This window comes from Mucilaginibacter lutimaris, assembly GCF_042676625.1.
Taxonomy (GTDB): Bacteria; Bacteroidota; Bacteroidia; order Sphingobacteriales; family Sphingobacteriaceae; genus Mucilaginibacter; species Mucilaginibacter lutimaris.
This window is the reverse complement of record NZ_JBHTIA010000012.1, coordinates 460,617-517,509: the sequence shown is the minus strand read 5'-3', so window position 1 is coordinate 517,509 and position 56,893 is coordinate 460,617. Positions and strand designations below refer to the sequence as shown.

60 protein-coding genes (2 of these 60 only partly in view) are annotated in these 56,893 nt (G+C 43.3%); 19 read left to right on the top strand and 41 right to left on the bottom strand.

Going from position 1 to position 56,893, the window contains the following annotated elements:
• Positions 1-210, bottom strand: the 5' end (the start) of a protein-coding gene (locus ACFQZI_RS17350) for a menaquinone biosynthesis family protein (RefSeq protein WP_377144733.1). It extends 642 nt beyond the left edge of the window; the window shows 210 of its 852 coding nt (coding positions 1-210); the start codon lies at positions 208-210; the stop codon falls past the left edge of the window.
• A 53-nt stretch (positions 211-263) separates the two neighbouring features.
• Positions 264-926 carry a futalosine hydrolase gene (gene mqnB / locus ACFQZI_RS17345; protein ID WP_377144731.1) on the bottom strand — a complete coding sequence of 221 codons (663 nt, stop codon included), beginning with the start codon at positions 924-926 and terminating at the stop codon, positions 264-266.
• A gap of 76 nt (positions 927-1,002) precedes the next feature.
• On the opposite strand from mqnB, the gene ACFQZI_RS17340 reads away from it, so the two are divergent.
• From ACFQZI_RS17340 to ACFQZI_RS17325, 4 genes are all read left to right on the top strand, one after another.
• Entirely contained in the window at positions 1,003-1,419 is a 417-nt protein-coding gene (locus ACFQZI_RS17340) for a 6-pyruvoyl trahydropterin synthase family protein (protein WP_377144958.1), read from the top strand.
• Positions 1,420-1,428: 9 nt separating this feature from the next.
• Positions 1,429-2,067, top strand: a complete 639-nt coding sequence (gene folE, locus ACFQZI_RS17335; RefSeq protein WP_377144729.1) for a GTP cyclohydrolase I FolE — start codon at positions 1,429-1,431, stop codon at positions 2,065-2,067.
• 93 nt (positions 2,068-2,160) lie between these two features.
• Entirely contained in the window at positions 2,161-3,045 is an 885-nt protein-coding gene (gene fabD / locus ACFQZI_RS17330; protein ID WP_377144727.1) for an ACP S-malonyltransferase, read from the top strand.
• Between the two features lie 72 nt (positions 3,046-3,117).
• Positions 3,118-6,864 carry an ATP-binding protein gene (locus ACFQZI_RS17325; protein ID WP_377144725.1) on the top strand — a complete coding sequence of 1,249 codons (3,747 nt, stop codon included), beginning with the start codon at positions 3,118-3,120 and terminating at the stop codon, positions 6,862-6,864.
• 31 nt (positions 6,865-6,895) lie between these two features.
• Here ACFQZI_RS17325 and ACFQZI_RS17320 read toward each other — a convergent pair whose 3' ends face one another.
• Together ACFQZI_RS17320 and ACFQZI_RS17315 are read right to left on the bottom strand one after the other, a co-directional pair.
• Positions 6,896-7,147, bottom strand: coding sequence for a hypothetical protein (locus tag ACFQZI_RS17320; RefSeq protein WP_377144723.1), 252 nt, complete (start codon positions 7,145-7,147; stop codon positions 6,896-6,898).
• Between the two features lie 189 nt (positions 7,148-7,336).
• On the bottom strand, positions 7,337-8,263 hold the full coding sequence (locus ACFQZI_RS17315) for a hypothetical protein (protein WP_377144721.1): 927 nt from the start codon (positions 8,261-8,263) through the stop codon (positions 7,337-7,339).
• Between the two features lie 255 nt (positions 8,264-8,518).
• Between ACFQZI_RS17315 and ACFQZI_RS17310 the strand changes: the two genes are divergently transcribed.
• From ACFQZI_RS17310 to ACFQZI_RS17295, 4 genes are all read left to right on the top strand, one after another.
• A complete protein-coding gene (locus tag ACFQZI_RS17310; protein ID WP_377144719.1) occupies positions 8,519-10,066 on the top strand; it encodes a glycoside hydrolase family 10 protein in 1,548 nt (515 codons plus the stop codon).
• 210 nt (positions 10,067-10,276) lie between these two features.
• The gene (locus tag ACFQZI_RS17305) at positions 10,277-10,852 is read left to right on the top strand and encodes an RNA polymerase sigma factor (RefSeq protein ID WP_377144717.1); all 576 of its coding nucleotides are present in this window, start codon (positions 10,277-10,279) and stop codon (positions 10,850-10,852) included.
• A 20-nt stretch (positions 10,853-10,872) separates the two neighbouring features.
• The gene (locus tag ACFQZI_RS17300) at positions 10,873-11,256 is read left to right on the top strand and encodes a hypothetical protein (protein WP_377144715.1); all 384 of its coding nucleotides are present in this window, start codon (positions 10,873-10,875) and stop codon (positions 11,254-11,256) included.
• Positions 11,257-11,343: 87 nt separating this feature from the next.
• Positions 11,344-11,559, top strand: a complete 216-nt coding sequence (locus ACFQZI_RS17295; protein ID WP_377144713.1) for a hypothetical protein — start codon at positions 11,344-11,346, stop codon at positions 11,557-11,559.
• Between the two features lie 20 nt (positions 11,560-11,579).
• On the opposite strand, the gene ACFQZI_RS17290 is transcribed toward ACFQZI_RS17295, so the two are convergent.
• Together ACFQZI_RS17290 and ACFQZI_RS17285 are read right to left on the bottom strand one after the other, a co-directional pair.
• Positions 11,580-12,071, bottom strand: coding sequence for a DinB family protein (locus ACFQZI_RS17290; RefSeq protein ID WP_377144711.1), 492 nt, complete (start codon positions 12,069-12,071; stop codon positions 11,580-11,582).
• A 31-nt stretch (positions 12,072-12,102) separates the two neighbouring features.
• Positions 12,103-13,653: an NAD(P)/FAD-dependent oxidoreductase gene (locus tag ACFQZI_RS17285; protein WP_377144957.1), complete on the bottom strand. Its 1,551-nt coding sequence runs from the start codon at positions 13,651-13,653 to the stop codon at positions 12,103-12,105.
• A 235-nt stretch (positions 13,654-13,888) separates the two neighbouring features.
• Here ACFQZI_RS17285 and ACFQZI_RS17280 point away from each other — a divergent pair, with 235 nt between their 5' ends.
• Complete coding sequence (locus tag ACFQZI_RS17280) at positions 13,889-14,467, top strand: RNA polymerase sigma factor (protein ID WP_377144710.1); 579 nt, start codon at positions 13,889-13,891, stop codon at positions 14,465-14,467.
• Positions 14,468-14,688: 221 nt separating this feature from the next.
• Here ACFQZI_RS17280 and ACFQZI_RS17275 read toward each other — a convergent pair whose 3' ends face one another.
• Positions 14,689-16,977 (bottom strand): GH92 family glycosyl hydrolase, encoded by a 2,289-nt coding sequence (locus ACFQZI_RS17275; RefSeq protein WP_377144708.1) that lies wholly within the window; start codon positions 16,975-16,977, stop codon positions 14,689-14,691.
• Between the two features lie 202 nt (positions 16,978-17,179).
• Between ACFQZI_RS17275 and ACFQZI_RS17270 the strand changes: the two genes are divergently transcribed.
• The 5 genes from ACFQZI_RS17270 (at position 17,180) to ACFQZI_RS17250 (ending at position 20,139) form a co-directional block, all read left to right on the top strand.
• Positions 17,180-17,791: a LemA family protein gene (locus tag ACFQZI_RS17270; protein ID WP_377144706.1), complete on the top strand. Its 612-nt coding sequence runs from the start codon at positions 17,180-17,182 to the stop codon at positions 17,789-17,791.
• A gap of 110 nt (positions 17,792-17,901) precedes the next feature.
• Positions 17,902-18,336 (top strand): TPM domain-containing protein, encoded by a 435-nt coding sequence (locus tag ACFQZI_RS17265; RefSeq protein ID WP_377144704.1) that lies wholly within the window; start codon positions 17,902-17,904, stop codon positions 18,334-18,336.
• Positions 18,337-18,345: 9 nt separating this feature from the next.
• Positions 18,346-19,131: a TPM domain-containing protein gene (locus ACFQZI_RS17260; protein WP_377144702.1), complete on the top strand. Its 786-nt coding sequence runs from the start codon at positions 18,346-18,348 to the stop codon at positions 19,129-19,131.
• Positions 19,132-19,190: 59 nt separating this feature from the next.
• Positions 19,191-19,604, top strand: coding sequence for a hypothetical protein (locus ACFQZI_RS17255; RefSeq protein ID WP_377144700.1), 414 nt, complete (start codon positions 19,191-19,193; stop codon positions 19,602-19,604).
• Positions 19,591-20,139 carry an NUDIX hydrolase gene (locus ACFQZI_RS17250; RefSeq protein WP_377144698.1) on the top strand — a complete coding sequence of 183 codons (549 nt, stop codon included), beginning with the start codon at positions 19,591-19,593 and terminating at the stop codon, positions 20,137-20,139. Before ACFQZI_RS17255 ends, ACFQZI_RS17250 begins: the two co-directional genes overlap by 14 nt.
• 88 nt (positions 20,140-20,227) lie before the next feature.
• Here the strand turns inward: ACFQZI_RS17250 and ACFQZI_RS17245 are convergent, their stop codons facing one another.
• The 21 genes from ACFQZI_RS17245 to ACFQZI_RS17145 form a co-directional block, all read right to left on the bottom strand.
• A complete protein-coding gene (locus ACFQZI_RS17245; RefSeq protein WP_377144696.1) occupies positions 20,228-20,725 on the bottom strand; it encodes an acetyl-CoA carboxylase biotin carboxyl carrier protein subunit in 498 nt (165 codons plus the stop codon).
• Positions 20,726-20,776: 51 nt separating this feature from the next.
• Complete coding sequence (locus ACFQZI_RS17240) at positions 20,777-21,439, bottom strand: DUF4159 domain-containing protein (protein WP_377144694.1); 663 nt, start codon at positions 21,437-21,439, stop codon at positions 20,777-20,779.
• Positions 21,440-22,147 (bottom strand): 16S rRNA (uracil(1498)-N(3))-methyltransferase, encoded by a 708-nt coding sequence (locus tag ACFQZI_RS17235; protein ID WP_377144692.1) that lies wholly within the window; start codon positions 22,145-22,147, stop codon positions 21,440-21,442. It lies immediately after the preceding gene.
• 61 nt (positions 22,148-22,208) lie between these two features.
• Positions 22,209-23,549 (bottom strand): hemolysin family protein, encoded by a 1,341-nt coding sequence (locus ACFQZI_RS17230; RefSeq protein ID WP_377144690.1) that lies wholly within the window; start codon positions 23,547-23,549, stop codon positions 22,209-22,211.
• An 8-nt stretch (positions 23,550-23,557) separates the two neighbouring features.
• Positions 23,558-24,103: an inorganic diphosphatase gene (locus ACFQZI_RS17225; RefSeq protein ID WP_377144688.1), complete on the bottom strand. Its 546-nt coding sequence runs from the start codon at positions 24,101-24,103 to the stop codon at positions 23,558-23,560.
• A 27-nt stretch (positions 24,104-24,130) separates the two neighbouring features.
• Positions 24,131-24,760 carry a DedA family protein gene (locus tag ACFQZI_RS17220; protein ID WP_377144687.1) on the bottom strand — a complete coding sequence of 210 codons (630 nt, stop codon included), beginning with the start codon at positions 24,758-24,760 and terminating at the stop codon, positions 24,131-24,133.
• 124 nt (positions 24,761-24,884) lie between these two features.
• Positions 24,885-26,264 carry an NADH-quinone oxidoreductase subunit N gene (locus tag ACFQZI_RS17215; protein ID WP_377144685.1) on the bottom strand — a complete coding sequence of 460 codons (1,380 nt, stop codon included), beginning with the start codon at positions 26,262-26,264 and terminating at the stop codon, positions 24,885-24,887.
• An 11-nt stretch (positions 26,265-26,275) separates the two neighbouring features.
• On the bottom strand, positions 26,276-27,742 hold the full coding sequence (locus tag ACFQZI_RS17210; RefSeq protein ID WP_377144683.1) for a complex I subunit 4 family protein: 1,467 nt from the start codon (positions 27,740-27,742) through the stop codon (positions 26,276-26,278).
• 23 nt (positions 27,743-27,765) lie between these two features.
• On the bottom strand, positions 27,766-29,670 hold the full coding sequence (nuoL, locus tag ACFQZI_RS17205) for an NADH-quinone oxidoreductase subunit L (RefSeq protein ID WP_377144681.1): 1,905 nt from the start codon (positions 29,668-29,670) through the stop codon (positions 27,766-27,768).
• A gap of 115 nt (positions 29,671-29,785) precedes the next feature.
• Positions 29,786-30,115, bottom strand: coding sequence for an NADH-quinone oxidoreductase subunit NuoK (nuoK, locus tag ACFQZI_RS17200; protein ID WP_129877351.1), 330 nt, complete (start codon positions 30,113-30,115; stop codon positions 29,786-29,788).
• A complete protein-coding gene (locus ACFQZI_RS17195) occupies positions 30,115-30,621 on the bottom strand; it encodes an NADH-quinone oxidoreductase subunit J family protein (RefSeq protein WP_377144680.1) in 507 nt (168 codons plus the stop codon). Before ACFQZI_RS17195 ends, nuoK begins: the two co-directional genes overlap by 1 nt.
• Before the next feature lie 58 nt (positions 30,622-30,679).
• Positions 30,680-31,177, bottom strand: a complete 498-nt coding sequence (locus ACFQZI_RS17190; protein WP_377144678.1) for a NuoI/complex I 23 kDa subunit family protein — start codon at positions 31,175-31,177, stop codon at positions 30,680-30,682.
• A gap of 16 nt (positions 31,178-31,193) precedes the next feature.
• A complete protein-coding gene (nuoH, locus tag ACFQZI_RS17185) occupies positions 31,194-32,225 on the bottom strand; it encodes an NADH-quinone oxidoreductase subunit NuoH (RefSeq protein ID WP_377144676.1) in 1,032 nt (343 codons plus the stop codon).
• Positions 32,225-33,223: a 2Fe-2S iron-sulfur cluster-binding protein gene (locus ACFQZI_RS17180; protein WP_377144674.1), complete on the bottom strand. Its 999-nt coding sequence runs from the start codon at positions 33,221-33,223 to the stop codon at positions 32,225-32,227. Before ACFQZI_RS17180 ends, nuoH begins: the two co-directional genes overlap by 1 nt.
• Positions 33,224-33,278: 55 nt before the next feature.
• A complete protein-coding gene (locus ACFQZI_RS17175; protein WP_377144672.1) occupies positions 33,279-33,632 on the bottom strand; it encodes a four helix bundle protein in 354 nt (117 codons plus the stop codon).
• 39 nt (positions 33,633-33,671) lie between these two features.
• A complete protein-coding gene (gene nuoF, locus ACFQZI_RS17170) occupies positions 33,672-35,036 on the bottom strand; it encodes an NADH-quinone oxidoreductase subunit NuoF (protein ID WP_377144671.1) in 1,365 nt (454 codons plus the stop codon).
• The gene (locus ACFQZI_RS17165; RefSeq protein WP_377144669.1) at positions 35,036-35,560 is read right to left on the bottom strand and encodes an NADH-quinone oxidoreductase subunit NuoE family protein; all 525 of its coding nucleotides are present in this window, start codon (positions 35,558-35,560) and stop codon (positions 35,036-35,038) included. The genes nuoF and ACFQZI_RS17165 overlap by 1 nt, the downstream gene beginning before the upstream one ends.
• Complete coding sequence (locus tag ACFQZI_RS17160; protein ID WP_377144667.1) at positions 35,553-36,764, bottom strand: NADH-quinone oxidoreductase subunit D; 1,212 nt, start codon at positions 36,762-36,764, stop codon at positions 35,553-35,555. Before ACFQZI_RS17160 ends, ACFQZI_RS17165 begins: the two co-directional genes overlap by 8 nt.
• 6 nt (positions 36,765-36,770) lie before the next feature.
• Entirely contained in the window at positions 36,771-37,274 is a 504-nt protein-coding gene (locus ACFQZI_RS17155; protein ID WP_377144665.1) for an NADH-quinone oxidoreductase subunit C, read from the bottom strand.
• Entirely contained in the window at positions 37,274-37,816 is a 543-nt protein-coding gene (locus ACFQZI_RS17150) for an NADH-quinone oxidoreductase subunit B (RefSeq protein ID WP_377144663.1), read from the bottom strand. The genes ACFQZI_RS17155 and ACFQZI_RS17150 overlap by 1 nt, the downstream gene beginning before the upstream one ends.
• A gap of 118 nt (positions 37,817-37,934) precedes the next feature.
• A complete protein-coding gene (locus ACFQZI_RS17145) occupies positions 37,935-38,306 on the bottom strand; it encodes an NADH-quinone oxidoreductase subunit A (RefSeq protein WP_377144661.1) in 372 nt (123 codons plus the stop codon).
• A 202-nt stretch (positions 38,307-38,508) separates the two neighbouring features.
• On the opposite strand from ACFQZI_RS17145, the gene ACFQZI_RS20885 reads away from it, so the two are divergent.
• Positions 38,509-38,757 carry a bacteriocin-like protein gene (locus ACFQZI_RS20885; protein ID WP_449288976.1) on the top strand — a complete coding sequence of 83 codons (249 nt, stop codon included), beginning with the start codon at positions 38,509-38,511 and terminating at the stop codon, positions 38,755-38,757.
• A gap of 51 nt (positions 38,758-38,808) precedes the next feature.
• Here the strand turns inward: ACFQZI_RS20885 and ACFQZI_RS17140 are convergent, their stop codons facing one another.
• The 9 genes from ACFQZI_RS17140 to ACFQZI_RS17100 all read right to left on the bottom strand — a co-directional run bounded on the left by ACFQZI_RS17140 (position 38,809) and on the right by ACFQZI_RS17100 (position 48,051).
• Positions 38,809-40,506: a tetratricopeptide repeat protein gene (locus ACFQZI_RS17140; protein WP_377144660.1), complete on the bottom strand. Its 1,698-nt coding sequence runs from the start codon at positions 40,504-40,506 to the stop codon at positions 38,809-38,811.
• A gap of 22 nt (positions 40,507-40,528) precedes the next feature.
• Positions 40,529-41,401: a PstS family phosphate ABC transporter substrate-binding protein gene (locus tag ACFQZI_RS17135; RefSeq protein ID WP_377144658.1), complete on the bottom strand. Its 873-nt coding sequence runs from the start codon at positions 41,399-41,401 to the stop codon at positions 40,529-40,531.
• A gap of 265 nt (positions 41,402-41,666) precedes the next feature.
• On the bottom strand, positions 41,667-42,491 hold the full coding sequence (locus ACFQZI_RS17130) for an energy transducer TonB (protein WP_377144656.1): 825 nt from the start codon (positions 42,489-42,491) through the stop codon (positions 41,667-41,669).
• A 32-nt stretch (positions 42,492-42,523) separates the two neighbouring features.
• Positions 42,524-43,057, bottom strand: coding sequence for an ExbD/TolR family protein (locus ACFQZI_RS17125; RefSeq protein WP_377144655.1), 534 nt, complete (start codon positions 43,055-43,057; stop codon positions 42,524-42,526).
• Positions 43,058-43,063: 6 nt separating this feature from the next.
• Entirely contained in the window at positions 43,064-43,681 is a 618-nt protein-coding gene (locus tag ACFQZI_RS17120; RefSeq protein ID WP_377144653.1) for an ExbD/TolR family protein, read from the bottom strand.
• Between the two features lie 104 nt (positions 43,682-43,785).
• Entirely contained in the window at positions 43,786-44,619 is an 834-nt protein-coding gene (locus ACFQZI_RS17115) for a MotA/TolQ/ExbB proton channel family protein (RefSeq protein ID WP_377144651.1), read from the bottom strand.
• A 298-nt stretch (positions 44,620-44,917) separates the two neighbouring features.
• Complete coding sequence (pckA, locus tag ACFQZI_RS17110; protein WP_377144649.1) at positions 44,918-46,522, bottom strand: phosphoenolpyruvate carboxykinase (ATP); 1,605 nt, start codon at positions 46,520-46,522, stop codon at positions 44,918-44,920.
• Positions 46,523-46,683: 161 nt separating this feature from the next.
• Positions 46,684-47,019, bottom strand: coding sequence for a translation initiation factor (locus ACFQZI_RS17105; RefSeq protein WP_377144647.1), 336 nt, complete (start codon positions 47,017-47,019; stop codon positions 46,684-46,686).
• 141 nt (positions 47,020-47,160) lie between these two features.
• Positions 47,161-48,051: a diacylglycerol/lipid kinase family protein gene (locus ACFQZI_RS17100; protein ID WP_377144645.1), complete on the bottom strand. Its 891-nt coding sequence runs from the start codon at positions 48,049-48,051 to the stop codon at positions 47,161-47,163.
• Between the two features lie 221 nt (positions 48,052-48,272).
• Between ACFQZI_RS17100 and metK the strand changes: the two genes are divergently transcribed.
• Positions 48,273-49,523 carry a methionine adenosyltransferase gene (metK, locus tag ACFQZI_RS17095; protein ID WP_377144643.1) on the top strand — a complete coding sequence of 417 codons (1,251 nt, stop codon included), beginning with the start codon at positions 48,273-48,275 and terminating at the stop codon, positions 49,521-49,523.
• A gap of 49 nt (positions 49,524-49,572) precedes the next feature.
• Here metK and ACFQZI_RS17090 read toward each other — a convergent pair whose 3' ends face one another.
• Positions 49,573-50,199 carry a CGNR zinc finger domain-containing protein gene (locus ACFQZI_RS17090; RefSeq protein WP_377144642.1) on the bottom strand — a complete coding sequence of 209 codons (627 nt, stop codon included), beginning with the start codon at positions 50,197-50,199 and terminating at the stop codon, positions 49,573-49,575.
• Positions 50,200-50,299: 100 nt separating this feature from the next.
• Here ACFQZI_RS17090 and ACFQZI_RS17085 point away from each other — a divergent pair, with 100 nt between their 5' ends.
• From ACFQZI_RS17085 to ACFQZI_RS17075, 3 genes are all read left to right on the top strand, one after another.
• Positions 50,300-51,235 (top strand): EamA family transporter, encoded by a 936-nt coding sequence (locus tag ACFQZI_RS17085; protein ID WP_377144640.1) that lies wholly within the window; start codon positions 50,300-50,302, stop codon positions 51,233-51,235.
• A gap of 347 nt (positions 51,236-51,582) precedes the next feature.
• Positions 51,583-52,143 (top strand): NUDIX domain-containing protein, encoded by a 561-nt coding sequence (locus ACFQZI_RS17080; RefSeq protein WP_377144638.1) that lies wholly within the window; start codon positions 51,583-51,585, stop codon positions 52,141-52,143.
• Positions 52,144-52,190: 47 nt separating this feature from the next.
• Complete coding sequence (locus ACFQZI_RS17075) at positions 52,191-52,928, top strand: lysophospholipid acyltransferase family protein (protein ID WP_377144636.1); 738 nt, start codon at positions 52,191-52,193, stop codon at positions 52,926-52,928.
• A gap of 147 nt (positions 52,929-53,075) precedes the next feature.
• On the opposite strand, the gene ypfJ is transcribed toward ACFQZI_RS17075, so the two are convergent.
• The 3 genes from ypfJ to ACFQZI_RS17060 form a co-directional block, all read right to left on the bottom strand.
• Entirely contained in the window at positions 53,076-53,924 is an 849-nt protein-coding gene (ypfJ, locus tag ACFQZI_RS17070) for a KPN_02809 family neutral zinc metallopeptidase (RefSeq protein WP_449288977.1), read from the bottom strand.
• Positions 53,925-54,007: 83 nt separating this feature from the next.
• Complete coding sequence (locus ACFQZI_RS17065; protein ID WP_377144632.1) at positions 54,008-55,312, bottom strand: M20/M25/M40 family metallo-hydrolase; 1,305 nt, start codon at positions 55,310-55,312, stop codon at positions 54,008-54,010.
• Positions 55,313-56,893, bottom strand: the 3' portion of a protein-coding gene (locus ACFQZI_RS17060; RefSeq protein WP_377144631.1) for a M61 family metallopeptidase. The gene runs 267 nt beyond the window's last position; the window shows 1,581 of its 1,848 coding nt (coding positions 268-1,848); the start codon falls outside the window, past its right edge; the stop codon is at positions 55,313-55,315. It abuts the gene before it with no gap.

The window sequence follows — 56,893 nt, the reverse complement described above, 5'->3', positions numbered from 1 at the left end:
CAATACATATTTATCTGCAGCATAGGCAAAAGCGTGATAACTTAGCTTGGTAATATCCAGTTCGCCGCTAAAGGCCTTTTGATTAAGCGTTTCCACATCATCATAAAACACTTCAAAGTCCATTCCTTCGGTGTCAATTTTATGATGAATCAGCGCGTCGAATATAAAAGTATCGTTAGGGCATGGCGAAAAGCCGATGGTTAATTTCATGGTTCTTGTTGTAATATTGTAACGTTAGAATGTTGAAAAATTAGCTACAAACATTACAACCTTGCAACATTTAAACTTTCCAACAATGCCACCGCAAATGTATTCAGATTTTTAATGGCTAAGCCTATTTGCCAGGCATCACGGTTACGTTTTTCAACGTAATTTGACACGGCCCTGATTTGCAGTGACGGTACTTCGGCTTCGCCACATGCGTAAAAGAATGCCGCGCCCTCCATACTTTCAATTTGCGGGTTTAACCGCTGCTGTATTTTTTGAATGGACGCTTCGTGCCCGTGTACCGTATTTACAGTAATTGCAGTTGCCTGTTTTAACTTGGCGTCTGTATATATTTCATTTAATGGCTTTGTCGCTGTAAAATTACTTTCGCCAAACCCCATCTGGCTTATAGGCAAAAAAGCTTCATTATCTTCGGCTCCTAGTTCGGCAATATTGTCTTCGGTTATCTCCACTATATCTCCAAGCGCAATATTACGGTCAAAACTACCGGCAATACCCAGGTTAATAGCCAGGTCATATGAGTTTGTTGCCAGCTCGCGCCCCAAAGCATAGGCGGTTGCTACCATACCTACGCCGGTTATGAGGAGTTGGAAGTCGAAAGTACGAAGCCTCAAGTCCCGATTATTCTTTAGACTTTCGACTTCGGACTTAAGACTAAAGACCTCAAACTCCGTAGCTGCAACAATTAATATCCGCATAAGGCCAAATTTTGACAGCTAAGATAAAACAACTGGCCTGTTTTTGTTTTGTATATTTGCACCATTAATTACTATGATGATACATATTACGCGCAAAGAGCATTTTAACGCGGCACACCGCATGTACCGCGAGGAATGGAGCGCAGAGAAAAACCTTGAAGTGTTTGGCAAATGCGCTAATCCAAACTGGCACGGGCACAACTACAACCTGTTTGTAACCGTAAAGGGCGAAGTAACGCACGCTACCGGTTATTTGATAGATCTTAAAGAACTTAAGGAAATCATAAACGAGCATGTGATAGAAAAGCTCGACCATAAGAACATCAACATGGATGTTGAATTTATGAAGGGCATAATGGCCTCTACCGAGCTGCTTTGCATAGGGATATTTAAACAGCTAAAAGGCCCTATAGAGGCATACCCGGGCGTATTTCTTCACTCGGTAAAATTATACGAAACTGAAAACAACTCTGCCGAATACTTTGGCGGATAAACCTAACCCATGACTGACCACGATAACATTCCCGACAGGGACGAGGGTATAAACGGCTACCAGAAAATAGATCGGTACAACCCCGAATTGATTCAAAGCCTGTCGGCAAACTACCTTAATGTATTAAAGCAGATAGGTGAAAACCCCGAACGTGAGGGGCTGCTGAAAACCCCTGAGCGTATTGCAAAAGCCATGCTTTACCTTACCCATGGTTATGACCTGGATGCGAAAGAGATCCTGAACTCGGCCATGTTTAAAGAGGAATACAGCCAAATGGTAATTGTGAAAGATATTGAGGTGTACTCGATGTGCGAGCACCACATGCTGCCGTTTTTCGGCAAAGCACATGTAGCCTATATCCCCAACGGTTATGTAGTAGGGCTTAGCAAAATACCAAGAATAGTAGATGTATTTGCACGCCGCCTACAGGTGCAGGAACGTTTAACCAACGAGATCAGGGATTGCATACAGGACACGCTTAACCCAATTGGTGTTGGCGTGGTAATTGAGTGCAGGCACCTATGTATGAGCATGCGTGGCGTACAAAAACAGAACTCGGTAACTACCACGTCGGCATTTACAGGCGAGTTTTTGAAGGGCCAAACACGAACTGAATTTTTGAACCTGATTTCTTCTAACTTAAGTTAATTTATTCGCTCACTGGTTCATTAGCTCATTGGCAAAAGCTCCGAATTAGACGTAAATGAACCATTGAACAAATGAACCAATAAACTATAACCAATGAAAGCATACATATTCCCGGGCCAGGGCGCCCAATTCCCGGGCATGGGTAAAGATCTTTATGAGCAAAGCGAACAAGCCCGCGAATTATTTGAACAAGCCAATACTATACTGGGTTTCCGTATTACCGATGTAATGTTTAACGGAACCGAAGATGATCTGAAACAAACCAATGTAACCCAGCCGGCTATATTTTTACATTCGGTAATACTGGCAAAGGTTTTAGGGAGCGATTTTGCCCCTGATATGGTTGCCGGCCACTCACTTGGCGAGTTTTCGGCATTAGTAGCCGCAGGCGCTTTATCATTTGAAGATGGCCTCCGCTTAGTTTCGGCGCGCGCGAACGCTATGCAAAAAGCCTGCGAGATACAACCGGGCGCAATGGCCGCAATACTGGCTCTTGATGATTTTACGGTAGAGGATATTTGCCAACGCTTAACCGATGTGGTTGTACCCGCAAATTATAACTGCCCGGGGCAGTTGGTGATATCTGGCACCGAAGCCGGCGTTGATGCGGCCTGTATTAAAATGACCGAAGCCGGCGCTAAGCGCGCGTTAAAACTTAACGTTGGTGGTGCATTCCACTCTCCGCTTATGGAAGCCGCGCGTGTTGAACTGGAAGCCGCCATTTTAAACACCGAATTTAAAGAGCCCGTTTGCCCGGTATACCAAAACATAGATGCAAAACCATATAAAGATGTTGAGCATATTAAACACAACCTTATAGCACAATTAACAGGCCCCGTACGCTGGACGCAAACTGTTGAACACATGCTGGCAGACGGCGCCACCTCATTTACCGAAGTAGGCCCGGGCAAGGTTCTGCAAGGCCTTGTTAAAAAGGTAAACCGCGAGGTTGCTACGGCAAGCGCTGTAATAGAATAATTACATTAAAGCCACCTGTAATAAACAAGTGGCTTTATTTTTTTACCAGATCATTTAGAGTAGATTTATAGCTTGAGCACCGCCGGAAAAATACGCGTATTATTGGGTTTGTTATTCGTCACCCTGTTGTTTACCGCAATAGTTGTCGAAAGCACTTACACGCCCGGTAATAACCTTATACAAACGGCCAGGGTGTTAGAGAACAATCTTCATGATAAGGAAACGCTTATCTATAACTCGATAAGGAACAAGCACACCTTTAATGAAATAAAGCAGCTGCGCAATACCCCGGCAAAGGGGTTAGGTTATATTAATGAGTTTACTATTGGCAAAGGCATCTGGATGTTGGTGTATAAAAACGGTGTGCTCGATTTTTGGAGCGGCGCTAAGGTTATCCCCACAAGCCTCAATAGTATAAAAGAGGGCTGCTCTTTCATTAAACGGCCAAACGGCTATTATGAAGCCATACGCAAAACTGAGGGAAACGTATCTGTTGTGTTTTTCATCACTGTAAAGAACGGCTATCCTTTTACGAATGAATACCTCGAAAACGTATTTGCCAAAGACCTTACCATTGATCATAATATTGCAATAGCTGACTTTACCGATAAAAATGTTTACGCCATACACGATGTAAACAACGTGTACCTGTTTTCGGTAAAACTTATCAAAGGGGTTAATCACCGCTTCTTTTATTTTGTTGTTTGCTTTTGGTTATCGGCTATTTTTATCCTGTTGGTACTCGTAAATAACATTGCCGTTTATTTAGCAGAAAAAGGGCATATATACCGGGCGCTGCTTTTCCTAACGGCCTTTGCCATCATTTTCAGGTTTATAAACCTGTATTACGGCTGGCCTAATTTCACGCATGAGCTATCGGTATTTAATCCAAGGCTTTACGCCTCATCACCTATTTTTCGCTCACTTGGCGATTTTTGTATTAACATACTATTTATGTGCTGGTTGGTGGTGTTTGCCTATACCTACAGGTTAAGGCTACTTACACGCGTTCCGGGTAAGGTCTTAAGCTATGCAATATTATTAAGCAGCATTCTGTTACTCATTATTACATCTACTAATTTATTAAGGGTTTATTATGGGCTGGTTATTAACTCCAAAATTAGTTTTGATGTAAATAATGTGCTTAACCTGTCGGGCTTTAGTTTAATTGGGGTGCTTATGCTTTGCTTTAGCTACCTCATGTTTTTTTTACTGAGCGAGATCATACTAACTCTTTCATTTAAACTCGACATACCTGTTTTACAGCAACTACTCATTTTTATAGCCAGTATAATTGTAACTACAGCAGTTGTTACCTACTACTGGGAATTCAGCTTATTTTACCTCTTATGGATGCTAATGGTTATTATAAGGGGATATGCCTATATATATAATAACAAAAAAATCACGGCTACATCTTTCATCAGTGTTATCTTAATTTGCTCTGTTATATCGTCATTAAAGCTTAATCACTTTGAATCGATAAAAGAGCAGGAGTTGCGCAAAGTTCTTATACAACGACTGGAAGTCCCGGATGATGCAACGGCCGATGTATTATTTAAAAAAATAGAAAAGGATATAATAGTAGATCCCTTGCTGATAGCGTATTATAAAAGCACCGATCATACCTCTGATTACCTTGAAACCCGTCTCCAAAAAACATATTTTGACAGGTATTTGTCTAAATACGATTTTGAAATGCATGAGTATAATAATTTAGACCAACCCTTGTCTGTTGAAAAAAATTATTCGCTTGATGTATTTAAAGACATGGTGGTATATAGTTCGTTCAAGGTATCAGATTATTTTTACCGGCAAAACGAATCATTCGGCTTCCAGAGCTATTTTGCCATACTGCCGGTAATGGATGGCACCAAAAAACTGGGGACTATTGTAGTGGAGCTAAAATCCAAACCACTGCTATCTGCAGGCACCTTCCCCGATCTGCTGGTTGATAAAGAAGTTAAAGGGAGTGTAGAAGAATTTAAAAATTATTCCTTCGCGTTTTATACTGATAATGTGCTTATTGGGCAAAGCGGTAGTTATGTATACAGCATACGTAACAATGAGTTTAAAGGCGAACTTAAAAAGTACACCACACAAACTACACAAAGCAACAAGCCCAACTTTACAGATAAATTTACAACCTACAGCCATTTATTATATAAAACCACAAACCGCAACCTTATAGTTGTTACGGAGGAAAACAATGTGTTGTTATCTACCATAACGGCGTTAACCTTCTTCTTTGTGGTGCTGCTTCTTTTTGGTGCTATTACGCTGCTTATACGCGTTATATGGGTAAGGCTTAAGATATTTAAGGTTAGTAACAACCAGATTAAGTGGACGTTTAAGTTAACCTTAGACAGGATACTGTATAAAACACGCATACAGTTCTCCATGATATTCGCGGTAGTTATTACGTTGATACTGGTTGGGATAATAACCTTTATATCAATAAGCACGCAATACCAGGCACAACAGGATAAACTCATCAGGGCAAAGTTAATACAAATAGCTGCCGCACTTGAGGCAGGCAAAATAGCCAACTACACAAGTAATATAACCGAGGATAGCAAGGTACAGTTTGATGACCTGGCTAACACCTACTCTGCCGATATTACACTTTTTGATCTGGATGGCAATTTGCTGATAACCACACAACCCAAAATTTATGATTATGGCTTGCTTTGCCGTAAAATGAATGGCCGGGCTTTTATTGCAATGAATGGCATGCAAAAGTCTGAGGTGGTGAGTGAAGAAAAGATCGGCTTGTTAAAGTACACGGCTGCTTACGCCCCAATACGTAGTGTAAAGCATGAAACCATTGCCTACCTGCAATTGCCTTACTTTGCCAATGCGGCAGATTATACCGAACGCATAGGCTCATTATTAAACATCATGATAAATGTTTACGCGCTGGTATTTATAGCTATTGGCTTATTTGCAGTTATAATAGCCCGCCAAATAACCGCACCGCTAAACTTTATACAATATAACCTAAGCAAAACCATCTATGGGAAAAAGAACGAACCTATTAAATGGGACCGCGACGACGAAATAGGCGCCCTTGTTAAAGAATATAATAATATGATAGCCGCGCTGGAGAACAGCGCTCAAAAACTGGCACAATCCGAACGTGAAACGGCCTGGCGTGAAATGGCCAAACAGGTAGCTCACGAAATTAAAAACCCGCTTACTCCGCTTAAACTTGGCTTGCAGCTTTTAGATAAATCGTGGAAGGATAAAGACCCAAAATTCGACCAAAAATTTGAGCGCTTTAGTAAATCATTTGTTGAGCAGATAGAAAGCCTTTCGTCCATTGCCTCAGAGTTTTCGGCATTTGCTAAAATGCCCGATACACGCATAGAGCGTATGGATATATTTGAGGTGTTTGGCAAGGCAGTAACTATTTTTAAACAAATGGATAACGTAACCATTAATATGGAACCGCCCACAGGCCCCTTCTTTATTGGTGCCGACCGCGACCAAATTTTGCGTTGTTTTAACAACCTGCTTAAAAACGCCATTGAAGCAACACCGCCGGATAGGGCCTGTGTTATTGACATAAACTACCTGGTAACTACAAAAAACATTTTGTTTACCATTAAAGACAATGGCAACGGTATACCCGAGGAAATGCGCGAAAAGATCTTCGAGCCCAACTTTACTACTAAGAGCTCTGGTACCGGACTGGGGCTTGCCTTTGTTAAAAATTCAATAGAAAATGCCAATGGTAAGATCTGGTTCGAAACCACCATGGAAGTAGGTACAACATTCTATTTAAGCTTCCCTGCAGATAGTTCGCAGATGGCTTAGGCTATATTACCATTCGCTCCAACGCTTTATTTCAATTTGTTCGCCGTCCCGCAACGGAAGGATTTTCCTCCGGTGTAAATAAAGTATAACCGTTGATATTAGAGCACGCAATTTCTTCTTTATCGTTGATTATATTTTCTATAATTTTAATCGCGTCTTTGATGTCGTTATCTATAAGTCCAAGGTCGTAAGATGTCACGCGCGTATGCCAATCGTTTAATTGGGGCTTACCTTCAAATCCTATGGTGATTTCTTTATCCTGAGTAGTTATCCATAATTCCATATTGTTAAACGGGCTCATGTATTCGATATTCATTACATTATTCGGCCTACTTATACAAAATTCTTTGAATTCCGGAAAGTAAGCAATTAACTTTCAACAACATAATCCGAAAATGCTTTCTGATTCATATATTAATAAAACGGCCTTAAATCTAACGACTTAAGGCCTATACATTTTCAAATTGATCTCTTATTTCAACGTAATGCTGGTTTTACCCATAGTGTAACCGTCGGCGTATAATAGTACTGTATAGGTACCCTTTTGGAATGGTAGCGGGTTTATCCAGTCAATAGTATAAGCGCTGCCATCGTCCCTAAAATCTACAGATGTTTTATAGGTGTACTGCAGGTCCTGGCTATCGGCGTTAAATGTTCCCGAATCGTTTTGAGTGATCAGGTTACCGGTGGGGTCAATTATACGTACATAAACGTCGTGCAGGCCTTTTTCGGCCACGGCATTGGTAGCGATGGTAAAGTTTATCTTTATTTTTTGGGCTTGTTTGGCTTTGGTAACATCGCTCTCTTTACCGCTGTTTTTTACTTTGTAGGCCACAACATCGGCGGTGGCAACTTTTATGGCCGATGCCACCTTAACCTTAGTATCCAGTTCCTGATTCTTTTGCTCAAGCGCGGTAGCTTTTTGGCTAACAGTGGCCAAGTTGGTTTTTAAAGTATCACGCTCGGTAGCTAAGGAGGTATTTTCCTTTTTCAGTTCTTCAATATCGGCAGTGTACTTGGTTACAAAATACCTGAGTTGTTTAATATCTTCCTGCGCTTTGTTTAGCTCGGCAACGGTAAGTTTACCTTTGGCAAGTTCGCTTCTTAACACTCTGATCTTTACACGCAGCGAATCATTTTTTGCCTGCATTGCCGCCGACATCTTTGCTCTGCCAGCGTTAACCTGTTCTATTTGGGCTTCAAGGCTATCTAACTCGGTTTGCAGCCTGGTTTTTTCGTCGTTTTGGTAAACAATTTTTGTATCCGATTTATTTTTTTGGGTGTAGAGGTAAACATCGGTGCCTAATAACGCAACCACAACCGCTATTAAAAAATAAATTACATTCGAATTTTTCTTTGGTGCTTGGTTCGGCTGATTATCAACAGATTGGTATTCCATAATAATTAGTTAAAGGTTATGATAACTTAACAGGCTGTTAAACTGTTATCCTTATCTTACTTTCTTAGTATAAATATAGGTAAAAAACTAAGATAACGTTGTAAAATGCCTCTTGTTTATACTTATATCGGCCCGGGCTAAAATAAATACAATATCATTAAAACACAAAATAGGCGTAATTATTATACTAATACTAAAACAGCTTAGTTATGAGTTTATATCTTTGAGGCTTTTAAAAAATCAATTACGCGCTTAATGTATTTATACAGGTACCTTCTTACTATTTTCTCTGTTTTCATAATATGTTCTCTGTCAATTGCACAAAGCGTTACCCCGGAAGCGGTTACCCAAACCGAGCCCAAGCGCGAATTTAGAGGGGTATGGATAGCCACAGTTGTAAACCTCGACTGGCCAACAAACGCCCGTGCAACAGCCGAGGCCCAGAAAAAGGACCTGCTTAATCAGCTAAATTTTCATCAACAGGCCGGCATTAATGCGGTTATGTTTCAGGTGAGGCCTGCTGCCGATGCTTTTTATGCCAAAAGCCGCGAGCCATGGTCAAAATACTTAACAGGCAAGCAGGGTCAGGAGCCAGGTTACGACCCGTTAGAGTTCGCCACAACCGAGGCGCATAAACGCGGCATAGAACTGCACGCGTGGTTTAACCCTTATCGCGCTACTTTCGATAATAAGTTTTTTAGTCTTGCGCCGGAACATATTACCCGCACTAAACCCGAATGGTTCTTTATTTATGAGGGCATTAAGTTATTTAACCCCGGCTTGCCCGAGGTGCGCGAATATATTGTACAGGTTATATTAGATGTTGTTAAGAACTACGATGTAGACGGCATCCACATGGATGATTACTTTTACCCGTACCCGGTTAGAGGCCAGGTTATAAACGATGCGGAAACCTTTGCCAAATACGGCGGCGATTTTGACAATATTAAAGATTGGCGCCGCGATAACGTTGATAAGCTGGTGCACATGCTTGCCGATAGCATCCATAAATATAAACCCAACATGAAATTTGGCATAAGCCCTTTTGGGATATGGGCCAATAAAAGCCAGCACCCCGATGGTTCTGCAACTAATGGCGGTTCGTCATACATCGAAAACTTTGCCGATACCCGTAAATGGATGCAGGAGGGCTGGATAGATTACATAAACCCGCAAATTTATTGGCAAATTGGGAACCGTGCCGCAGCGTTCGATACCTTATTAAATTGGTGGAGTAACAATACTTATAACCGCCATTTATACATTGGCCAGGGGCCATACCGTTTTTATGAGCTGCGTAGCCCTGCTTTCAAAAACCCGTCAGAAATACCCAATCAATTACGGTTGATACGTGCCAACCCGCGGGTGCAGGGGAGTGTATACTTTAGGTCGCAATCGTTAATGGCTAATGCCAACCATTTGGTAGATACACTTAAAAAAGATTTTTACCGTTACCCTGCCTTGCCGCCGCCAATGCTATGGCGCGATTCTGTCCCGCCAAATATCCCGCAGAATTTTACGGTTAAGGCCGAAGGTAAAGGCGTAATACTTAAATGGCAGGCCCCGCTCCCGGCTGCCGATAACGAGCCGGTGTACGGCTATGTGATATACCGTTTTCAGGAAAATGAAAAGTTTGACTTAGGAGATCCTAAGAACATATTACACATACAATACGATACCGAGCCATTGTATATGGATAGCAATGTACAAAAAGGTCAAACTTACTTCTATGTAATTACAGCCCTGGACAGGCTCAAGAACGAAAGCGACCGATCGCCGACCATAGCGATAACGATGCCGTAAAAACCTCTTAATTAAGGCTATTGTCGGTAACGATCAATCACTGTCTCCCCCCTCTCTGCTTCGCAAAGAGGGGTTTTTATTTTATTTCTTTTAATTGAAGTCGAGGTGAGTCAATTCATTTAATGCCCATGTCCTACTGTTATCAAAAAAATAAAATATTTTAAAATGTTTTTATAGATGGCTCGTCTTTATATTTAAACACATCATAAATTGACAGCAGCATCGATGCCCCAGGATATAAACAGCCATATCATACAAACAATAGCGTCGTATGGTAAAAGCCTGTTGGGGTTTATTCGCAAGCGGGTAAAAAACGATGCGGATGCCGAAGACATTCTGCAGGATGTTTGGTATCAGTTTAGTAATGTGGTAAACGCCGGGCCCATTGAGCAAACCAGCGCATGGCTGTATAGGGTGGCTAAAAACAAGATCATAGACAAGCATAAAAAACGTACCGAAACCTTGTTGGATGATATGCTGCCGGGCACAGGTGATGATGAAGACGATAACTTTGATCTTCAATCGTTGTTGCTTACCGAGGCAAACACACCCGAAACAGCTTACCTGCGCAACCTTTTTTGGGAACAGCTTTTTGTAGCACTTGATGAACTGCCCGAAAACCAACGCCAGGTATTTATATGGCAGGAACTTGATGACATGCCTTTTGAGGAGATCGCTCAAAAAACCGGCGAAAATATAAACACACTTGTTTCGCGTAAACGATATGCGGTTTTGCACCTGCGCAAACGATTAAAACAATTGTATACAGAAATAACAGAATATTAAAAACATTAAGGATAACACAAATGAAAAATACATTGTATAAAGGGAGGTTCTTTTTTATCCCGGTAGGCATAGCAGCCATTATTGCGCTGGTAAGCTTTGTAGTAATGCAGCTATGGAACAACCTGCTGCCAGATATTTTACACGTAGGTACAGTTACCTATTGGCAGGCCATGGGCATATTTGTTCTTTGTAAGATATTATTTGGTTTTGGCCCTAAAGGTGGCCGGGGTGGTGCCCCCTGGATGCGCCGTAAACAAATGATGCAGGAACGCCTGGCCGGCATGACACCCGAGGAGCGCGAGCGCTTTAAGGACCAAATGAAAAATCGTTTTGGCGGCTGGTGCAAACCTGACAAAGACTGGCGTGAAGAATGGAAAAAAGCGCCTATAGCTGAGAAAGAATAAGTGGGAAATGGTGCAAAGTTCGGTAAGCCATTCCCGCACTTTCACTATCATCCCTCTCCAAGATAATCACCCACTAAAATTTTTACCATGGATGTGCTGATATTTAAAACAAGTGTTGCCAGCAAACAGGAGGTAAGCCGGATTCACCCGTTATTAGCTTCACTGTCTGAAATACGCCAATACAATTTTGACCTGGAAGATTGCGATAATATCCTTCGTGTGGTGAGCAGTGGCATAGAACCGCAAACCATTAACCACATGCTGCACATTGCAGGATTTAGGTGCGAAGAACTCTCTTATTAAATCCGGCAACCGGACCTTTATTATAAAACTCCTCCCGCTATCCGGTTTAACAAAGCTATTTGCCCGCTATGGTAAATATGGTGTTGTATTAACCCCTCTATTAATGCCCGGTAAGTTACAGGTATATCTTCCTGCTGGCGGCCATCGTTTATAGGCTCATCCCATTTACTTTTATTAAAGTTTTGAATGATGTCGGCCAGGTTAACATTGGCCAGTTTAAAATCAGCAACAAGCTGTTTCCATTTATCTTCATCCGGTTGCCCGGGATCGGGCCAGTCACCGGCTGCAGGTTCACCGGCTGTTTTGCCTTGCATACGTGCCGTTACTTCTTGTGCCCAACCAAGCATGTGTAATAATATCCCGGCTATATTGTGTACCGAACCGGGAGGCGTTTCATAAGCTGCGTCGAAGCTTATATCATCAATTATATTATAAGTAGCGGGGCCATACCATGGGTGGTGCGAGAGTATCTGCTGTAAAGATGCCTGAAGTTTTTGCGCGGTGGATTCCATGCTTATTAAACGCATCCACCCTTTAACTTGTTTAATTAAAATACTTTACCACACCATTGGCACAATTTACGCCATCTATAGCGGCGGAGATAATCCCACCAGCGTAACCTGCGCCTTCGCCGCAAGGAAATAACCCGGCCACTTGCGGGTGCTGAAATGTTTCCTTATCGCGTGGTACTTTTACCGGCGATGATGTGCGCGATTCTACCCCCACCAATATAGCTTCGTTGGTATAATAGCCTTTCATTTTACGGCCAAAGGCGGGTAAGGCCTTGCGGAGGCGGTTATGGATCCAATCGGGCAATACTTCTTTTAACTCTACGCTTTTACAGCCGGGCAAGTAGGAGTTCTGGGGCAGATCTGCAGATACTCGGCCTTCCACAAAATCAACCATGCGCTGTGCCGGTGCAACCAGGTTACCGCCGCCTGCCTTAAAAGCAAGGTGTTCTACCTGCTGCTGAAAGTTTAGCATCCGGAAGGGGTCGTTCATATCCCCTTTCACATCTTCCATATTAATTTGCACTACCGTGCCCGAGTTAGCGAATGGGTTATTGCGTTTGCTCGGGCTCCACCCGTTCACTACAATCTCATCCTGCGCTGTTGCGCAGGGGGCTATGATACCACCGGGGCACATACAAAAAGAGAATACACCCCTGTCTTCTACCTGTTCAACCAAATTATAATAAGATGGCGGTAAATCTGGGCCGCGGTATTCGCAATGGTACTGCGCGCGGTCAATAATTTCCTGCGGGTGTTCTATCCGTACGCCTAAAGCGAAAGGCTTAGCCTCTATTAAAATATCCTGGCTGTGCAGCATCCTGAAAACATCGTGTGCCGAATGCCCGGTGGCTAATATCACAGCATCGGCCATTAGCTTTTCTCCGTTGGCTAATTGTACCCCTTTTATCTTGCCAAACTCCGTTAGTAAACTGGTAACCTTGCTATCGAACAAAAATTCGCCGCCGGCTTCTAAAATACTTTCGCGCATGGCGGTAATAATTTGAGGCAATTTATTAGTGCCGATATGCGGCCGGGCATCTACTAAAATATCTTCGGTAGCGCCGTGGGCTACAAAGGTTTTTAAAACACCATTTACATCGCCCCGCTTGGTACTGCGGGTATATAACTTACCGTCCGAATAAGTGCCTGCCCCACCTTCGCCAAAGCAATAATTGCTTTCGGGGTTTACAAGGCCCTGTTTATTAATGTTGGCCAGATCGCGTCGGCGTTGTTTAACATCTTTGCCGCGTTCCAGTATAACGGGTTTTAAGCCCTGCTCTATGCATTGCAAAGCCGCGAAGATCCCGGCAGGGCCGGCGCCAACTATAATAACTTGTTTGGCATCCTTTACACTTTTATATTTTAGGGTGTAACTTTCTGTTTGTACCGGCTCGTCTACAAAAACACGTACCTGCATCCGGTACAATACCTTGCGGCCACGCGCATCTATAGAGCGCTTCGATATTTTTATACCGCTAACTTTTTGCTGTGAGACTTTTATTGCTGCCGAAGCCAGGGCAATTAAAACAGCTTCATCTTCCTGTTGCCCAGGCAGGCAAACAATTTCTGCTTCTTTTATCATGCTATACTGCCGGGTTTTTATCCCGGATGTTGCAAAGATAAGCATTCGGGTGGCAGTTTATATCCTGGGGCTTTATTTACCCTTTAAGCCGGACAACAAGGATTACAGGCGTACGGTTGAGGACGTTAACCGTACGATACCGAACACTTTATAAATTAAGAATATATTTATATTATTGATAATCAATAAATTATAAAAACGGTTGCATTTTGGCATATGCCATTTCAGATTAAAGATGAATAAAATGATGACTACCGTTGATAACCGCTTACAAACACTTTGGGATGGCTGCCTGCGTAACGACAGAAAGCAACAAGAAATGTTATACAAGGTTTTAGCGCCAAAAATGCTTGCGGTTTGCATGCGCTATGCTAAAGATAAAGATGAGGCGCAGGATATATTACAGGAAGGCTTTATAAAAATGTTTAAAAACATGGGCAACTACCGCGGCGAAGGCAGCCTTGAAGGCTGGATACGCCGTATTATGGTACACAGCGCTATTTCGCGTTACCGCAAGGCTAAAAATATGGTTTTAGTTGAGGATTTTGCAGAGCAGGGCATCCCGGTTAGTACCGCCTACAATGATAACGGCTTGGAAACCCGCGACCTGATGAACATGGTTCAGCAATTGCCGGATACTTATCGCTCGGTATTTAACATGTACGCTATTGAAGGTTTCTCGCACCAGGAGATCGGTAATAAATTAGGCATGACCGAATTACTATCGCGTACTACTTTACACCGCGCCCGTACCATCCTTAAAGAAAAATTGAATGGCTTAGCTGTAAGAGAGCGCCGGTACATGGCTGGGTAAGAACTCACCCCAGCCCTCTCCGAGAAGGAGATAAAAAACACCCTACACCAACTTATTCAAAATGATCTATTGATTTACTGGCAAGCCCGTCGGGTTGATCAATAAATCAAAAGATGAGTAACTTTCGTCACCCACCTTTCAATCGTCTTATAGTATTCTTTATTCGTGATTTAATGTTTGACTTTATTCGAACCTACTACTATTAAAGATCACTGATCTCTCTACTTGTGTTTACTGCTCATATAAAACACCATTTCGCCGCCATTCATAATATCCTGGTGGTTTAGCGTTAAGGCAGTATATGGTTTACCATTCAGCGTCATTTTTTGTACGTAAACGTTTTTCTCGCTCTGATTTTTCACAACGATGTTAAACGTTTTACCGTTACCAACCTGTATGGTAGCGTTGTTAACCGACGGGCTGCCAATAGAATAATCAACAGAACCCGGTGCTACAGGATAAAAACCCATGGAGCTAAAAATGTACCAGGCGCTCATTTGACCCGTATCATCATTGCCACCCAATCCATCCGGAGTTGGTTTGTACATGCGCGGTAAAATCATACGAATGCGCTCCTGCGTTTTCCATGGCTGGTTTGTCCAATTGTACAGGTAGGCCACGTGGTGCGATGGCTCGTTACCATGCACATAGTTACCGATGATACCATCGCGGGTAATATCTTCGGTCTCGGCAAAGTATTTATCCGGCAGGTTCATGGTAAACAACGAATCGAGGTATGGTACAAAGCGTTTGTTGCCGCCCATCAATTTTATTAAACCTTCGGGGTCCTGCGGAGCGAATAGCGTGTAATTCCAGGCGTTGCCTTCAATAAAACCTTCGTTAATAGTGCTTAGTGGGTCAAACTTGGCACGGAAAGTACCATCGGCCATCCTCGGCCTCATGAAGCCCGATTTGCTATCGTAAACGTTTTTATAGTTTTCGCTGCGTTTGATAAACTCGTTGTAGATGTCTGTTTTGCCCAATTTTTTCGCCATCTGCGCGATAGCCCAATCATCATAGGCATATTCCAAAGTGTTAGATACCGATACACCTGTTTTCTCATCGGGGATATAACCTTTGTCCATATACTCGCCAATACCCTCGTAGCTGCGGTGGCGCGCGGTGGTAACAGCAGCATCTAATGCTTTGTTGGCATCAAACGGCGCGTTGCCTTTAACAACAGCATCTGCCAAAACAGATACGCTATGGTAGCCGCTCATACACCAGTTCTCATTAGCCGAGTTGCTCCAAACAGGCAGCATCTTTTCCGGGCTTTGGTCAAAATGCACCAGCATAGATTTTACCATATCGGCGTTGCGTTGTGGCTGTATAATGTTAAACAGCGGGTGCAGTGCGCGGTAGGTATCCCAAAGTGAGAAGGTGGTGTAGTTGGTAAAGCCATCTGCCTTGTGTATGTTTTGGTCGAGGCCTTTATACTGTCCGTCAACATCCATGTAAATGGTAGGGTTTATCATGGTGTGGTACATAGCGGTGTAAAAATCCTGCTTGCGCTCTGTAGAAGCGTTAACTGTAATTTTCTCCAATTCTTTTTCCCATTGGGCTTGGCCGTCGTTTTTCACTTTATCAAAATCCCAGCCCGGTACTTCGGCCTGCATATTGGCTAATGCGCCATCCATACTCACGGGCGACAGCGCGAATTTTATCTTGATTTTTTCGCCTTCTTCTGTTTTAAAATCAAAATACGCTCGGATCTGCTTGCCGGCTATCTCAGGGAAGTTTTTGCTTTGGTTGAATTTACCCCAGAAACCGCCATAAACTTCGCGCTTATCATATTTCTTAAACCCATGCTGAATGAATTTCTTATTGAACGCCATAGCAAAATACAGGTTGCGCGTGCGTGCCCAGCCGTTTGTTTGGCGGTAACCTACCAGTGTGCTATCGTTCAGGATCTTTACATAAGTCCAAACGGTTTTGTCAGGGTAGTTATATATGCCCGCCATCAGGTCCAGAATTATATGCGATTGATCTGACTTAGGAAAGGTGTACTGGTGGAAACCAACGCGGGTACTGGTGGTCATCTCGGCAGTAATGTTTGAGGCATCAAGCTTTACCTTGTAATAGTTAGCGGCGCTTACCTCATTGGCATGAGAGAATGCCGAACGGTAACCGCTGCCCGGTTTATCTGCAACGCCGGGGTTAAGCTTTAACTGACCAACGGTTGGCATAATTAAAAAGTCGCCCAGATCCGAGTGGCCGGTACCGCTAAAATGTGTGTGGCTGAAGCCAACAATGGTTTTATCCTCGTACTGGTAACCTGCACAGTACTCATAAACCTTTGGGTTGTATTTGCCGTTAAGCTCGTAGCTGGCGGTATCGGTTTCGGGGCTTAGCTGTACCATGCCAAAAGGAACTGTAGCGCCAGGGTAGGTATGGCCCATACGCTGCGTTCCTATAATAGGCTTTACGTATTGCACTAAGTTTTCGTGGGGTTTTTGCGCCGCTGAATGCAGGCCGGTACAAATTAAAAGAGCCGAGAATATCTTTTTCATTTATTGCTGGGATGATAATGCGTGATCAGTAATGCGTTAACGTTGGCAAATATAAAATCATATAGCTTGTTAGCGATATTTAATTACATTTACAAAGCTAATTGTTGCCATTATGGCGCAAATGTTACGTTTTGTAACAACGGTATGGGTTTTGTAATCTAATCTGTAAATTCACATCACCATAAATAAACAAAACACACAAATGAAAAATCTACTTATCGTAATAGCGGTTGTTGTAGTATTAGCCCTTATGGGTGGCTGTAGCTACAACGGCATGGTAAAATCTGACGAGAACGTTAAAGGCAAATGGGGCGAAGTACAAACCCAGTACCAACGCCGCAGCGATCTTATCCCAAATCTGGTATCTACCGTTAAGGGTGAAGCCAATTTTGAAAAAGGCACATTAACCGAAGTTACCAATGCACGCGCACGCGCAACTTCTATCCAGGTTGACCCTACTAAGCTTACGCCAGAAGCTATACAACAATACCAGCAGGCACAAGGCCAGTTAAGCACAGCTTTAGGACGGTTACTGGTTGCATCAGAAAATTATCCAAACCTTAGGGCCAACGACGCCTTCAGGAATTTACAGGTGCAGTTAGAAGGTACCGAGAACCGCATTGGTGTTGCCCGCCGCGACTTTAACGAAGCTGTACAAGCTTACAACAGCAAGGTACGTACCTTCCCGGCTAATATTACCGCTAAAATGTTCGGCTTTGCAGAAAAAGGATATTTCCAAAGTGAAGCAGGTTCTGAAAAAGCGCCATCGGTAAACTTTGACACCGACTCTAAAACAGATACTACCAAAAAATAATTGAGTGTTTATACAGGCCGAAGCTATAAGTTTCGGCCTGTATAAATTTTGAGGTGAAGACCGTAAATCGGTGCAATCACTCCCACAATCAGTGTAATCTAAAGATCAATATGGCCGTATTTACCGAAGAGGAACAGCAGCGTATACAGCAAGCTGTTGCCGATGCCGAAAAGAATACCAGCGGGGAGGTGCGCGTTTGCATCGAAAAAACCTGCAGCGACGATCCGCTTGACCGCGCCGCCAAGTACTTTACGCAACTGGAAATGCATAAAACCAAGCTGCGTAACGGCGTACTTATTTATGTAGCCACCGTTGACCGTAAGTTTGCCATTATTGGCGATGCCGGTATCAATAACCTTGTACCTGCCAATTTTTGGGACACCACCAAAGAAAACATGCTAAACCACTTTAAGTATGGCAACCTTTTAGAAGGCATAATAACAGGCATCAAAGAGGCAGGCGACCAACTGCAAAAGTATTTCCCATACCTGCTTAACGATAAGAATGAACTGCCGGATGATATAGCCTTTATGGATGGCAATTAATAACACGTGATGTTAAAAAAAACAATATTATGGCTGGGGCTGATGCTGTGCATCTTCACCGCCTTCTCGCAAGATATACCGGAAAGATCGGGCACCCTGGTTACCGATTATACTAATACGCTTTCAGATGCCGACAAGACACAGCTTGAGCGTAAACTGATTGCCTATAACGATTCTACTACCACGCAAATAGCGGTAGTAATTATCAAATCTACCGGCGATTATGATATTAACCAATACGGGGTAGAGCTATTGCGGAAATGGGGTATTGGTACAAAAGAAAAAAACAACGGCGTTTTGGTGTTAGTCGCCTTAAACGACCGCAAGATGGCTATCCAAACCGGTTACGGGGCAGAGGGCGCTTTACCGGATATCACCACCCAGCAGATCATTCAAAATGACATGAAGCCCCGCTTTAGGGCCGGCGATTATTATGGTGGGTTAGACGCCGCTACCGACGATATTATAAAAGCCATGAAGGGTGAGTATAAAGCACCCGCCCGCAAAGCAAGATCTAAAGGCGATGGCAGCCCTATTGGGTTTATTGTGATAATTGTTGTGGTTATACTCATCTTTATTTTTAGTAAACGCGGCGGTGGCGGTGGTGGCCGTATTATTGGCGGCCGGGGCGGCGCAAGCCCGTTCTGGTGGTTTTTGGCTGGCAACATGCTTGGCGGTAGCGGCCGTAGCAGCGGCAGCGACTGGGGAGGTTTCTCCGGTGGCGGCGGCGGTGGTGGTTTCGGAGGGTTTGGCGGCGGAAGCGGTGGCGGCGGCGGTAGTAGCGGCAGCTGGTAAATATAACGCATCGCTGTTAGGTAAACGTTTTTATTACCATCCCACTAATTTCAACCAGTATGTTTCAACGCGATTTTATTATGAACGAGGCGCGAAAATTTGCGCTGATGTTAGCCAAACTTTTAGGCCTTAAAGCCGAGGGTGAATACGAAGAGTATTTAAAATACTTTAATGAGGTTTTGGATGAGGAATATAATGCCGAACTGGATGAGCTTTTAAAGCTTGATGAAGATGCCTTTAAAAAACGACTTACAGACGCAAACTATTCAGCGGAGAAATTGAATGCTTTGGGACAAATGCTCTATGTATTTGCCGAACCTTTTACTGCTAATGAGGAAACAGCGGCCCTGCTTAAAAAAGTGATGGTGATATTTAACCTGTTACAAACAGAACATCATTACGAGTCGTTTGATAACGTTACCAGGCGTAACGCGATCCATAAATATTTTGAAACCAATTATGAGCGAACTTAACTGGAAAACCTGTTCTTCTACCTATATACACAAGGGCCCATGGGCTACCCTGCGCAGCGATAAATGCGAAATGCCCGACGGTACCATTGTAGACCAATACTATGTTTTAGAATACCCTAATTGGGCAAACGCTGTAGCTTTAACAGAAGATAACAAGATATTGATGGTGCGGCAGTATAGGCATGCCGCTCAAATAGTATCGCTCGAAATCCCGGGTGGTGTTATTGAGGATAGCGAAAACCCCGAAGAAGGCATGCGCCGCGAATTGCTGGAAGAAACCGGTTATGAATTTAACGATGTAGAGCTGATCAGTACGGTATACGCTAACCCATCTACCGCTAATAACAAAACCTTTTGCTACCTGGCCAAAGGCGGCAAAAAAGTACAGGAACAACAGCTTGACGAGCACGAGCACATTGTGGTAGAAGAGTATACCATAGCCGAAGTAAAACAATTGCTGGCCGAAAACAAAATAGCCCAGGCACTGCATTGCACCGGGCTGTTTTACGCTTTAATGAAACTTGGAGAAATGTAAATATTAGAACTATTGATGTCAGTCTGAGCTCGTCGAAGACTTGTCTGCATGTCTGATGGTTCGACAAGCTCACCATGGCATTATCAGTCTAAAATATCATCAGTATTTGCCCCTTTTCAACTTTGTCGCTGGGTTTAATTTTAATGCTTTTGATGGTAACATCTGCAGGGGCTTTGATAATGTTTTCCATTTTCATGGCTTCCAGCACAAACAGGTTATCTCCTTTTTTTACTTCCGCGCCCTCTTCTACCAGTACTTTTAAAACCAGGCCGGGCATGGGCGCCTTTATATCGCTCACCTTGGCGGTCATGAGGTTGCTTAATCCCATCTTATCAAGCAGTACATCAAACTGGTCTTTAGCGGCAACTTTGTAAATATTGTTGTTCACCTTTATTTCAGCGGTTTTGGCTTCGCTATCATAGCTTACCACTTCGGCATTGTACGAGCCATTCTCGTTTATCACATGGTATAGCAGATCGTTCAATTGCTTAATATTGGCGTTTACCGGGCTTTCGTTCACCAAAAGTGTGTCCCCCTTACGGTCTATCTCAAAATCGTGTTTGCTATTAACCTTTACTTTGTACATATCGTCTGAATCAGAATTGCCCGAATTTAAGAATTTACAGAATGTAATTACCTATTTGGTAAAGATGTATTGAATTAAATTAGCGCCCATCCTTAACGCTTTCAGGCGAGCTTCCTGGCTATCGCCGGCGTAAGTCCCATAATCTTCCCAACCGTTGCCCAGATCGCATTCATAGCTATAAAAACACACCAGGCGCCCTTTGTAGATCAACCCAAAACCCTGTGGGCGTTTACCATCATGCTCATGTATTTTTGGCAAGCCGTTGGGAAAGCTATATTTTTGATGATAGATAGCATAATTGGTTGGCAACTCTACAAAGTCCAACTCGGGGAAAACCTTTTTCATTTGCGGGCGAATAAATTTATCGAAACCGTAATTATCATCAATATGCAAAAAACCGCCCCCCGTTAAATACTTGCGCAGGTTGCGGGCCTCCTGGTCGCTAAATATCACGTTGCCGTGGCCGGTCATAAAAACAAATGGATAATTATAGATCTGCTCGCTGCCTACCTCTACAACTTCCTCTTCGGGCTGGAAGTTGGTTTTCAAATTATTGTTACAAAATTTAATGAGGTTAACAAGTGCTGTACGGTCGCCATACCAATCGCCGCCGCCATTATATTTAAGCCTGCCCATTTTATAAGATGGCGCGGTAAAGCTGCTGATGCAAAACATCATGGCAATTACTGCTGCAATAAAAATGGATCTTCTCATTTAACGGTTTAAAAAATTCACCTCAAAGCACGCTTCCAGCGCGGCGGTTTCGGTACGTAGCCGGCTTTCTCCTAAAGTTATGGCTTTATATCCGTTTTGCAAAGCAGCTTCAACTTCAGTCGGGCTAAAATCGCCTTCGGGGCCTATCAGTATCAAATAACGGTTTTGTTTCTCGATAGATTGTGCCAGGCTTATCTTTTGGCCTTCATCGCAATGGGCAATAAACTTTTGCCCATCGAACGGTTGTCTTACAAAATGGTTGAAGTTAACCGGCGTATTCAAAACCGGATGGTAAGCTTTAATTGATTGCTTAATAGCCGATGTGATGATCTTATCCAAACGTTCCACCTTGGCTTCTTTACGTTCAGATCGTTGGCAGATAATGAGCGAGATCTCATCAATTCCTATTTCGGTGGCCTTTTCTAAAAACCACTCTACCCTATCTAAATTTTTTGTGGGCGCTATCGCGATGTGCAGGTAATGGTTGCGTTTATTAAATTCCTGGGTGACAGAGTTGATTTGCAGGATGGTACGCTTAGGATGCGCGTCCATTATTTTGGCATTGTATAGCCCGCCTATGCCATCTATCAGTGTAACGGCGTCGCCCACGTTAAGGCGCAGCACACGCACGGCATGTTTGCTTTCTTCTTCGCTTAAAAAGTACTCTGAAAGTTTTGGATCGATATCAGGTGTATAGAAAAGCTGCATTCTTTTAACTTAAAGCTGAAAGCGAAAAGCTTAAAGCTAATTAAAAACTCATCGGTTATAATTAATGCAAATCTACAGCGTCTTCTTCGTTTATCAACAACTCCAGCTTTACAGATTCAATGTTCTGGTCAGATTTTTTTAGCACGGTGATGTTGTAGCCATTGCTTTCTTTCTGTTCGCCCACATCCGGTATTTTACCAAATATGTGGCCTAACCACCCGGATACGGTATCAAAGTCGCCATCCTCGGGCAGGTCATGCGGCAGGTGCTCGTTAACGTCGTAGATTGGCGCAAGGGCGTTAACCACAAACTCGCGGTCGTTCAGTTTCTCAACGATTGGTTTTTCTTCGTCAAATTCATCCTGGATCTCGCCCACCAATTCTTCCACAATATCTTCCAGCGTAACCATACCTGCGGTACCCCCAAACTCGTCAGACACAATAGCTATCTGAATGCGCTTTTGCTGTAGCTCCGCCATCAGGTCATTTATTTTTTTTGTTTCGGGGATATAATATGGCTTGCGGATAATATCACGTAATACAATTTCTTCGCCGCGAGCGAGTAAAGGTAAAATATCCTTGGCGTGTACTATGCCAATTATCTTATCAATAACCTCATCATATACCGGCATACGCGAGTACCCTTCTGTTATCAATATCTCCAATAATTCCTCCTTGCCGGTATCTACCTCAATGCCCGATATTTTAGTACGTGGAACCATAATGTTTTTCACCACGCGTTCGTTAAAATCAAAAACGTTCTGGATCAGCTCGTGCTCGTTAGAATCTATCGCGCCCGTTTCTTTACCCTGTTCAAGCAGGTATTGTAACTCTTCAGATGAGTGATGGGTTTCGCCGCCCTCTAAGGTAGTTATGCCAAATAATTTTAAAATAAAATTGGCAAAGCCGTTAAGCAACCAAATAAACGGGCGAAACAGCACGAAGAAAAATCTTAATGGTAGCGATACCGCTAAGGTAGTACGTACCGACTTTTGAATGGCCAGTGACTTTGGCGCTAACTCACCAAATACTATGTGAAGCACCGTAATAGCCACAAAAGACAGAACGTGACTGGCCGTAATAAAGCCCGGGGTAAGCGTAAAGCCTAAAGCCAGAAACGCGCGTAATACAATGTTGGTAACTACGCCCTCACCCACCACACCAAGGCCAAGCGAAGCAATGGTAATACCCAGCTGTGTGGCAGCCAGGTAACCATCTAAATTATGTAAAATGCCCCTTGCAACTTTGGCTACTCCGCTACCGGATTTAGCCTTTATTTCAATTTGCGAGCCTCGTACCCTCACCATGGCAAATTCTGCTGCCACGAAAAAACCGTTTAGCAATACCAAAAATATGGTAAGGAAAATATAAAAGGCACTAATTTCGTAAGGTCCGGGGTCCATTTATTGTATTATTTGTTATCGGGGAAAGTAGACTTATACAGGTCTAAGCTTTCTTGAATTACTTTGTGTGCGTAACGTACACCCAGCAAATGCTCAATAGTTACGTTCTTACCTTCCAGCACCTTGTAATCGCTAAAGAAGCGTACAATTTCTTTCATGGTGTGTGGCGGCAATTCGTTAAGGTCGTTAATATAGTTAACGGACATATCGTTCTTCGCTACCGCAATTATTTTATCATCCTGCTCACCGTTATCAACCATGTGCATAACGCCTACTACCTTTGCTTCAATGATAGACATCGGAAAAACATCTATAGAACAAAGTACAAGTATATCCAAAGGGTCGTTATCGTCGCAATAGGTTTGCGGGATAAAGCCGTAATTTGCAGGGTACATTACTGATGAAAATAAAACCCTGTCTAATTTTAACAGGCCCGACTCTTTATCTATCTCGTATTTTGCTTTAGATCCTTTTGGTATCTCAATTATAGCGTTTACTATTTCAGGAATATTATCACCCGGTGAAACCTGATGCCAGGGGTGTTGTGTGCTCATGTATATATGTTTAAAATTCTACTCTTCTTATGACTTTGTTAACTTTCTTCTCAGAAAAGCAATAATCAGCGGAATTGTTGTAATAATTATCAATCCGAGTACTATGTACTGCAGATAATCTTTTAACTCGGGGAAACGCCTTCCCAAAAAATAACCGGCTAATGTTAATATGGTTACCCAGGCTACGCTCCCCACTATATTGTAAATGGTAAACTTTTTAATATCTACCTTAACAACACCTGCAAATATAGGGGCAAAAGTTCTAACAATGGGGAAAAATCTGCCTAAAATCAAAGCCATGCCTCCGTATTTGGCGTAAAACTCTTCGGCAACTGAGATATAACGCTTCTTAAAAAAGAATGAATCGTCCCTGTTAAACAGTACGGGGCCTGTGCGGTAACCAAACCAATACCCTGTATAATTACCTAAAATACCAGCCGCAATAAGTGATAGTACCAGCGTATAAATAGGTACATGGATGATACCAGCGGCGCTTAACAAACCTGCCAGAAACAGCAAATAATCGCCGGGAAGGAAAAAACCAAAAAACAAACCGGTCTCAGCATACACTACTATAAGCAACAGGTAAAAGCCACCACTGCTTAAAATAGACTGTGCGTCGGTTAAATTTTGAAGATATTCCCAAAAGTTTTCCATTAAGTATATCCGTAAAACTACAAATATTAAATCAAATTAGCCTCACTTAAATCCTTTGTAAAGGCAAGGATTTTATTTTGGGCCCCTTCCTTTCTATAGTTGGGGCTGCGGATGGCTTAACTGATTAAATAAGGGCGGATATAAACGAAGGATAAACTCCTATTACAATTGTTGCGATGGCCGAAAAGCCCAATACAAATTTATAATAAGCAGGCACCTCAACCTCTGCGCGCTCGGCTGTACGGAAGTACATGGCAATAATAACCCTAAAGTAGTAGAAGATGCTGATAATAGCATTAACTACCGCGATTATAACTAACCAGGTATTGTACTGCGCTAAAGCACCGCTAAACATAAAAAACTTACCAATAAAGCCGGCAGTTAACGGGATACCCGCTAATGAAAGCATGCTGATAGTAAGCACTAACGCCAGGAACGGGTTCTTTTTAGACAGGCCGTTAAATCCTTCAAAATTATCGCTGCCGGTTTGTTGCCTTACCAGTATTAACGCGCCGAATGCAATGATAGACGCTATTGAATAGGCAGTTGCATATACAAATATAGAATTAGCCGATCCTGCGCCCAAAGCCACAATGGCAAATAACAAATAGCCCGCGTGTGATATGCTCGAAAAAGCCATCATGCGTTTAAAGCTTTGCTGGTAAAGGGCCGTAATGTTGCCGATAAACAGGGTGGCAATTGTTATTGCCAATAATACAGGCGTCCAGAATGCTGCTATGGTTGAGAAACATGCGGCAAACAAACGCAGGAACGCCGCGAAGCCCGCAACCTTAACCACGGTAGACATAAACAGGGTGATCAATGATGGAGCACCTTCGTAAACATCCGGTGTCCAGAAATGGAAGGGGGCTGCACCAACCTTAAAGCAAAGGCCTACAATGATGAGCGCTATGCCCGTGTAAAACATCGGGTCTATATCGCGCGGATGGGTCACTATCCATTCGCGAATGGTATTTAGATCGAAAGAACCTGATGAGCCGTATATTAATGTAATACCAAACAACAGGAAACCGGTTGAGAACGCACCCATTAAAAAGTACTTTAAAGCGGCCTCATTTGAAGCAAAATCGCTTTTACGGATACCGGCCAGGATATATAAACTCACTGACATGATCTCGATACCGATAAACATCATCACCAGGTTATGGTATGATACCATTACGATGATACCCGCTAACGAAAACAGGATAATGGCATAATACTCGGCTATATGGGTGCTTATTTTTTCGAAGTATCCTTTAGATAAAAGGAGAATAAGAATGGTAGATACAATGCTTACAACCGAGAACGCAACCGAAAAATTATTGAACAACATCATACCGCTGTACAAAGGCACTGCGTTATCGTTCCATTGTGCAACAGCCGCGCCTAAAGCTGCCAGTAAACCAATTACGGTAACAGGCAATAAAGCTTTCTGAACTTTATATAAACCCAGGTACAAAAGCACTATAGGTAAAACAGATATAATTATTAAAGTAATCATTTATCGTAATTCTAAAAGCCTCCGTTGTTAAATTTAGCGCTTACGGTATTTACCAGATTGGTTACCGCGGCTTCTGATATATGCAGTATAGGTTGCGGATATACACCAATAGCGATGATCAATACGCAGATAATACCCAGTACTAATTTTTCCGAACCGGCTATATCAGTAAAAGTTAATGTCAGTTCGTTCACTTCGCCCTGCATTACGTTCTTATACATACGCAGCATATATACCGCGCCAAAGATGATGGTTAAACCCGCCACCGCAGCAAACCAAATGTTATAATTGAATACACCTTTGAGTAATAAAAACTCGCCCACAAAACCGTTAGTTAGCGGTAAAGCAACAGTGCCTAAAAGGATAATTAAAAACGCTATGGAGAAATTAGGCGCTACCTTAGCAATGCCACCCGTTTGACTAATGTCGCGGGTGTTTAAACGGCGACTGATGATATCCCAAATGAAAAACATCCCCACCACGTTAATACCGTGGCTAAGCATTTGTATCATGGCACCCTGTACACCCTGGGTTGTCCATGCAAAGATACCCGCAGCTATAAGGCCAACGTGTGCTATAGATGAGTAAGCCACCAAACGTTTACCATCTTTTTGATTAAATGCTATAAGCGAAGCATAAACAATACCAATTACCGATAATATCATCACCACATTTTGCCATTGCAGGAAGCCGGCGGGTGCATTAGGAATTAACCAGCGGATAACACCATAAATACCCATTTTTAGCATAATACCAGACAACATCATGGTACCTGCCGATGGCGCCTCGGTGTAAGTATCGGGCTGCCAGGTATGGAAAGGGAACAAAGGCATTTTTATGGCAAATGCTATAAAGAAGGCCCAGAAAACCCAGTTTTGCTGCGACAGGCTTAAACTCAAATTGTAAAAGCCGTTAATATCATAAAGCTTATCCGGAGTTTGCAGGTACAGGTAAATAATACCCAACAGCATAAACAACGAACCCGCGAATGTGTATATAAAGAATTTAATATTGATGCGGATACGGTTATCGCCTCCCCATAAAGCACAAATAAAATAAATAGGGATCAATGCCGCTTCCCAACCTACGTAGAACAAGAAACCATCTAACGCGGTAAATACGGTTAACAACCCTGCCTGCATAAACAGAATAAGCGCGTAAAAGGCCTTTGCGTTCTTATACTCATGTTTGTAAGTGGTAAGTATAATAAGCGGGACAAGCACCGTAGTAAGTAAAACCATTACCATGCTAATGCCATCAATACCGGCCTTAAAGTAAACCCCCATCTGAGGGATCCACGGTAGGTCGAGGCCATACTGTACAGATGCATCGGGGACAAAACCTGCAAGGAAATATGCGGCAAGGCCAAGCTCAACTATAGCGAAAAATAATGCCGCGTGCTTTGCAGCTTCGTTCTTAACCAACAGCACTAATAGTGCTGCCAAAACCGGTAAAAAAAGTAAAATACTAACCGTCATTTTATAGGGTAAACGCTAAGCGCTTATATTTTAATTAAACTGTACACCAAAATGGCAATAATGCCCACTACCATCATAAATATGTAGAAACCAACATTCCCTGTTTGCAACAGGCGCAGGCCTTTACTCGTTTCTAATGTGCCTTTACCCAAGCCGTTCACAAAGCCATCTATTCCTAAAACTTCTACTACCTTATAAAAGAATACAGATATAGCATCAAGGGGCTTGCGAATGATCTTATCGTATAGTTCGTCGATATAAAATTTATGGTATGACAGGTTTGCCAATGCCGGGCGCTCTTCAGCGTCAGATACAGACACATGCGCACCGCTAACATATTTGCTGTAAGCATAGCCCATAGCCAGTATTGCAATTAATACCGATGTACCCATTAATATCCATTCGGTGTTATGGCTCAGTTCGTGCTCACCCAATATTTTGTGTGATGCTTCAAAAACAGGTGCAAGGTAAGCACCCAGTTCGTGATGGCCGCCCATGATAGCCGGTACACCTATCATACCCGCTACGGCGGATAATATTGCCAGCACGATCAAAGGAATGGTCATATTTGCAGGCGACTCGTGCAAGTGGTGTTCCTGCTCATGCGTTCCGCGGAATTTACCCCAAAAGGTTAAGTACATCATCCGGAACATGTAGAACGAAGTTAAACCTGCGGTGATAACACCTACTACATAAAAAGTGGTGCTATGTGCAAAGGCCGCTGCCAGGATCTCGTCTTTAGAAAAGAAACCCGAGAATGGTGGGATACCCGCAATAGCAATGGTACCAACCAGCATAGTTATAAAAGTTACTCTTATCTTGCCCTTTAAGCCGCCCATTTTGCGCATATCCTGCTCACCGCTCATGGCGTGAATAACAGAACCTGCCCCCAGGAACAGCAATGCTTTAAAGAACGCGTGCGTTAACACATGGAAGAATGCACCGGTGTAAGCGCCAACGCCCAGGCCTAAGAACATGTACCCCAACTGCGATACCGTTGAGTAAGCCAGTACTTTCTTAATATCTGTTTGTGTTAATGCTATTAATGCAGCGAACGCCGCTGTAGCCAAACCTACAATAGCAATAACTTCCATCGTGTCCTGCGCAAGGCTAAACAGGATGTTTGAGCGGGCAATCATATAAATACCGGCTGTAACCATCGTTGCTGCGTGGATCAATGCCGAAACCGGAGTCGGGCCGGCCATCGCGTCCGGAAGCCAGGTAAACAACGGCAACTGTGCCGATTTACCAACGGCACCAACAAATAATAATAAAGTTATTAATACTATCGGCGCACCTGCCGTAACAGCGGCGGGGGCATGAGGGAAAATATCTGCAAAGTTTGTGCTGCCAAATGTGTTTACCAAAAGGAAGATGCCCAGCAAAAAGCCAAGGTCACCAATGCGGTTCATTACGAAGGCCTTTTTAGCGGCATCGGCATAGCTTGGGTTGGTGTACCAAAAACCGATAAGCAGGTATGAGCATAAACCTACGCCCTCCCAACCTATAAACATTACCACATAGTTGCTACCCATAACCAGCAGCAGCATAAAGAAAACGAACAAGTTTAAGTACGCGAAGAACTTGCCAAAGCCTGCATCATCATGCATATAGCCAATAGAGTACAAATGGATAAGGAAACCTACACCCGTAATAATAAGCAGCATGATAGAACTTAACTGATCTATCAAAAACGCGAACGGGATGTGGAAACTGCCAACAGCTATCCAGTCGAACAGGTTTACCTCAACAGGTACACCCGAATTTTTTATCTGGAAGAAAGTAGCAACACTTAAACCAAAAGCAACCAATACCAATAAGCTACCAATAGTGCCTATGATACCTTTAGACAGGGTATTACGCCCCAGTCCGTTTATAACGAAACCGGCTAAGGGTAGTACAGGAATAAGCCAGATCAAATTGTCCATAAGCCCCCTCTAAATCTCCCCCAATAGGGGAGACTTTTTATTTTTTTAAATTGTAAACACTTTAAATTTGCCTTTCTTAAGCCCTCTCCTTCGGGGAGGGTTTGGGTGGGGCTACTTACCATTTCAACCTGTTCAGCACGTTAATATCGATGCTGTTGGTATTGCGGTATATCATTACTATAATAGCCAACCCTACTGCAACTTCCGCAGCGGCAAGGGCCATAATAAAAAATACAAAAACCTGCCCGGCTGCATCGCCACGGTAAACCGAAAACGCGGTAAGCAACAGGTTAACCGAGTTAAGCATCAGCTCAACCGACATAAATATTACGATGGCGTTACGGCGTAATAAAACACCCATCACACCTATCGAGAATATAATAGCGCTTAATAAAATGTAGTGGTTAAGCGGAACCGCTTGAATGGTTTGGGTTAAACTTTCCATCAGATGGTTGCTTTTGGTTCTTTATCTTTTGTAGCCAATAATACCGCGCCTACCATTGCCGATAAAAGCAATACTGATGACACCTCAAACGGCAACAAAAATTCGTTAAATAATACTTTACCAAGGTTTTTTACCAGGCCAAGCTCTGGGTTATGTAATACCACCGGGTTTGATACACCTAATGATTTTAGGGAAGATACCAGCGCCACAGCTAAAATACCGCCGCCAAACACCGCGGCTATCTTAACCATAAATGGCTTAACAGGCTCGCTTTCCTTGTTCAGGTTTATCAGCATCAGCGTATATAGGAATAATACCAGGATGGCACCCATGTAAACAATAAAGTTTACAATTGCCAAAAACTGGGCGTTCATTAATATATAGTGGATGGTGAAAGTAAAAAAGGTAAGTATAAGGTACAGTATGCTATGCACCGGGTTTTTTGCAGAGATAACCAGTATCGAAAAAAATATGGATAAAAACGCGATGAAGTAAAATGTACTCATGTTTATATTTTACAAAATACTCTTGCCGTAAAAGCTGGGCAAAGGTATAAAACTTTGGTTATTGATTTAAAGGTGCCTCTACTAATTTGTCTTTACCGTATATAAAATCTTTCCGCAGGTAATCTGATGGAATAATATCGCCGTCGAGGTATATCGCTTCTTTAGGGCAGGCCTCTTCGCATAAGCCGCAAAAAATGCAGCGCAGCATGTTTATCTCGTAAACAGCGGCATATTTTTCTTCGCGGTACAGGTGTTCCTCACCTTTCTGGCGCTCGGCAGCCTGCATGGTAATAGCTTCGGCCGGGCAAGATAGCGCGCATAGGCCGCAAGCAGTACAACGTTCGGCACCATTTTCATCGCGTTTAAGCGAGTGCATACCACGGTAATTTTCAGAAAACTCGCGTTTCTCGTCAGGGTAGGCTATAGTAACCGGTTTTTTAAAGAAGTGCTTCATGGTAATGGCCAGGCCTCCTACAATAGCAGGCAGATAAGCCCTCTCCCAAAAATTGAGCGGTTTTACTGTTAATTGCTTCTTTTTATTACTTAATGATTCCATTGAAAATAACCTCTCTCTAATTTAAAAAAGTAATAACAATACCGGTAACAACAATATTGGCTATGGCTAAAGGTATCAGTATCTTCCAGCCCAGGTCCATCAACTGGTCGTAACGGAAACGCGGGATAGTCCAGCGTACCCACATAAAGAAGAAGATGAACAAAAATATTTTGGCAAAGAAAACACCGGTACCAATAAGCGGGCCTATAACCGGGCCAACGTGCGCGGCAACCCAATCCATACCCGGGTAGTTGTAACCACCCCAGTATAGAGTAGCCATCACTGCCGATGAAATGAACATGTTAATATACTCTGCAAACAGGTAAAAACCCAGCTTCATTGATGAGTATTCGGTATGGTAACCCCCAACCAATTCGGTCTCACACTCCGGTAAATCGAACGGTGTACGGTTGGTTTCGGCAAATGCGCATATCATAAATAACAAAAAGCCTACCGGTTGGTAAATTACATTCCAGTGCCAGCCATGTTGCTGCTGTGCAATTTCGCCAAGGCTAAGTGTTTGGGTAACCATCAGCAATGCGATGATGGAAAGGCCCATTGAAATTTCGTAACTAATGTTTTGCGATGCCGCGCGGATAGCGCCCAATAACGAGTATTTGTTGTTTGATGCCCAGCCGCCTATCATAACGCCGTAAACACCCAGTGATACTACACCAAATATGTATAGGATACCTACGTTAATATCTGTAACCTGCAATGGGATAACCTTATCGCCGATTACCATGTTTTGCCCCCACGGTATAACCGCCGAACCGATACATGCTGTAAGGATTGCTAAAGAAGGGCCAACAATGAAAAGGAAAGGTGTAGCATTAGTTGGGATGATCTCCTCTTTCATAAACATTTTGGCACCATCGGCCATGGGCTGTAAAATACCCCACGGACCTGCTCGGTTAGGGCCTACCCTATCCTGAAAAAATGCTGCTATTTTACGCTCGGCGTAGGTAGAATACATGGCTACCACCAGGCTAATAGCGAAAATGACTATAATAAGCCCAAATTTTATGGCAATATCTGTTAATTCCATTACAGGCGTGTCTCCCTTTCAAATTGTTCTTTATTTGCTTCCTGCAATACCGGGTTGGTTTTAACTACCGGCAGCGGTTTAAGCATTTCATAATGATTTGCGCTGATGACAGATTTGTGCGAAACTTTACGCGGGCCTTCAATCACCCAGTCGGCAGTTTTCTTTTTATCGAAACGGCAGGTATTGCAAATAAACTCCTCTGCCTCGCCGTACTCATCTTTACGTGCGGTTACGCGTATAACATCCTCACCTTTGTACCATAAGGTAACTTTACCGCAACATTTTGGGTTCTCGCATTCGCGGTGAGCCTCAACAGGTTTGGTGAACCAAACACGATTTTTAAAGCGGAAAGTTTTATCTGTTAACGCGCCTACAGGGCAAACATCAATAATGTTACCGCTAAAGTCGTTATCAACAGCTTTTTGTATATAAGTAGAGATCTCTGAATGATCGCCGCGGTTTAATATCCCGTGAATACGGTGATCAGTTATTTGGTCGGCAGTAAATACACAACGGTAGCAAAGTATGCAACGGGTCATGTGCAGCTGTATCTTATCGCCAATGTCTATCTTCTCGAATGTACGGCGGTCAAATTCATAGCGGGTTTTGGCCGCGCCGTGCTCATAACCTAAATCCTGTAAATGGCACTCACCAGCCTGGTCGCATACTGGGCAATCCAGCGGGTGATTGATCAATAACATCTCCACCACACCTTTACGCGCCTCAATAACCTCCGGCGAAGTAATGTTTTTCACTTCCATTCCATCCATTACCGTTGTGCGGCAGCTTGCTACCAGCTTAGGCATAGGGCGCGGGTCTTTTTCAGAGCCCTTGGTTACCTGTACCAAACAGGTACGGCATTTACCGCCACTACCTTCCAGCTTGGAGTAATAGCACATAGCAGGCGGAACAATATCGCCACCAATCAGCCTCGCGGCATTCAGGATGGTTGTCCCGGCTTCTACTTCAATAGGAAATCCGTCTATCGTTACCTTCATTTATAATTCAAAATTAAAAAGTCAAAAGTAAAAACCATGCTTTTTAAGTACCTATCTAATCCAGGTTGATGATAATGGACGCAATGATCTTTGATAACTCATCAGCCTCATACAGCAACTCGTTTAATTTTTCTTTGTCGTCTACCAAGACCGTATCTCTTATCAAACAAATCCAATACTTTGATTCGTTTGCCGATTTAAGCGCTATCTTATAATAGTTCTTAAAATCTTTTCCGGAGCTACCCGCCTTTGCTTCAACTATGTTGGCACCAATCGAAGTGCCGCTTCTAACTAACTGATCAAAAAGAGAAAAGAAAATCCTGTCATATTTAGCACCTGCAATGAATAAAACTAATTCTTTTGAAAACTGATAACACCTGTGTTTGATGTTGTAAGGTTTCTCGTTCAAGTGCTTCCTATATTTTAATTTTTACTTTTAAATTTTGACTTATCCTTCTACCGGCTCAGGTGTAGGCAATGGATCAGCATAATGTGCGATACCAAAGTTGCCACTCGTAGCCGCCGATGGGTTAGTTACATGCCACTCAAATTCGTCCCTAAAGTGGCGGATGGCGCTGGCTACCGGCCAGGCGGCAGCGTCACCAAGCGGACAAATTGTATTACCTTCAATTTTTTTAGAAACATCAACCAAAAGGTCCATATCGCTCATTTTACCGTGACCAAATTCCAGGCGGTGAAGCACTTTCTCCATCCATCCTGTACCTTCGCGGCAAGGCGAACATTGTCCGCAGCTTTCGTGGTGATAGAACCTTGCGAAGTTCCAGGTGTTTCTTACTATACACTGGTCTTCGTCATAAGCGATGAAACCGCCCGAACCCATCATGGTACCGCTAACAAAGCCGCCATCAGCTAATGATTCGTAGCTCATCAGGCGGCCTTCGCCGTTAATAGTTTTCATGAACAGGTTAGCCGGCAAGATCGGTACAGATGAACCACCCGCGACAACCGCTTTTAAACGTTTGCCGTTGGCTATACCACCACAATATTCGTCGCTATATAAAAACTCTTCAACCGGCAGGCCGAGGTCAATTTCGTAAACACCCGGTTTTTTCAAATTGCCACCTGCTGATATCAGCTTAGTACCAGTACTGCGGCCAATACCAATTTTGGCATATTCGTCGCCACCTTCGTTAATGATGGGCACAACAGCTGCAATAGATTCTACGTTGTTAACCACGGTTGGGCAGCCATACAAACCTGCAATAGCCGGGAACGGAGGTTTTATCCTGGGGTTACCACGTTTACCTTCTAATGATTCTAACAACGCGGTTTCCTCACCACAAATGTAAGCACCACCACCCGGTTGCACGTAAAGCTCAAGGTCGTAACCTGTGCCTAAAATATTTTTACCTAAAAAGCCTTTAGCTTTTGCTTCGGCAATAGCCCTTTCAAGGATACGGATCTGCGGCATCATTTCGCCGCGAACGTATATGTATGATGTTTTAGCACCCAGCGCAAAGCTGGCTACTATCATCCCCTCAATTAATAAGTGAGGGATATGGGTCATCAGGTAACGGTCTTTAAAAGTACCCGGTTCCGATTCGTCGGCATTACAAACCAGGTAACGGGCAACACCTTCGGGCTTCGCCAAAAAGCTCCACTTCATCCCGGTAGGAAAACCCGCGCCACCACGGCCGCGCAAACCTGATTTTTTAACCTCTTCCACCACTTCATCGGGCGTAAGGGTTTTCAGGGCTTTTTCAACAGCAGCGTAACCGCCTTTTGAGCGGTAAACATCAAATGTGTTGATGCCGGGTACGTTTATGTGTTCAAGTAAAAGTTTGCGTCCCATTAGTTGTTCGCCTTTCCTTTCAAATCACTAATCAGTTTATCAACCGACTCGGTGGTTAAGTTTTCATAAAAAGTGTACTCGGGGCCAATTTGCAGCACAGGGCCGAAGCCACAGGCGGCCAAACACTCTACACCTCTCCAGCTAAATAAGCCGTCGGGGGTAACTTCGCCTTCTTTAACGCCAAGCGTTTTTTCTATATGCTCCATAATTGGGGTTGCACCCACAATTTCGCAAGGGCCGGTACGGCAAACCTCTAACATGTACTTGCCCTGCGGCTTTAAAAAGTACATGGTGTAAAATGATGCTACCTCATAAACTTCTATCGGTTGGATAGAAAGGTATTCGGCAACTTTATCCATGGCGGGTACGCTGGTCCAGCCAAACTCGGCCTGCACCAAATGCAGTATAGGCAACAAGGCCGATTTTTGTTTCCCCTCGGGGTAACGGCTAACTACATCGGCAAATTTGCCAAGCAGCTCCGGCGAAAATGTTACCGGTGTATTGGTATCCTGTACACTAAGCATCTAACTCTCCGGCTATAACGTTTAAACTACTCATGTTAATAATAGCATCAGATAATAACATTCCCTTACTCATCGGCGCATACATCTGGTAATTGATAAAGCTTGGCCTGCGGAAGTGTAAACGGTATGGCGAGCGGCCACCATCATTGATCAGGTAAAAGCCAAGTTCACCGTTTGCACCTTCTACCGCGTGGTAAACCTCGGCGGTTGGGGTATCAACCTCGCCCATCACAATTTTAAAGTGATAGATCAAAGCTTCCATGTTATTGTACACTTCCTCTTTTGGAGGCAGGTAAAACGCCGGCACATCCGCGTGGAATATATCGGTTGGTTCTTTTTCTATTTTGGCAAGCGCTTGCTCTATAATGCGCAGGCTCTGCCACATTTCTTCGTTACGTACCAAAAAGCGGTTGTAAACGTCGCCGTTCTCGCCAACAGGTACTTCAAATTCAAAATCCTGGTAAGATGAGTACGGCTCCATAGCGCGTACGTCGTAATCAACACCTGCAGCGCGCAATAAAGGGCCGCTCCAGCTGTAGCTTAATGCCTGCTCGGCAGTAACTGCTGCTACATCTTTGGTACGATCAACAAAAATACGATTACGGTTAAACAACGCTTCAAATTCGCGCAGCACCGGCGGGAACCTTTCTAAAAACCGTTTGATCTTGGCAAATGCGATATGATTGAAGTTGCGTTCGAAACCGCCTATACGGCCAATGTTGGTTGTTAAGCGCGAGCCGCATATCTCTTCGTAGATCTCATAAATTTCTTCGCGATGCTCCATCATGTACAGGAAGCCCGTAAAGGCGCCGGTATCTACACCCAATACACCATTACAAATAATATGATCGGCAATGCGGGCCAGCTCCATGATAATTACACGCATGTAATCAACACGTTTTGGCGTTTGTATGTTCAACAGCTTCTCCACCGTCATGTGCCAGCCCATGTTGTTGATGGGTGATGAACAATAGTTCAGCCTATCGGTAAGTGGAGTTATCTGGTAGAATGGGCGGTGTTCGGCAATTTTTTCAAACGCGCGGTGAATGTAGCCTATGGTTGATACGCCGCTAACAATACGTTCGCCATCCATCTGCAATACATTCTGGAACACACCGTGGGTTGCAGGGTGTGTTGGGCCCAGGTTTAGCGTGGAATACTCCGTTTGCGGGTCGTTATCAGTATATACCGGGTGGTTCTGCATTTATTTTTATCTCCCGAAAAAGTAATCTTTTTTATCAATACGGTTTGGATCCTCCAGCGGGAATTCCTTCCTCATCGGGAATACCGTCATGTCATCAACATTAAGTATCCTGCGCAGGTCGGGGTGGCCGTCAAATATCACCCCAAAAAAGTCGTAAGTTTCACGCTCCATCCAGTTGGCGCCATCCCAAAGGGTTGATGCCGTAGGGATGTGCAGGTCGTCTACAGTAAGGCCAACTTTTATACGGATGCGTGTATTTGTAGTTAAGCTATGCAGGTGGTAAACTACTACGATCTGTTTTTCAAGTTCGGGGTAGTGTACCGCTGTAAGATCCGTTAAAAAGATAAACTGCAACGCAGCATCTGTTTTAAGGTAGGTTAACACATCGGTAATAATATCCTTACCTGTTTCAACCGTAAGTAGGCCAAAATCGGCGCCTGTTTGGGTAACCTGGCCTGCAAACCTGTGGTTAAGCTTTTGCAGTAATTCTTCGTTTGGTATTTTAGCCATTATTGGATACCATATTTAGCCAGCAACTCCTGGTACTTTGGCTCTTCGCGCCTGCGCAAAGATTCTGTTTGTACCAGCTTTTGTATAGCCATGAAACCATCAATAATAGCCTCGGGGCGCGGAGGGCAACCAGGCACGTAAACATCCACCGGGATTACCTCATCTATACCCTGCAGTACAGAGTATGTATCAAATATACCACCGCTTGACGCGCATGCACCAACGGCCATTACCCAACGGGGCTCGGCCATTTGCAGGTAAACCTGGCGTAAAACCGGGCCCATTTTTTTAGATATAGTACCCATTACCATCAAAAGATCGGCCTGGCGGGGCGAGAAGCTAAGCCTCTCGGCACCAAAACGGCTTAAATCGTAATGAGAACCCATGGTAGCCATAAACTCGATACCGCAGCAAGATGTTGCAAATGGTAACGGCCATAAAGAGTGTGAACGCGCCAAACCCACTGCCTGATCAAGCTTGGTGGCAAAAAACCCCGATCCTTCAACACCCGCAGGGGCTTCAACTATTTGAATATCACTCATTGAATTCCTTATCAAATAATGTTTAATGCTCAGTTAAAACTGATGTGCAAATTTACAATAAATACGTTGTAACAGATACACTGTGAAGGCCTGGCAATATATTTAGAATCAGTCTAAACTAATCCCAATTTAAAGCACCTTTTTTAATAATGTAGAAGAAACCTGCAAGCAGGGTAGCCATAAAAATGAACATTTCTATCATACCGGTGGCGCCCAGGTCGCGGAAGTTAACAGCCCATGGATACATAAATATTACCTCAACATCAAACAATACAAAAAGTATGGCTACCAGGAAGTACTTAATTGACATTGGTGTACGGGCGTTACCTACTACCTCTATACCAGATTCGAAGGGGGTAAGTTTATCTTTGGTTTTACGCTTAGGGCCAATTTTGTGGGTTACAAACATAGTTGTAACAACAAAACCAATTGCCACAAGCATCTGGAATATGATGGGCAAATAGTTAACAGGTAAACTCTTTAATTCCATGCTGCAAATATACAAATGAACGTAACATATAAAAGCCTCTTAATATCCTTCTGCTCATCTTTTTTGCAGCCTATCTACAGTTGTTCATTTCATTCATTATTAGGTTGTTCGTATAAATTGTAAATCTTTTTCACAAGCTTTAAATACCGCAAACATTAAATGTTACGGTAATGAATTTAAGGTGCATACACTTAAGTAATATATGCCGTTTAAAGCTTTGAGCGTAATCAGGGCAACCAATTACAAATTATTTATGAAAAAATTTCAAAAACTCAGCAGGAATGAAATGAAAAACGTAACCGGCGGCCTCCGTCAAGAGGGCTGTGCCACGAGCTGTAGCTCGCACGGCGCAAGTTGCGGGCCGGGAAGCTGCACTTGCCGCGCAACCCCAGGTTGGGGTAATGAACCAACAACCTATACTTGCGAAACTATAACAATACCTGAATTATAACAAAAAGGGCCTCCAGTAAACCAGAGGCCCTTTTTATTTATTTAAAAGTGATTATTTAGCTTTACCGGCACCGCCGCCTTTGCGGGCAAAGTATGCTACCACCTGTTTATTGGTAGGGTCGTTATCTCTTGCTTTAGTATAGTTTTCAAGCGTTTTAGCTGAATCTTTCTCCTTAAATTCAGCAAATGTAGCCAAGTATACATACGCTTCGGCTAACTCCTTTTTAACTTTATCAGTCGGTGTACCACCTTTAGCATTAGTTGTTTCAATGTATTTCTCGTAGAAAGGTTTCGCGTAACCAACTATGTTATTACGGTCTTTATCCTTCAACTCGTTTACACGGGCACGATATAAATATGCGTTAGGATCTGATGGTGCTTTTTGCGTTACATAGCTAAATGCAGAGTCCGCTTTGGCTATGTAAGCATCAGCATTCGGTATTTTATCGTTGTAAGACACATAAAAATAGTAGCTAACACCTTCATAAAAGTGGTCTAATAACTTTACATTTCTACCTTTTTGGGTAAATACATGGTACGCGTCACCGGCTTCGGCGTATTTCTTTTGGCCGTAAAGCGCTTTGGCTATCTCAGGATAAACATCTACCTGTGTAGTATCCACATCAATAGCTTTACGTAACGAAGCAACACCTAATGAATCTTGTTTAGAAGCAAGCTGTAAACGACCCAGGTAAACATAGTCACGAGGGATTATACGTTTAGGATCTGCTTTTGTGATCCAGGTATTCATAGCCGTTAAACCTGCAGGATAATCTTTGTTTTCGTAACCGGCATAACCAAGGTAACGGTAAACTTTTAAGTTACCATTGGCAGCGCTTGATAAAGCCTGGGCTTCTGTCTGTAGGGTTTTGTAATCACCGGCGTATAATAAGAAGTCGGCGTAACGTAAACGAGACTCAACAGATAGGTCTGTTAAAGAAAGGTATTTACGATAGTTATCGGCACCTTCTTTAACCTTAGCTGAAGCCATTTTAGGGTCGCTTAGAGCCCAACGGATGTCGGTTTCTGCCCACTCGCGGTAAGCAGGACCATAGTTAGGGTCAATAGCTAATGCTGCTTTAAATTCGTTTTCAGAACTTTCAAAGTTGTTGGCATATTTCCAGATAACACCGGTTGCCACTTTAGCATGAGCAAGTTTAGGGTCCAACTCTAATGCAGACTGGTAATTGCTTAACGCTTCGGTGTTTTTGCTTTGGGTACGTAACGCATCACCTAAAGCAACCAGTATCTCGGCGTCTTTAGGGTTTACTGTTTTGCCTTTTGTTAATACTGCAATGGCAGCGTTAGCATCGGCAGCAGGTACCTTACCGTCAACATCATTTAAAAGATATGCTTCGCCTACGTATAAGTATGGCTTGCTGTCTTTACCTGCTAAAGCTACAGCCTGGTTAAAGTTTGTTGTAGCTGTTGCCCTGTCTTTATCTAAAAACGCGGCAGCGCCTAAACCAGCGTAGTTTAATGCCGATTTAGGGTTTACAGCAATACCTTTCTGGAAATTGGTTTTTGCCGAATCCGGGTATTCCTGCAAAATATACACCCAACCAAGGTAAAAGAAGTTCTCATCCTTAGTAGGTTGGGTTACGGTTAAATTTTTAAGCATTGATTTAGCCTTCTGAAACTGCTCGGCGTCAATCGCTTTCTTGGCATCGGCTATGCTCTGCGCAAAAACTGAAGAGCCAACAAGTGTCAGTGCTAATACTATCTTACTTATCTTACTGATCATTTTCATCTTAGTTTGTTAATGTATATAGTTAGTGTGTTATGTTTATTTCCCTTGACGGGATAGAATCAGGTAATAAGCCCGATTTTAGTATGATCCGTTGTCCGCGTTCGCTTGCCAAAAATGATGCAAAGCCCGACCCTAAACCTTTCCTGCCTGTGCAATCTATGATATATAACGACCTGCTTAACGGATACGTATGTTGGACAAGAGTTGTTTGCGAAGGTTTAAAGTACTCGTTGGGCGCAGTTTTGCTGCTTTCATCCTTAACACCTACAATTTTAACTTTGTCAACAGCATCCGCATAATCTTTATCAGGGTCATTTAACCATGCAAAGCCGGTTATGCCTATAGAGTTGGGGTGAGTACTTACGTACTTAATAACCTCTTTATTTGAGCTTAACGCGTAAATATTTTTTTGTTTCAACTCTTTATTTCCGGATAAGGCCTTCAAATACCTTACCAAACTCGAATTAGGATTATCAAACACTATACTTTTATCTGTATGCGATTTTCCGTTCAGCATACTTTTTATCTCGTTTACCGAAATGGTAGTATCATTTGACGCCTGGTTTACAATTAGTGCAACCGCGTCTATAGCAAACTTGTTAACATCGGCAGTTAACGAACGCCTTTTTAGCACTCCAAGCTCTGCAGTATCTAATTCACGTGCTATTATCACTACTCTAACTTTGTCATTCATTAAATTATTTACAACCTCGCTTTCGGGTTTGTAAGTAATTACGGGGTTGGCCTCTGTGTATTTTGCCTTAAATACATACAGTTCCTCATCAACAATCGGCGAAAAGGATTCATCGCCATAAAATTGGGCGGTACCCGATGTAAAGCCATCTAAAGGGGCTTTATTAGTTTTTTTTTGCTGGCAGCTTTGTAAGCCGGCCATAATTGTAATCCCCAATAATAATTTAACACTAAGCTTCATTGGGATCCTTTCTTAAATATCGCGCGAAGCGCAGTACCGCGTAAATTATAATTACGCAACCAAATATTGTTTTTTGCTGTTTTGGCAGCTGGTTCAAAAAGCTATCCCAAAAGATAGTCATGAGCCCAAGGGTTAATAACCCGATGAATGCAGTAACTCCTAAAATAAGCAAAAACCGCCTTTTGGGCGATTTTTGCTTCTCATTGTTATTTGACAACATGAATTTTTATTCTTGCGCCAGTGTAAAGCTTACAGGGATACTGTACTGTACACGAACCGGACGACCGTTTTGTATACCTGGTTTCCACTTAGGTGACTTTTTCAATACACGTACTGCTTCTTCGTCACATCCGCTTCCAATACCACGTACAACTTTAATATCTGTTAACGAACCGTCTTTTTCTACAACGAATGTACAAATTACACGGCCCTGAACATTGTTCTCTCTTGCGATAGAAGGATACTTAATGTTGTTACCCAGGTATGAGTAGAATTTAGCGTCGCCACCAGGGAATGCCGGCGATTGTTCAACCGCGGTAAAGATCTGGTTAGGGTTTTCTTCTACCACTTGCTTAACATCAGAGTTACCAACGGGCTCATCAATGGTAATTGCCTGGTTTGGATCACCCTTTTGATCTTTTTGCCCCGGATCCGCAACTTTCAGATCTTCTACAGTTGGCGGGTCTTTTTCACGTACCTCGTTATCGGGCTTTACAACCGGAGGCGGGAAACGTACCTGGTCAACCTTCGGTTTAGGTGGCTCAGGCGGCGGTGGCGGTGGTTTCACCTCTTCATTCACTGGAGGCGGAGGCAATACCACTTCGGTAACCTTTACCTTCTCATCAGCCTTGGGGATAAATCCCTCTATTGCATTGAGGATTGTTTTAAAGGATATAAGTACAACAAATGCTGCTACACCAAATAAAAGGGCTTTATTCGTATTACGAGGGTTATCCTTTCTAAGTTCGTAAGCACCATAAGCTTTGTTACGGCCTGTAAAAACAACGTCAATCCATTGCTGGTTAAGTATGTCTAATTTTGATCCAAACATTATCTTATAACGTTAATTTACTTTAATAGTTCTTAATAGTTTCCGTCGCGCTTTAGTAAGCCTAATTCAGCAGGCGTAATATCTACAATAGCGAAAGATTCAACACTGGTTATCTTCATTTCGTCAAGCGCGTCAACTACGTTCTTGTAATTAGCTTTATCGCTTGGCTTAATTAATACAACCATGTATTTACCTGTGCTGGCTTGTATCTCTTTGCCTTTTTCAATAAGCACTTTACGCAACCCGTCTTTACCGTAATCAACGGTTTCGGGGGCCGATGTACCGGGTTCACCTACAAACCACTCAACTTTGTTATTAGCGCCTAATAAAAGCGTCATTGAACGGGAAGCGGCAACAGGCAATTGGTCGTTTTGCTTTTCATCTTTATCCGGCATGGTCACATCCATCGCTTTAGGCTTAGATAATGTGGTGGTCATGATAAAGAAAGTGATCAACAAGAAAGCCAAATCCACCATCGCGGTTAAATCCACGCGCGTAGAAGCCTTTTTACTTCTTACTTTCCCGCCTTTTTTCCCCCCGCCGGAGGAGGTGTCTAATTCTGCCATTTTTTGTTATTTTTTAGGTGCGTTCTTAACCGATGTGATCAGGCTGAACTTGTTAACTTTTTGTCTTTGCAGAATACCTATTATCTTTTTGATAGTAGGGTACTCTTCCTTGTTGTCTCCTTTAACAGATATCCTTAACGGCTTGTTATGTAATGAAGCAACGGCTTTGCGAGATTCGCGGATCCAGTCTGCGAGCTCATTATTGGCCGTAGTATCATTTGGGATACCGGGTTGCTTAAAGGTCTTACGCCTGTCGGCATCAAGATCCAGGTAACCCTGCAACTGGTTAATAGGCACACCTACAACCTGAAGACCTGAAAACACTTGCTTTTGCTGAGGTGAGAAATTAATATTGTATTTCTCTCCCATTTGCGTAAGCGTTTGTTTACGAATATCGGTACCTTCTACCGTGTAGAAAACCTTTCCCTGACCAACGGTCAGCAAAAGTACATCCTCTTCAGGAAGCGGCACTTCAGCAGTTGAAGACGGTACGTCAATCGGAACAGGATCTTCCGTACGCGGCTTTGCTGTTAATATAAAGAAAGTAAGCAACAGGAAAGCTACGTCGCACATGGCGGTCATATCTATAGCAGTGCTCTTCCTTGCAACTTTTACTCTTGGCATATTCTGATTAATTTTAAATATATAACGTAAAGATAGTTAATTATTGTATTCATCCAAATTATATTTTGCAATACCGGATAAAAGCAAACTATATTTTACAATTATTATTTTTTGTGAGAAGCCGAGAATGTTTGAACGATACTGAAACCAGTTTCGTCGATAGCGTAAGTTAATTTATCAATTTTAGAAGTAAATACGTTATACATTACAATTGATACCGCAGATGTACCGATACCTAAAGCTGTATTGATAAGTGCTTCAGAAATGTGAGTTGAAAGTTCTGATTGGTTTGGAGCACCAGAAGCACCCAGGGTTGCGAATGCACCAATCATACCAATTACCGTACCTAACAGACCGGTTAATGTACCGATTGATACCAGGGTAGCAATGATGGTTAAGTTTTGCTCTAACATTGGCATTTCTAAAGCGGTTGCTTCTTCAATGTCTTTTTGGATAGCTAATGCTTTTTGGTCAACATCCATAGTAGCATCATTTTCCATTTCGCGGTATTTTTTCAAACCAGATTTGATAACGTTTGCTACCGAACCTTTTTGTTTATCACACTCAGCGCTTGCGCCTTCGATGTTACCAGCGTTTAATAAAGATTGAATTTTACGTACGAATGCGTCAACATTACCTGTACCTGATGCTTTACCAATAACAATAAACCTTTCAATTGAAAATACAATAACCATTAACAGGTAAGACATAATGATAGGTACAATTACCCCACCTTTATGTACAGTACCAAATAAATCGCCCGGGTTTGGATCATTTTCAGGATTGCCGCCTTTAAAGTGGCTTGGGTGGCCCAGGATGAATATGAAGATTAGAACTGCCGCAACTATACAGATTGGAATAGTTAAAGTTGCAAATGCGCCCGATGCACTTGAGCTTTCTTTAACAGGAGTAGTTGGTTTTGTTGGTGCGTTTGCCATTACTTTTTAAATTTTAGTTTTCGTTTTGTTTATAATATAAGTTAATAAAAAATGTGTGCGTTTTTAGCGAATAACAAAAATAGAATTTAAATGAAATAAAAAAACTTTTTATGTAATTCTTTATAATAATTTAATATACAGCTGCAATAGCGTTACGAAATTGGTGATTACATAACGCTTTGAAACACAAAAATTGTCTACATGGCAGACAATTTTTTACAATACAACCCATTTTTTTTAAGAATAGCAAGTTATAACACATAAAAGTGTGTAACTAAAATGATATAGTTGCGTCTAACTACACCTCTAAAGCTACGTTTGGCCCTGCGTTTATTATTTCCGGGGTACTGTACGCGGCATACTTATCAAAATTCTTAACAAAGGCTGCGGCTAATTGGTTTGCCTTGTCTTCATAATTATCTGCGCTGGCCCAGGTGTTCTTTGGGTTTAACACCTCATCGGGTACATTGGGGCAACTATAAGGGATGGCTATATTAAATACAGGGTGCAGGTGATAGCCCACATTATCTAAACCTCCATTCAGGGCAGCGGTTATCATAGCGCGGGTATGTGATAGCCTCATGCGCTGGCCTGTTCCGTAGGGGCCACCTGTCCACCCGGTGTTAACCAACCATACATTTACCTGGTGCTGCTTTATTTTACTACCCAGTAATTTAGCGTATTCTACCGGGTGCAATGGCAAAAAGGCTTCGCCAAAACATGCCGAAAAGGTGGTTGTTGGCTCGGTAATGCCGGCTTCAGTACCGGCTATTTTAGCCGTATAGCCCGATATAAAATGGTACATGGCCTGCTCGGGCGTTAATTTTGATATGGGTGGCAATATCCCAAAGGCATCGGCTGTTAAAAAGAAAATGTTTTTTGGCGCACCACCTATTGATGGTATAACCGCGTTGCTTACATTATATAAAGGATAAGCCACACGGGTATTCTCTGTTTTATCGGTATTATTAAAGTTAACACGGCGGGTACCGGGTATAAAGTTAACATTCTCTAATAAGGCACCATATTTAATAGCGTTAAAGATCTGCGGTTCTTTCTCAGCAGTTAGGCCTGTGCATTTGGCATAACACCCGCCCTCAAAATTAAATATGGTATAATCGCTCCAGCCATGTTCATCATCGCCTATAAGGCTGCGGTCAGGATCGGCAGAGAGGGTGGTTTTCCCTGTACCCGACAGACCGAAGAATATAGCGGTATCGCCTTTGGCCCCGGTATTTGCCGAGCAGTGCATAGATAATACCTGCTTATCGTGCGGAAGTATAAAATTAAGCACCGAGAAGATGGCCTTCTTGATCTCGCCCGTGTACCCGGTACCGCCTATCAGTATTATTTTTTTGCTGAAGTTGATGATGGAAAAATTTGGCTGGCGGGTACCATCCTTTTCCGGATCGGCCATAAAGCCGGGGGCAGCAATAATGGTCCATTCGGGCATCCCCCCGGTGTTTATGACTTCGGGGCGGATGAACAGGTGGTGAACGAACAGGTTCTGGTAAGCAGTTTCTGTAACTACCCGTATGTCAATATGGTATTTTTCGTTGGCACATGCGCATGAGTCGCGCACAAATATCCCTTTACCGGCAAGATATTTTGTTACCTTATTATATAAAGCGTTAAACTTTGCACCGTCGAACTTATAATTGATGCTACCCCACCATACATTATCATGTGTAATATGGTCATCAACAATAAAGCGGTCTTTAGGGGAGCGGCCGGTGAATTTACCGGTATCTATAGCGAGGGCGCCGGTATCGCTTAAAACGCCTTCGTTTCGTTTAATTGCGGCCTCAACAAGTTGCGCGGGGGTTAGCTGGTAGTAAATAGCAGGGCTATTCGCCAGGTTTAGATACCCTAAATCAGGGCTCTGGTTAGCAGTGGTGTTCATCAGGAAGATAATTTTATAATTGGTTGCCCCAAAATTACCTGTTTGATACACTAAGAACCAAGCATTTTTAAGTATTTATTTACATAATGTATGTTTTACACACCACATAATTAGTTCATTATCAAGAGCTAAATCGAATTATAATTTTATAGATCAATACACTATCCTCCCGCCTTTTTAGCCTTATAGCCGTCAGTTTGCAGCATGGTTAGCACCTTATCCCTAAAATCGCCCTGCAGCAATACTTCGCCATCTTTAACAGATCCGCCTACGCCACACTTGGTTTTTAGTTTTTTGCCTATCGCTTCCAGGTCGGCATCCGAGCCAATAAAACCACTGATACGCGTTACCAGTTTGTTGCCCTTTATCCTGTCGAGGTAGATCTTTAAGTTTTGCTGCTGTGGCGGTAGCGTTTGCTGTTCTTCGCCGCCCTCTTCCTGGTACTGAAAATCAGGATCGGTAGAGTACATGATGCCGGTAAAATTTTTCTTAGCCATATTAGCTCCCTCTAAATCTCCCCGATAGGGGAGACTTTAACTGCAATTTTTAAAAATATATTAGCCAAACCCTTTATGCCCCTCTCCCTCGGAGAGGGGTTGGGGAGAGGCTTTATAGGCCCTTGTATTCTAAGAGGTCTCCTATTTATGGTACGATGCCCCAACAATTACATTCAGCGCGTTGGGCACTACCTCTATATCAATATCTGTGCCTGCAACCTGCGGCTCGCCATCCAGGTGTATGGGGCCTTCCTGCTGGCGGGTTATATGAACATTTTTGCCTTTAATAATCTCTACATACTTCGAGCTGTCAGCCGTTTTGGTGAACATCCGCAGTCCCATCTCCGGGAAGCGCCAAAGCGGAAAAGGCTTTATAATACAAACATCCAACAAACCATCCTGCACCGATGCCGTTGGCGATACGTGGGCGTTATTGCCATACTGCGATGAATTGGCCATGCTTAGCATAAATGCTTCGCGGTCGTACGCCACACCATCAATTTCTATATGGTAATCTTTAGATTTATAGGTCGAGATCTCGTTTATGGATGATTTAAAGTAACTCACAAACCCACGCTTCTCGCTGCCATGGGCAAACACGTGGCTTATGTGTGCATCAAAACCCATCCCAGCCATATTAAAAAACCATTGCCCGTTCATTTTACCGGCATCAATAGTAATAGCGCGCGCCTGGTTAAATGTTTTAAAGGCATGCTCTACATTCATGGGGATATTTAAAAACCTCGACAGGCCATTGCCCGAGCCGTAAGGAATAACCGCAAGCGTAGTATTGGTATTTACTATGCCCGATGCTACCTCGTTTACGGTACCATCGCCGCCTACGGCAACCACAATATCGTACTCGCCCACCGCAGCCCTGGCTAAGCCATTGGCGTGGAAAATACCGGTGGTAAATTCAATGTCGTAATCAAAAATAGTTGTGTCAACGTATTTCTGTACAAGCTCCGGCACACCTTCCTTATTCTTCCCTCCCGATACCGGGTTTATTATAAATAACGCTTTCCTTTTCAACTACATAAGTTTACAAGCGGCAAAAGTAAATGTATTTTCGGCTTTGTGAAAAATTGTTTTATTTTTGCCTCCTGAAAGTGGACTGATTTAACGCCCCAATTGTTGATAAACTTACATCGGGGGCTGGATTGCAACCACGTAAAAAAGTGCTAACCCTGCTCCTTTTACAACGTTTCAAACAAATCTTTTCCTTTCGGGTTTAACGTTTATTATAAAAATATATGCCATACTTATTTACATCGGAATCCGTGTCAGAAGGGCATCCGGATAAAGTTGCCGACCAGATATCGGACGCGTTAATTGATAACTTTTTAGCTTTCGACCCAGAGTCGAAAGTGGCTTGCGAAACCTTAGTTACCACAGGCCAGGTTATTTTAGCCGGCGAAGTAAAATCAAAAGCCTATTTAGACGTACAAAAAATTGCCCGCGATGTAATTAACCGCATTGGTTATACCAAAGGCGAGTATATGTTTGATGGCAGCTCATGTGGTGTGCTATCTGCCATTCACGAGCAATCGCCGGATATTAACCAGGGTGTCGACCGCAAAGCTAAAGAAGAGCAGGGCGCCGGCGACCAGGGTATGATGTTTGGTTACGCTACCATCGAAACCGATAACTATATGCCATTGGCTTTGGATATTGCACACGCTTTATTGCGCGAACTGGCAGCTATCCGCCGTGAAAACACCGACATCAAATACCTTCGCCCTGATGCAAAATCGCAGGTTACGTTAGAGTATGACGATAACAACCAACCAGTACGTATCGATGCTATTGTGATTTCTACCCAGCACGATGATTTCGGCGATGAAGAAGCGATGCTTTCGAAGATCAGCAAGGATATTGTTGAGATATTGATTCCTCGTGTTAAGGCTAAATACCCGAAATATGCGCATTTCTTTAACAGCGATATTACTTATCACATTAACCCGACAGGTAAATTTGTGATTGGTGGCCCGCATGGGGATACCGGCTTAACCGGCCGCAAGATCATTGTAGATACTTATGGTGGTAAAGGCGCGCACGGTGGTGGTGCATTCTCAGGAAAAGACCCATCAAAAGTTGACCGTTCTGCCGCTTACGCAACCCGCCACATTGCTAAAAACCTGGTAGCTGCCGGTGTTTGTAACGAGGTATTGGTACAGGTATCATACGCTATTGGCGTTGCAAAGCCAATGGGTATTTACGTAAACACTTACGGTACCGCTAAAATTGGTTTAAATGATGGCGAGATCGCTAAAAAGGTTGAAGAGATCTTTAACATGACGCCTTACGCTATCGAAACCCGTTTTAAACTGCGTAACCCAATTTACAGCGAAACCGCTGCATACGGTCACTTTGGCCGCCCAAGCGAAACGGTAACCAAATCTTTCAACGCGCACGATGGCAGCACCGTTACCCGCGAAGTGGAATTATTTACCTGGGAAAAACTCGATTACGTAGATAAAGTAAAAAGCGCTTTCGGTTTGTAAAAGCCATTAACTACATAAAAAAAGACACGCTGTATCGGTGTGTCTTTTTTTATGCCTGTTTTTTTTTAGCCTTTTGCCGATGGTAGTACCGAGTAGCCTTATCTACACTACCACATTCCAGTGGGTTGCACCAACGGCGGGTATGGGTGCGGCTCTTATCCAGAAAAAGCCAACCACAGGCAGAGCATTCTTTAACATATTTAACTTCGGGTGACGTTAAAATTTCATAAGTTGATTTTAGCACTTTCCACAAAGGCGCTACAATATTATTATCGGGGTTCATCCAAACCTCTTCTAAACCATCCACAGCATTTTTAAACCCTATATGCCGCAAAGCTTCTGATAGCAGTTCATTGTATCTCGCCAAAACTTCTTCATCTATAGATTCGCCAGCCGCCTTAGCCGAAAATAACTTGTACAATAATTCCCGGGTAAGGATAATATGGTGGTAAGCGCCAATAGCCGAGGCCGGAGAGTGTTCTGCTATCTGTCGAAAATTGCTGATCTCATCAGGCGTAGCTATTTTAACCTTTAAGCACCATTCCAAAAAATGTGTGTAGTTTTCAAGGTACTCTAAGCTGCCGCTTTTCTTTCGGTTCTGTACAGTATTGGTAAAATCGAGGCATAATAGTCCCCCATCTAAAGGCAAGCTTTCTATATTTCTTATCTTACTCATCTGTAACTCAAATATATTATTTTTTACCACCAAAAACATTTTAGGTAGTAAAGTTTTTTATATATTACCACCATTATTAGTTACGGTAGTAAAAAACGACATGACAAAAAATATTTCTTCGCCTTTACTGGTTGCCTTCGCGTTCTTCAACATATACATCATATGGGGATCGACCTATTTGGCGGTGGCTTACGGCTTGCAAAGTTTCCCGCCGTTTATACTGGTTGGCCTGCGGTATTTAAGTGCCGGGTTACTGATGCTGGCCTGGTGTATGCTTAAAAAAGAGCGCTTACCCGAAAAAAGGTTTGTAATTCGGCATGCTATTGCCGGCACCATGATGCTGGTTGGTGGTACAGGCATGATAGCCTGGGCCGAGCAATACATCAGTTCGGGCCAGGCCGCTATTTTGGTTGCCACCGAGCCGCTTATATTTTTACTGCTCGACAGAAAGAACTGGTCGCAATACTTTTCTAATAAATATATTGTTGGCGGTTTGCTCATTGGATTTACCGGCATCTTCCTGTTCCTGAAACTTGGCGTGGCTGTGGCAAACCCCTCGCCTATGGCAACCATTGCCAGCATAGTTGTACTTATAAGCGCTGTGCTTTGGGTACTTGGGTCTTTAATAATTAAAGATAGCAAAGGCAACAGTACATCTACCATGAATGCCAGCATCCAGTTACTGGCGGCAGGTGTTGCAAGCGGCATCATTGCCTTTGCAAAAAGCGAGCAGGTAGGCTTTACGTTCGCGAAGGTTAGCTGGGAAGCCTGGAGCGGACTCATTTTCCTAATTGTATTTGGCTCTCTACTGGCTTATCTTTCCTTTATATGGCTTATAAGTATTAAGCCCCCGGCTATTGTAAGTACACACACCTATGTAAACCCTGTTGTAGCCGTATTTTTAGGTTGGTTACTCATTAATGAACATGTGAATACGGCACAGCTCATTTGCCTTTTTGTGATCCTGATAGGTATATTGTTGGTTAATGTACCAGGGTATTTAAACCGGAACCAAATAAAAGACGAAGGCGCATAATAGACGATATCATTTCGAAAAGGTATGTGGAGAACCGACCATAGGGAGCTCAGAGAAGATAAATCTTGTTATATGTGATAGTCAGCGATTAGTTCTCCGTTAGGAATGGCAGTGAGCTATATTATCGTCAGTGGATGTTCATTTCTTTTCTCTCAAAAGAAACGAACCAAAGAAAAGTCGCGGCTTGGTAACACCCTGTGTAAGTTGCTGCATTACCAGTTCCTGTGCCACCCGTGTGTTACGCTATGCCGCATTAGGACAGTCATCGGTCTGTTCGTTAGGCTCAAAGAAATCCGTCAATCACAAAAATCGGTTTAATCCCGGTTCTGTTTTAGTAACTTTACTTCATGCAACACCCAGAAGCCAATCCCTGGAAAATTCTCTCAGAAAAGGAAATTTACGATAACCCGTGGATAAACGTTACCGAGTACCAGGTGATCAACCCATCGGGAAACCCGGGTATTTATGGGCAGGTGCATTATAAAAATATAGCCATAGGTATTTTGCCTTTGGATGATGAAATGAATACCTACCTGGTGGGCCAGTACCGCTTTACCCTAAACCAGTATAGCTGGGAACTGCCGGAAGGCGGCGGTATCATTGGCATCGATCCGTTAAAATCCGCGAAGCGAGAACTGCTGGAGGAAACGGGTTTAAAAGCATCGCAGTGGACAGAAATTCAGCGCATGCACCTTTCTAACTCGGTAAGCGATGAGCTATGCATCCTGTACATTGCCCGCGGACTTGAACAGCATGAAGCCGAACCTGAAGACACCGAACAGCTTGTAGTAAAAAAGGTGCCGTTTGACGAAGTTTATAAAATGGTGTGCGCCGGAGAAATAACCGACTCGCTCGCGGTGGCCGCGGTGCTTAAAGCCCGTTTAATGCAGTTAGAGAATAGTTTATAATCTCCGCATTCATCATTTCCGCAAAAAACTTTAAATTTGCGCCCTTGATGAAAAAGTTTTTAGGCTACATCCTGTCCCCGTTTGCTACCGCGGCTTTTTTTTTGCTGCTGCTTATATTCCACCCCATACAGTGGCTTTGCTTAAAGCTTGGTGGATATAGCGCCCACAAACGCTCGGTAGATATCCTGAACTTTTTCTTACTGCATACATTTTACATTTTAGGTAATACGGTAACCTTCATCAACAAACAAAATTTGCCGTTAAACAGGCCTATTATTTTTGTGGCCAACCATCAAAGTTTGTTTGATATACCCCCTATGATCTACTACCTGCGCAAATACCACGCGAAGTTTATATCAAAGGTAGAGCTGGCCAAAGGCATCCCATCCATATCATTTAATTTAAGGCATGGCGGCGGCGCTAATATCGACCGTAAAGACGCGCGCCAATCTATTGCCGAACTGGTGAAATTTGCCGGGCGGATGAAAAAAAATAACTGGTCGGCAGTGATATTCCCGGAGGGCACACGCTCTAAAGATGGGAAAGTAAAAAGGTTTAGGGCGGCAGGCATTGGCGCGCTGATCAAAAAATGCCCTAACGCGCTTTTAGTACCCGTAGCAATTACCGACTCGTGGAAAATGATCCGTTATGGACTGTACCCGCTTAATACCTTTACCCCTATGAAATGGGAGGTATTAGAGCCCGTTGAACCGGGTACAGCTACACCTGAAGAATTAATGCTGGACATAGAGAACCGCATAAGAGCAATTGTTGACCCGAGTTAATCCAATAAAACAATACTAATTTTATTCTAAACTAATGGTGTCACAACTCTGCCACCAAATCAAAACCCAATTAACTGACAACTAATTCTTTGCGAAAAACACACCTGCTTGTGCGATCGTGAACGTGAACATTTTACGTCTAATAATTTACTCCAGATCGCCCGCCGCGAAAGTGTTTCCCTGCCTAACATCGCCCGTTTCATAACCTTTTTTAAACCAATACATGCGCTGGGCGCTGGTGCCGTGGGTAAAACTATCGGGGTGCACTTCGCCCTGGTATTCTTTCTGCAAACGGTCGTCGCCTATCTGATGAGCGGCGTTTAAAGCTTCTTCAATATCGCCCGGGTCTAACACATTCTTCAGGTTTTTCTCATAATAAGCCCAAACGCCGGCATAAAAATCGGCCTGCAGCTCCAGCTTAACCGATAGCTTGTTATATTCTTCCTGGCCTAGCTGCTGCCGCGCCTGGTCCATTTTGGCAGATACGCCAAGCAGGTCCTGCACATGGTGGCCAACTTCGTGGGCTATAACATAGGCCTGGGCAAAATCGCCCGCTGCCCCAAACTTTTGGGATAGCTCATTAAAAAAAGACAGATCGAGGTACACCTTTTGGTCGCCGGGGCAATAGAACGGGCCGGTTTCGGCACCAGCCTGCCCGCAAGCAGTATTAACACCATCTATAAAAAAGTGCAGTTTAGGCTGATCGTAGGTTTTGCCCATATCGTTAAACAGCTTCGTCCATATGTCTTCGGTATCGGCAAACACCACCTTGGCAAATTTCTTCTCCGGTGTTTCGGGAATGGCTTGCTGATTATTTTCCTGCGGCGCGCCGCCACCATTCGCCTGGTTAAGTACCGCAGACGGATCTATCCCTGTAAAAAAGTATATAGCGGCGGCAATAATGCCAACCACACCGCCGCCAAGTGCCAAACCGCGGCCGCCGCCGCTGCTGCCATCTTCTGTATTACTGCTTTCGCGTCTGCCCATCCATTGCATAATATTCCTGTTTAGTTTAGCCATTAAACAGTAAGGCCCAAACAATTGTTTGGGCCTTACGCATTTGTGGTTATAAGTATGCTTTATCTTTTAGGGATGCGTGTTGGGGTGTCCTTACCTGCAACTATACTACGCGAGCTAAGTGCAATTGCGCGAATGGTTGCCACAATGTTATTTACATCAAGCGTGGCATATTCGTCTTTTACGGTATGGTAAAATTTATCCGTTGGGATCTGGTCTGTAGAAATAGTATGCGCAGGTACGCCTAAAGCCGCCAGGGTTGCGTTATCGCTGCGATAAAACAGGTTTTGCTCCGGGTATGGGTCCGGGTAAAATTTAAAGGCCGTGCCTTCCAGGTTTTTTTGCAGGATAGTACCAAAGTCCGAACGCTCAAATCCCGTAATAAACGCCGAGTTCTCACCAAATTTGGCTGCTTTGCCTATCATTTCTATATTGAAAAGCGTTACAACTTTATCAGGATCCAGCTGTTTCGAAAAATATTGCGAGCCAAAACCACCAATCTCCTCTGCAGTAAAGGCTACGAATACCAGCGTACGCTCGTTATTATTTAGTTTTTTATAGTATTTGGCAAGCGTAATTACCGCTGTAGTACCCGATGCATCATCGTCGGCCCCATTGGCTATGGTGTCCTGCTCGGCGCCCTTCTTAACAATACCCAGGTGATCGTAATGACCACCAAATACCACGTATTCGTTTGGTTTTGATTTGCCGGGAATAACGCCAACCACATTAAATAAGGGTTGCTCTTTTACCGTTGCCTCGTAATTTACGGTTAAACTTTTTACATCGGTGTAGGGGCCTAATATAAATACCAGTTGTTTGTTGCCTGCGCCCACGGTTTTAAAGGTTGTGCTGCCGCGCTTTGTAAAGTTAACAACCCTTGCAAACATTTTGGAAGCGCTTGTATCTACCAACACAATCGCTTTTTTATCGCCCGCCATTAACCCCTGAAACTCGCTTATAAAGTTTTTATCGGGGCCGATCTTAATTACTTCAACACCATCGGCGCTGGCCCAGTTAAACGAAGATGAAGCACTAACAATTACCCTTTCTGCAGGTAAATCGACCCCGTTCAGTGTTATTTTAGCGCTAACCGGAGTGGTGCGCACCATACTAAAATTTTGGCGGAAGCCAGTGTTACCCATAAACGGCTTTAACCCCGCGGCCTTAAACTCACCTTCAATAAATGTTGCGGCTTTGTCTATACCTTTGGTAAAGGTACCGCGGCCTTCCATATCGTCGGCGCTAAGGGTTTTAATGATGCGCTCTACATCATCCTGCTTTATAAGTTTGTTTACATCCTGGCAAAAGCCAAATGTGGGTGCTAAGGCTAATGCGCCTAACGCTACTACTAATTTTAATCTCATTTATTTTACTTTAGATGATAACCAGCTGCTGCGGAAATCTTTTTGTTGTTGAGTTAATTCTTTACCGGTCTTTTCAAAAGTTGTTACCTGTACCGAAGGGCTCTCTTCCAATATAATTGAACCTTCGTGGCTACCTGTGCGGTTTTTATAGCTTACGCTCACCTTATCGCCAGATTTTTTATCTTTAATAATATCATTTATTGATGACGCGTCTTTAACATCTTTACCGTCAATTTGCAGGATGGTATCACCGGCATCTAAACCCGCCTTGTAAGCCGGGCTGTTTGATGAAGTAGACCCTGTAATTAACAAGCCACCGTTTGATGCTTTGCCCGGGATACGGCCCAGCCAGGCTTTGCCCGGCGCGGCTTTTTGCAGTAAAAATCCGGCGTTAGCCAATAGGGCTTCGTAGTTGTTCTTTTTTACACCGTAGATATAATCGGCAAAGAACGAAGCAGCAAACTTGGGGTTGGTAACCTTGCCTAAAACCTCCTGTAGGTTTGGTATAGTGTACGGCTTGCCCGGCTTGCCGTAAGTTAGCCAAACCTGGCGCATATAATCATCCAGTGTAATTTTAAACTCACTGCGCAGGCGCAGGTCGAGCGCTAAGGCAGTTGCACCGCCATATACATAATAACTTGTAAATATATTGGTGTAGTTTGTAGCGTCAACGGCAACACCGGCATCGGTAAATACGGCGTAACGGCTCATTTGTGTTGGTGGATATTTTGCGGGTGCGGGTGGCGCCAAAACCGAGTTTACCAATCCCCCCAGGGTGCGGGTGTAATCATCAACCGTATTAAAGCCGCTGCGTACTAACAGCATTTCGCCGTAGTATTGAGTAAAGCCTTCGGCAAACCAAAGCTCGTTGCTCATGTTGGCATGCTCAAAGTTAAACGGCTCTAATGATTTTGGGCGGATGCGCTCTACATTCCAGCTATGGAAATACTCGTGCGAGTAGGTACCCAACAGGTCTTTCTCGTTACCTGCAACTTTTTGAGACCCATCAACAATGCTGGTAGAGTTACGGTGCTCCATCCCATCGCCAAAGTTGGTAGGGTGTACATCATCTAAAAAAGTATAGGTCCCGTAATCATAATCGGGTTGCTCACCAAACACGGCTTTTTCTTCTAAAACAAGCTTTTTTACCATTTGGGCAAAGTTGTCAATGGTAGCCTGGTCATCGTCTGAATGGACAGCTATACCTACCTTTTGCTTTTTGCCGTTAGTATTAACCACTTCCCAGTAGTTGGTTTTAACATTCGATAGCTCTATAGGGCTATCCATCATATATTGCAGGTCGGGCGCGCTGTAAACGTTATCGCCTTCGTGCTTTAGCTGGGTGGCAACCTTCCAGCCGTACTTGTCCAGGTCGTTAAACTCGAATTTTATCTGCCTGCTTACAATATCTTTGTTTACCGCCCACATAAAGGCTGCAGGCATATTCAGGTGGGCGTGGCTGGCATCAATACTTGCATAAGTACCATCGGTATGGTTACCAAAAAGAGTATAACTTATTTTTACAACAGTGCCATGTTGCGCTACCTCATAAACGTCGCCCTCAACCTGTTTAATGTCAAG

What these genes read in the sequence shown, in the direction of transcription:
- folE (WP_377144729.1), top strand. Translation starts at nt 1,429, where the DNA reads ATGACTGACCACGATAACATTCCCGACAGGGACGAGGGTATAAACGGC.
- ACFQZI_RS17225 (WP_377144688.1), bottom strand. Translation starts at nt 24,103, where the DNA reads ATGAGCACACAACACCCCTGGCATCAGGTTTCACCGGGTGATAATATT.
- ACFQZI_RS17265 (WP_377144704.1), top strand. Translation starts at nt 17,902, where the DNA reads ATGGCCGTATTTACCGAAGAGGAACAGCAGCGTATACAGCAAGCTGTT.
- ACFQZI_RS20885 (WP_449288976.1), top strand. Translation starts at nt 38,509, where the DNA reads ATGCCGTTTAAAGCTTTGAGCGTAATCAGGGCAACCAATTACAAATTA.
- ACFQZI_RS17195 (WP_377144680.1), bottom strand. Translation starts at nt 30,621, where the DNA reads ATGAGTACATTTTACTTCATCGCGTTTTTATCCATATTTTTTTCGATA.
- ACFQZI_RS17255 (WP_377144700.1), top strand. Translation starts at nt 19,191, where the DNA reads ATGTTTCAACGCGATTTTATTATGAACGAGGCGCGAAAATTTGCGCTG.
- nuoL (WP_377144681.1), bottom strand. Translation starts at nt 29,670, where the DNA reads ATGGACAATTTGATCTGGCTTATTCCTGTACTACCCTTAGCCGGTTTC.
- ACFQZI_RS17250 (WP_377144698.1), top strand. Translation starts at nt 19,591, where the DNA reads ATGAGCGAACTTAACTGGAAAACCTGTTCTTCTACCTATATACACAAG.
- nuoK (WP_129877351.1), bottom strand. Translation starts at nt 30,115, where the DNA reads ATGGAAAGTTTAACCCAAACCATTCAAGCGGTTCCGCTTAACCACTAC.
- ACFQZI_RS17065 (WP_377144632.1), bottom strand. Translation starts at nt 55,312, where the DNA reads ATGAGATTAAAATTAGTAGTAGCGTTAGGCGCATTAGCCTTAGCACCC.
- ACFQZI_RS17290 (WP_377144711.1), bottom strand. Translation starts at nt 12,071, where the DNA reads ATGGAATCCACCGCGCAAAAACTTCAGGCATCTTTACAGCAGATACTC.
- ACFQZI_RS17315 (WP_377144721.1), bottom strand. Translation starts at nt 8,263, where the DNA reads ATGGAATACCAATCTGTTGATAATCAGCCGAACCAAGCACCAAAGAAA.
- ACFQZI_RS17165 (WP_377144669.1), bottom strand. Translation starts at nt 35,560, where the DNA reads ATGCTTAGTGTACAGGATACCAATACACCGGTAACATTTTCGCCGGAG.
- ACFQZI_RS17295 (WP_377144713.1), top strand. Translation starts at nt 11,344, where the DNA reads ATGGATGTGCTGATATTTAAAACAAGTGTTGCCAGCAAACAGGAGGTA.
- ACFQZI_RS17300 (WP_377144715.1), top strand. Translation starts at nt 10,873, where the DNA reads ATGAAAAATACATTGTATAAAGGGAGGTTCTTTTTTATCCCGGTAGGC.
- ACFQZI_RS17145 (WP_377144661.1), bottom strand. Translation starts at nt 38,306, where the DNA reads ATGGAATTAAAGAGTTTACCTGTTAACTATTTGCCCATCATATTCCAG.
- ACFQZI_RS17230 (WP_377144690.1), bottom strand. Translation starts at nt 23,549, where the DNA reads ATGGACCCCGGACCTTACGAAATTAGTGCCTTTTATATTTTCCTTACC.
- ypfJ (WP_449288977.1), bottom strand. Translation starts at nt 53,924, where the DNA reads ATGCAATGGATGGGCAGACGCGAAAGCAGTAATACAGAAGATGGCAGC.
- ACFQZI_RS17080 (WP_377144638.1), top strand. Translation starts at nt 51,583, where the DNA reads ATGCAACACCCAGAAGCCAATCCCTGGAAAATTCTCTCAGAAAAGGAA.
- ACFQZI_RS17085 (WP_377144640.1), top strand. Translation starts at nt 50,300, where the DNA reads ATGACAAAAAATATTTCTTCGCCTTTACTGGTTGCCTTCGCGTTCTTC.
- ACFQZI_RS17105 (WP_377144647.1), bottom strand. Translation starts at nt 47,019, where the DNA reads ATGGCTAAGAAAAATTTTACCGGCATCATGTACTCTACCGATCCTGAT.
- ACFQZI_RS17115 (WP_377144651.1), bottom strand. Translation starts at nt 44,619, where the DNA reads ATGGCAAACGCACCAACAAAACCAACTACTCCTGTTAAAGAAAGCTCA.
- ACFQZI_RS17125 (WP_377144655.1), bottom strand. Translation starts at nt 43,057, where the DNA reads ATGGCAGAATTAGACACCTCCTCCGGCGGGGGGAAAAAAGGCGGGAAA.
- ACFQZI_RS17220 (WP_377144687.1), bottom strand. Translation starts at nt 24,760, where the DNA reads ATGGAAAACTTTTGGGAATATCTTCAAAATTTAACCGACGCACAGTCT.
- ACFQZI_RS17270 (WP_377144706.1), top strand. Translation starts at nt 17,180, where the DNA reads ATGAAAAATCTACTTATCGTAATAGCGGTTGTTGTAGTATTAGCCCTT.
- nuoH (WP_377144676.1), bottom strand. Translation starts at nt 32,225, where the DNA reads ATGGAATTAACAGATATTGCCATAAAATTTGGGCTTATTATAGTCATT.
- ACFQZI_RS17310 (WP_377144719.1), top strand. Translation starts at nt 8,519, where the DNA reads ATGTATTTATACAGGTACCTTCTTACTATTTTCTCTGTTTTCATAATA.
- ACFQZI_RS17190 (WP_377144678.1), bottom strand. Translation starts at nt 31,177, where the DNA reads ATGGAATCATTAAGTAATAAAAAGAAGCAATTAACAGTAAAACCGCTC.
- ACFQZI_RS17135 (WP_377144658.1), bottom strand. Translation starts at nt 41,401, where the DNA reads ATGGCCGGCTTACAAAGCTGCCAGCAAAAAAAAACTAATAAAGCCCCT.
- ACFQZI_RS17180 (WP_377144674.1), bottom strand. Translation starts at nt 33,223, where the DNA reads ATGAAGGTAACGATAGACGGATTTCCTATTGAAGTAGAAGCCGGGACA.
- ACFQZI_RS17245 (WP_377144696.1), bottom strand. Translation starts at nt 20,725, where the DNA reads ATGTACAAAGTAAAGGTTAATAGCAAACACGATTTTGAGATAGACCGT.
- ACFQZI_RS17075 (WP_377144636.1), top strand. Translation starts at nt 52,191, where the DNA reads ATGAAAAAGTTTTTAGGCTACATCCTGTCCCCGTTTGCTACCGCGGCT.
- ACFQZI_RS17280 (WP_377144710.1), top strand. Translation starts at nt 13,889, where the DNA reads ATGAATAAAATGATGACTACCGTTGATAACCGCTTACAAACACTTTGG.
- ACFQZI_RS17090 (WP_377144642.1), bottom strand. Translation starts at nt 50,199, where the DNA reads ATGAGTAAGATAAGAAATATAGAAAGCTTGCCTTTAGATGGGGGACTA.
- ACFQZI_RS17140 (WP_377144660.1), bottom strand. Translation starts at nt 40,506, where the DNA reads ATGAAAATGATCAGTAAGATAAGTAAGATAGTATTAGCACTGACACTT.
- ACFQZI_RS17320 (WP_377144723.1), bottom strand. Translation starts at nt 7,147, where the DNA reads ATGGAATTATGGATAACTACTCAGGATAAAGAAATCACCATAGGATTT.
- mqnB (WP_377144731.1), bottom strand. Translation starts at nt 926, where the DNA reads ATGCGGATATTAATTGTTGCAGCTACGGAGTTTGAGGTCTTTAGTCTT.
- ACFQZI_RS17285 (WP_377144957.1), bottom strand. Translation starts at nt 13,653, where the DNA reads ATGATAAAAGAAGCAGAAATTGTTTGCCTGCCTGGGCAACAGGAAGAT.
- ACFQZI_RS17120 (WP_377144653.1), bottom strand. Translation starts at nt 43,681, where the DNA reads ATGCCAAGAGTAAAAGTTGCAAGGAAGAGCACTGCTATAGATATGACC.
- fabD (WP_377144727.1), top strand. Translation starts at nt 2,161, where the DNA reads ATGAAAGCATACATATTCCCGGGCCAGGGCGCCCAATTCCCGGGCATG.
- ACFQZI_RS17160 (WP_377144667.1), bottom strand. Translation starts at nt 36,764, where the DNA reads ATGCAGAACCACCCGGTATATACTGATAACGACCCGCAAACGGAGTAT.
- ACFQZI_RS17240 (WP_377144694.1), bottom strand. Translation starts at nt 21,439, where the DNA reads ATGAGAAGATCCATTTTTATTGCAGCAGTAATTGCCATGATGTTTTGC.
- ACFQZI_RS17340 (WP_377144958.1), top strand. Translation starts at nt 1,003, where the DNA reads ATGATACATATTACGCGCAAAGAGCATTTTAACGCGGCACACCGCATG.
- ACFQZI_RS17275 (WP_377144708.1), bottom strand. Translation starts at nt 16,977, where the DNA reads ATGAAAAAGATATTCTCGGCTCTTTTAATTTGTACCGGCCTGCATTCA.
- ACFQZI_RS17155 (WP_377144665.1), bottom strand. Translation starts at nt 37,274, where the DNA reads ATGGCTAAAATACCAAACGAAGAATTACTGCAAAAGCTTAACCACAGG.
- ACFQZI_RS17235 (WP_377144692.1), bottom strand. Translation starts at nt 22,147, where the DNA reads ATGCAGCTTTTCTATACACCTGATATCGATCCAAAACTTTCAGAGTAC.
- ACFQZI_RS17210 (WP_377144683.1), bottom strand. Translation starts at nt 27,742, where the DNA reads ATGACGGTTAGTATTTTACTTTTTTTACCGGTTTTGGCAGCACTATTA.
- pckA (WP_377144649.1), bottom strand. Translation starts at nt 46,522, where the DNA reads ATGAACACCACTGCTAACCAGAGCCCTGATTTAGGGTATCTAAACCTG.
- ACFQZI_RS17150 (WP_377144663.1), bottom strand. Translation starts at nt 37,816, where the DNA reads ATGAGTGATATTCAAATAGTTGAAGCCCCTGCGGGTGTTGAAGGATCG.
- metK (WP_377144643.1), top strand. Translation starts at nt 48,273, where the DNA reads ATGCCATACTTATTTACATCGGAATCCGTGTCAGAAGGGCATCCGGAT.
- ACFQZI_RS17260 (WP_377144702.1), top strand. Translation starts at nt 18,346, where the DNA reads ATGTTAAAAAAAACAATATTATGGCTGGGGCTGATGCTGTGCATCTTC.
- nuoF (WP_377144671.1), bottom strand. Translation starts at nt 35,036, where the DNA reads ATGGGACGCAAACTTTTACTTGAACACATAAACGTACCCGGCATCAAC.
- ACFQZI_RS17130 (WP_377144656.1), bottom strand. Translation starts at nt 42,491, where the DNA reads ATGTTTGGATCAAAATTAGACATACTTAACCAGCAATGGATTGACGTT.
- ACFQZI_RS17215 (WP_377144685.1), bottom strand. Translation starts at nt 26,264, where the DNA reads ATGATTACTTTAATAATTATATCTGTTTTACCTATAGTGCTTTTGTAC.